This is a genomic window from Kitasatospora sp. NPDC088160 (assembly GCF_044741445.1).
In the GTDB taxonomy this organism is placed as follows: domain Bacteria; phylum Actinomycetota; class Actinomycetes; order Streptomycetales; family Streptomycetaceae; genus Kitasatospora.
This window is the reverse complement of the sequence record NZ_JBIUSS010000004.1, coordinates 114,870-170,515: the sequence shown is the minus strand read 5'-3', so window position 1 is coordinate 170,515 and position 55,646 is coordinate 114,870. Positions and strand designations below refer to the sequence as shown.

Annotated in this window: 56 protein-coding genes (2 of these 56 cut by a window edge); 22 read left to right on the top strand and 34 right to left on the bottom strand. The window is 72.0% G+C overall.

Translation table 11 applies throughout. The features are described from left to right. Positions 1–177, bottom strand: the 5' end (the start) of a protein-coding gene (locus ACIOGZ_RS07595) for an ADP-ribosylglycohydrolase family protein (RefSeq protein WP_363629246.1). Its footprint begins 1,083 nt before the window's first position; only the first 177 of its 1,260 coding nucleotides appear in the window; the start codon lies at positions 175–177; its stop codon lies off the left edge, out of view. A 111-nt stretch (positions 178–288) separates the two neighbouring features. Here ACIOGZ_RS07595 and ACIOGZ_RS07590 point away from each other — a divergent pair, with 111 nt between their 5' ends. Beyond that, entirely contained in the window at positions 289–1,284 is a 996-nt protein-coding gene (locus tag ACIOGZ_RS07590; protein ID WP_400843514.1) for a hypothetical protein, read from the top strand. Between the two features lie 30 nt (positions 1,285–1,314). Here the strand turns inward: ACIOGZ_RS07590 and ACIOGZ_RS07585 are convergent, their stop codons facing one another. The 6 genes from ACIOGZ_RS07585 to ACIOGZ_RS07560 form a co-directional block, all read right to left on the bottom strand. Beyond that, positions 1,315–1,830, bottom strand: coding sequence for a ribonuclease (locus tag ACIOGZ_RS07585; RefSeq protein ID WP_363586331.1), 516 nt, complete (start codon positions 1,828–1,830; stop codon positions 1,315–1,317). 253 nt (positions 1,831–2,083) lie between these two features. After that, positions 2,084–4,792: a pyruvate, phosphate dikinase gene (gene ppdK, locus ACIOGZ_RS07580; protein WP_363586332.1), complete on the bottom strand. Its 2,709-nt coding sequence runs from the start codon at positions 4,790–4,792 to the stop codon at positions 2,084–2,086. A gap of 564 nt (positions 4,793–5,356) precedes the next feature. Continuing rightward, positions 5,357–6,526 (bottom strand): tRNA dihydrouridine synthase DusB, encoded by a 1,170-nt coding sequence (gene dusB, locus ACIOGZ_RS07575; protein ID WP_363586333.1) that lies wholly within the window; start codon positions 6,524–6,526, stop codon positions 5,357–5,359. A 107-nt stretch (positions 6,527–6,633) separates the two neighbouring features. Continuing rightward, the gene (locus ACIOGZ_RS07570; protein WP_400985168.1) at positions 6,634–7,422 is read right to left on the bottom strand and encodes a DUF4097 family beta strand repeat-containing protein; all 789 of its coding nucleotides are present in this window, start codon (positions 7,420–7,422) and stop codon (positions 6,634–6,636) included. A gap of 2 nt (positions 7,423–7,424) precedes the next feature. Continuing rightward, on the bottom strand, positions 7,425–8,069 hold the full coding sequence (locus ACIOGZ_RS07565; protein ID WP_363586335.1) for a response regulator transcription factor: 645 nt from the start codon (positions 8,067–8,069) through the stop codon (positions 7,425–7,427). Next, entirely contained in the window at positions 8,057–9,283 is a 1,227-nt protein-coding gene (locus tag ACIOGZ_RS07560) for a sensor histidine kinase (RefSeq protein WP_363620324.1), read from the bottom strand. Before ACIOGZ_RS07560 ends, ACIOGZ_RS07565 begins: the two co-directional genes overlap by 13 nt. Before the next feature lie 135 nt (positions 9,284–9,418). Here ACIOGZ_RS07560 and ACIOGZ_RS07555 point away from each other — a divergent pair, with 135 nt between their 5' ends. Beyond that, positions 9,419–10,063 (top strand): hypothetical protein, encoded by a 645-nt coding sequence (locus ACIOGZ_RS07555; RefSeq protein WP_400985167.1) that lies wholly within the window; start codon positions 9,419–9,421, stop codon positions 10,061–10,063. Beyond that, positions 10,060–10,446, top strand: coding sequence for a hypothetical protein (locus ACIOGZ_RS07550; RefSeq protein WP_363586338.1), 387 nt, complete (start codon positions 10,060–10,062; stop codon positions 10,444–10,446). The genes ACIOGZ_RS07555 and ACIOGZ_RS07550 overlap by 4 nt, the downstream gene beginning before the upstream one ends. Before the next feature lie 16 nt (positions 10,447–10,462). Here ACIOGZ_RS07550 and ACIOGZ_RS07545 read toward each other — a convergent pair whose 3' ends face one another. Next, positions 10,463–11,374: a helix-turn-helix transcriptional regulator gene (locus ACIOGZ_RS07545; RefSeq protein ID WP_363629236.1), complete on the bottom strand. Its 912-nt coding sequence runs from the start codon at positions 11,372–11,374 to the stop codon at positions 10,463–10,465. A 102-nt stretch (positions 11,375–11,476) separates the two neighbouring features. On the opposite strand from ACIOGZ_RS07545, the gene ACIOGZ_RS07540 reads away from it, so the two are divergent. Beyond that, a complete protein-coding gene (locus tag ACIOGZ_RS07540; protein WP_400985166.1) occupies positions 11,477–12,946 on the top strand; it encodes an MFS transporter in 1,470 nt (489 codons plus the stop codon). Positions 12,947–13,167: 221 nt separating this feature from the next. On the opposite strand, the gene ACIOGZ_RS07535 is transcribed toward ACIOGZ_RS07540, so the two are convergent. Both ACIOGZ_RS07535 and ACIOGZ_RS07530 read right to left on the bottom strand, forming a co-directional pair. Continuing rightward, positions 13,168–13,758 (bottom strand): alpha/beta hydrolase, encoded by a 591-nt coding sequence (locus ACIOGZ_RS07535; protein WP_363586340.1) that lies wholly within the window; start codon positions 13,756–13,758, stop codon positions 13,168–13,170. Between the two features lie 38 nt (positions 13,759–13,796). Then, positions 13,797–14,726, bottom strand: a complete 930-nt coding sequence (locus ACIOGZ_RS07530; RefSeq protein ID WP_400805406.1) for a phosphatidylinositol-specific phospholipase C — start codon at positions 14,724–14,726, stop codon at positions 13,797–13,799. Positions 14,727–14,932: 206 nt separating this feature from the next. Between ACIOGZ_RS07530 and ACIOGZ_RS07525 the strand changes: the two genes are divergently transcribed. Beyond that, the gene (locus tag ACIOGZ_RS07525) at positions 14,933–15,166 is read left to right on the top strand and encodes a hypothetical protein (protein WP_363620314.1); all 234 of its coding nucleotides are present in this window, start codon (positions 14,933–14,935) and stop codon (positions 15,164–15,166) included. Positions 15,167–15,169: 3 nt separating this feature from the next. On the opposite strand, the gene ACIOGZ_RS07520 is transcribed toward ACIOGZ_RS07525, so the two are convergent. Further along, positions 15,170–15,637 carry an NUDIX domain-containing protein gene (locus ACIOGZ_RS07520; RefSeq protein WP_363620312.1) on the bottom strand — a complete coding sequence of 156 codons (468 nt, stop codon included), beginning with the start codon at positions 15,635–15,637 and terminating at the stop codon, positions 15,170–15,172. Beyond that, positions 15,624–16,187, bottom strand: a complete 564-nt coding sequence (locus tag ACIOGZ_RS07515) for a DUF5919 domain-containing protein (RefSeq protein ID WP_400805404.1) — start codon at positions 16,185–16,187, stop codon at positions 15,624–15,626. Before ACIOGZ_RS07515 ends, ACIOGZ_RS07520 begins: the two co-directional genes overlap by 14 nt. A 397-nt stretch (positions 16,188–16,584) precedes the next feature. Between ACIOGZ_RS07515 and ACIOGZ_RS07510 the strand changes: the two genes are divergently transcribed. From ACIOGZ_RS07510 to ACIOGZ_RS07485, 6 genes are all read left to right on the top strand, one after another. Next, entirely contained in the window at positions 16,585–16,962 is a 378-nt protein-coding gene (locus ACIOGZ_RS07510) for a hypothetical protein (protein WP_400471018.1), read from the top strand. Then, positions 16,959–17,384 (top strand): hypothetical protein, encoded by a 426-nt coding sequence (locus ACIOGZ_RS07505; protein WP_400985164.1) that lies wholly within the window; start codon positions 16,959–16,961, stop codon positions 17,382–17,384. The genes ACIOGZ_RS07510 and ACIOGZ_RS07505 overlap by 4 nt, the downstream gene beginning before the upstream one ends. Next, positions 17,381–18,454, top strand: coding sequence for a methyltransferase (locus tag ACIOGZ_RS07500; RefSeq protein ID WP_400805401.1), 1,074 nt, complete (start codon positions 17,381–17,383; stop codon positions 18,452–18,454). The genes ACIOGZ_RS07505 and ACIOGZ_RS07500 overlap by 4 nt, the downstream gene beginning before the upstream one ends. 107 nt (positions 18,455–18,561) lie before the next feature. Next, positions 18,562–19,263 carry a hypothetical protein gene (locus tag ACIOGZ_RS07495; protein WP_400985163.1) on the top strand — a complete coding sequence of 234 codons (702 nt, stop codon included), beginning with the start codon at positions 18,562–18,564 and terminating at the stop codon, positions 19,261–19,263. 59 nt (positions 19,264–19,322) lie between these two features. Continuing rightward, a complete protein-coding gene (locus ACIOGZ_RS07490; RefSeq protein ID WP_400985162.1) occupies positions 19,323–19,901 on the top strand; it encodes an NADAR family protein in 579 nt (192 codons plus the stop codon). Positions 19,902–20,073: 172 nt separating this feature from the next. Next, positions 20,074–21,162: a hypothetical protein gene (locus ACIOGZ_RS07485; protein ID WP_400985160.1), complete on the top strand. Its 1,089-nt coding sequence runs from the start codon at positions 20,074–20,076 to the stop codon at positions 21,160–21,162. A 104-nt stretch (positions 21,163–21,266) separates the two neighbouring features. On the opposite strand, the gene ACIOGZ_RS07480 is transcribed toward ACIOGZ_RS07485, so the two are convergent. After that, positions 21,267–22,649: a glycine--tRNA ligase gene (locus tag ACIOGZ_RS07480; RefSeq protein ID WP_030233601.1), complete on the bottom strand. Its 1,383-nt coding sequence runs from the start codon at positions 22,647–22,649 to the stop codon at positions 21,267–21,269. A 191-nt stretch (positions 22,650–22,840) separates the two neighbouring features. On the opposite strand from ACIOGZ_RS07480, the gene ACIOGZ_RS07475 reads away from it, so the two are divergent. The 4 genes from ACIOGZ_RS07475 to ACIOGZ_RS07460 are packed head-to-tail and all read left to right on the top strand — an operon-like array spanning position 22,841 to position 26,051. After that, on the top strand, positions 22,841–23,833 hold the full coding sequence (locus ACIOGZ_RS07475) for a metal ABC transporter substrate-binding protein (protein WP_363629219.1): 993 nt from the start codon (positions 22,841–22,843) through the stop codon (positions 23,831–23,833). A gap of 15 nt (positions 23,834–23,848) precedes the next feature. Beyond that, positions 23,849–24,613 (top strand): metal ABC transporter ATP-binding protein, encoded by a 765-nt coding sequence (locus ACIOGZ_RS07470; RefSeq protein WP_350878204.1) that lies wholly within the window; start codon positions 23,849–23,851, stop codon positions 24,611–24,613. After that, complete coding sequence (locus tag ACIOGZ_RS07465; protein WP_363586346.1) at positions 24,610–25,605, top strand: metal ABC transporter permease; 996 nt, start codon at positions 24,610–24,612, stop codon at positions 25,603–25,605. The genes ACIOGZ_RS07470 and ACIOGZ_RS07465 overlap by 4 nt, the downstream gene beginning before the upstream one ends. Positions 25,606–25,640: 35 nt before the next feature. After that, the gene (locus ACIOGZ_RS07460) at positions 25,641–26,051 is read left to right on the top strand and encodes a Fur family transcriptional regulator (protein ID WP_350878206.1); all 411 of its coding nucleotides are present in this window, start codon (positions 25,641–25,643) and stop codon (positions 26,049–26,051) included. A 78-nt stretch (positions 26,052–26,129) separates the two neighbouring features. On the opposite strand, the gene ACIOGZ_RS07455 is transcribed toward ACIOGZ_RS07460, so the two are convergent. From ACIOGZ_RS07455 to leuA, 4 genes are all read right to left on the bottom strand, one after another. Next, positions 26,130–26,969 carry an isoprenyl transferase gene (locus ACIOGZ_RS07455; RefSeq protein WP_363369948.1) on the bottom strand — a complete coding sequence of 280 codons (840 nt, stop codon included), beginning with the start codon at positions 26,967–26,969 and terminating at the stop codon, positions 26,130–26,132. 4 nt (positions 26,970–26,973) lie between these two features. Then, a complete protein-coding gene (gene recO / locus ACIOGZ_RS07450) occupies positions 26,974–27,720 on the bottom strand; it encodes a DNA repair protein RecO (protein WP_063347510.1) in 747 nt (248 codons plus the stop codon). Between the two features lie 242 nt (positions 27,721–27,962). Then, positions 27,963–28,505, bottom strand: coding sequence for a TerB family tellurite resistance protein (locus ACIOGZ_RS07445; protein ID WP_350878207.1), 543 nt, complete (start codon positions 28,503–28,505; stop codon positions 27,963–27,965). Positions 28,506–28,865: 360 nt separating this feature from the next. After that, positions 28,866–30,662, bottom strand: a complete 1,797-nt coding sequence (gene leuA, locus ACIOGZ_RS07440; protein WP_350878208.1) for a 2-isopropylmalate synthase — start codon at positions 30,660–30,662, stop codon at positions 28,866–28,868. Between the two features lie 330 nt (positions 30,663–30,992). Between leuA and ACIOGZ_RS07435 the strand changes: the two genes are divergently transcribed. Both ACIOGZ_RS07435 and ACIOGZ_RS07430 read left to right on the top strand, forming a co-directional pair. Beyond that, positions 30,993–32,015 (top strand): M4 family metallopeptidase, encoded by a 1,023-nt coding sequence (locus ACIOGZ_RS07435; RefSeq protein ID WP_363588239.1) that lies wholly within the window; start codon positions 30,993–30,995, stop codon positions 32,013–32,015. Between the two features lie 157 nt (positions 32,016–32,172). Beyond that, on the top strand, positions 32,173–32,439 hold the full coding sequence (locus ACIOGZ_RS07430) for a protealysin inhibitor emfourin (protein WP_063351090.1): 267 nt from the start codon (positions 32,173–32,175) through the stop codon (positions 32,437–32,439). Positions 32,440–32,514: 75 nt separating this feature from the next. On the opposite strand, the gene era is transcribed toward ACIOGZ_RS07430, so the two are convergent. The 14 genes from era to hrcA form a co-directional block, all read right to left on the bottom strand. Beyond that, positions 32,515–33,444 carry a GTPase Era gene (gene era / locus ACIOGZ_RS07425; RefSeq protein ID WP_363588241.1) on the bottom strand — a complete coding sequence of 310 codons (930 nt, stop codon included), beginning with the start codon at positions 33,442–33,444 and terminating at the stop codon, positions 32,515–32,517. A gap of 59 nt (positions 33,445–33,503) precedes the next feature. Beyond that, entirely contained in the window at positions 33,504–33,653 is a 150-nt protein-coding gene (locus ACIOGZ_RS07420; protein ID WP_363588243.1) for a hypothetical protein, read from the bottom strand. 161 nt (positions 33,654–33,814) lie between these two features. Then, positions 33,815–34,168, bottom strand: coding sequence for a hypothetical protein (locus tag ACIOGZ_RS07415; RefSeq protein WP_063351091.1), 354 nt, complete (start codon positions 34,166–34,168; stop codon positions 33,815–33,817). Positions 34,169–34,199: 31 nt separating this feature from the next. Continuing rightward, positions 34,200–34,745 carry a DUF4383 domain-containing protein gene (locus ACIOGZ_RS07410; protein WP_363588245.1) on the bottom strand — a complete coding sequence of 182 codons (546 nt, stop codon included), beginning with the start codon at positions 34,743–34,745 and terminating at the stop codon, positions 34,200–34,202. Positions 34,746–34,789: 44 nt separating this feature from the next. Further along, positions 34,790–35,026 carry a hypothetical protein gene (locus ACIOGZ_RS07405; protein ID WP_063351092.1) on the bottom strand — a complete coding sequence of 79 codons (237 nt, stop codon included), beginning with the start codon at positions 35,024–35,026 and terminating at the stop codon, positions 34,790–34,792. Positions 35,027–35,059: 33 nt separating this feature from the next. After that, the gene (locus tag ACIOGZ_RS07400; RefSeq protein ID WP_063347516.1) at positions 35,060–36,385 is read right to left on the bottom strand and encodes a hemolysin family protein; all 1,326 of its coding nucleotides are present in this window, start codon (positions 36,383–36,385) and stop codon (positions 35,060–35,062) included. 19 nt (positions 36,386–36,404) lie between these two features. Further along, positions 36,405–36,899, bottom strand: coding sequence for an rRNA maturation RNase YbeY (gene ybeY, locus ACIOGZ_RS07395; RefSeq protein ID WP_063347517.1), 495 nt, complete (start codon positions 36,897–36,899; stop codon positions 36,405–36,407). A gap of 14 nt (positions 36,900–36,913) precedes the next feature. After that, on the bottom strand, positions 36,914–38,032 hold the full coding sequence (locus ACIOGZ_RS07390; RefSeq protein WP_400805391.1) for a PhoH family protein: 1,119 nt from the start codon (positions 38,030–38,032) through the stop codon (positions 36,914–36,916). Between the two features lie 176 nt (positions 38,033–38,208). Further along, a complete protein-coding gene (locus ACIOGZ_RS07385; RefSeq protein WP_363588246.1) occupies positions 38,209–39,132 on the bottom strand; it encodes a ribonuclease Z in 924 nt (307 codons plus the stop codon). Positions 39,133–39,137: 5 nt separating this feature from the next. Continuing rightward, positions 39,138–39,491, bottom strand: coding sequence for a histidine triad nucleotide-binding protein (locus ACIOGZ_RS07380; protein ID WP_350878214.1), 354 nt, complete (start codon positions 39,489–39,491; stop codon positions 39,138–39,140). A gap of 119 nt (positions 39,492–39,610) precedes the next feature. Further along, positions 39,611–42,847: a PDZ domain-containing protein gene (locus ACIOGZ_RS07375; RefSeq protein ID WP_400985157.1), complete on the bottom strand. Its 3,237-nt coding sequence runs from the start codon at positions 42,845–42,847 to the stop codon at positions 39,611–39,613. Positions 42,848–42,917: 70 nt separating this feature from the next. Continuing rightward, positions 42,918–43,667, bottom strand: coding sequence for a 16S rRNA (uracil(1498)-N(3))-methyltransferase (locus ACIOGZ_RS07370; RefSeq protein ID WP_363588252.1), 750 nt, complete (start codon positions 43,665–43,667; stop codon positions 42,918–42,920). Positions 43,668–43,778: 111 nt separating this feature from the next. Then, complete coding sequence (gene dnaJ / locus ACIOGZ_RS07365; RefSeq protein ID WP_350878218.1) at positions 43,779–44,918, bottom strand: molecular chaperone DnaJ; 1,140 nt, start codon at positions 44,916–44,918, stop codon at positions 43,779–43,781. A 76-nt stretch (positions 44,919–44,994) separates the two neighbouring features. Next, complete coding sequence (gene hrcA, locus ACIOGZ_RS07360) at positions 44,995–46,029, bottom strand: heat-inducible transcriptional repressor HrcA (RefSeq protein ID WP_063347523.1); 1,035 nt, start codon at positions 46,027–46,029, stop codon at positions 44,995–44,997. A gap of 263 nt (positions 46,030–46,292) precedes the next feature. Here hrcA and htpX point away from each other — a divergent pair, with 263 nt between their 5' ends. From htpX to ACIOGZ_RS07345, 3 genes are read left to right on the top strand one after another with little or no spacing between them, the layout of a single operon-like run. Continuing rightward, positions 46,293–47,213, top strand: coding sequence for a zinc metalloprotease HtpX (gene htpX / locus ACIOGZ_RS07355; RefSeq protein ID WP_363588254.1), 921 nt, complete (start codon positions 46,293–46,295; stop codon positions 47,211–47,213). Between the two features lie 42 nt (positions 47,214–47,255). Further along, entirely contained in the window at positions 47,256–47,840 is a 585-nt protein-coding gene (locus tag ACIOGZ_RS07350; protein ID WP_363588256.1) for a hypothetical protein, read from the top strand. A 24-nt stretch (positions 47,841–47,864) separates the two neighbouring features. Further along, entirely contained in the window at positions 47,865–48,692 is an 828-nt protein-coding gene (locus ACIOGZ_RS07345; protein ID WP_363629209.1) for a DUF3097 domain-containing protein, read from the top strand. A gap of 6 nt (positions 48,693–48,698) precedes the next feature. Here ACIOGZ_RS07345 and ACIOGZ_RS07340 read toward each other — a convergent pair whose 3' ends face one another. Genes ACIOGZ_RS07340 through ACIOGZ_RS07330 form a run of 3 tightly spaced genes read right to left on the bottom strand, consistent with a single transcriptional unit; the run spans position 48,699 to position 52,550 of the window. After that, positions 48,699–49,256: a Uma2 family endonuclease gene (locus ACIOGZ_RS07340; RefSeq protein WP_363588260.1), complete on the bottom strand. Its 558-nt coding sequence runs from the start codon at positions 49,254–49,256 to the stop codon at positions 48,699–48,701. A gap of 41 nt (positions 49,257–49,297) precedes the next feature. Next, entirely contained in the window at positions 49,298–50,527 is a 1,230-nt protein-coding gene (gene hemW, locus ACIOGZ_RS07335) for a radical SAM family heme chaperone HemW (protein ID WP_363588262.1), read from the bottom strand. A gap of 58 nt (positions 50,528–50,585) precedes the next feature. Further along, positions 50,586–52,550: an AMP-dependent synthetase/ligase gene (locus tag ACIOGZ_RS07330; protein WP_400805382.1), complete on the bottom strand. Its 1,965-nt coding sequence runs from the start codon at positions 52,548–52,550 to the stop codon at positions 50,586–50,588. A gap of 358 nt (positions 52,551–52,908) precedes the next feature. Between ACIOGZ_RS07330 and ACIOGZ_RS07325 the strand changes: the two genes are divergently transcribed. Together ACIOGZ_RS07325 and ACIOGZ_RS07320 are read left to right on the top strand one after the other, a co-directional pair. Further along, positions 52,909–54,642, top strand: coding sequence for an ABC transporter ATP-binding protein (locus ACIOGZ_RS07325; protein WP_363588266.1), 1,734 nt, complete (start codon positions 52,909–52,911; stop codon positions 54,640–54,642). Between the two features lie 194 nt (positions 54,643–54,836). Beyond that, positions 54,837–55,646, top strand: the start of a protein-coding gene (locus ACIOGZ_RS07320) for an ABC transporter ATP-binding protein (protein WP_363588280.1). 1,089 nt of this gene lie beyond the right edge of the window; 810 of the gene's 1,899 nt are visible here — the first part of the coding sequence; the start codon lies at positions 54,837–54,839; the stop codon falls past the right edge of the window.

Here is a 55,646-nt window from a genome sequence, read left to right as displayed (position 1 = left end):
GTACACCGAGCACGCCATCTCGGTGTCGTCGGTCCACGGCCAGGGGCCGGGCGGGTCGGTGCGGGCGGCGAAATGGGCGGCGGCGGTGGCCGGGACGAAGAGCTGTGCACCGTAGGCATCGCCTACCGAAAGGCCGTTGAGCGCGTCGAGCGCGGGGCCGGTGGGTGGAGTCGTCATATGGCCCTCAGCTCAGTGGTTCGACCGGCGCTCCGTCAACCTCATTCTCGTAGGCTCCCCCGACGAGCGATGTTTCGCATACATCCGATCATGGTGGGCAGCACCCGGGGCATGACCCGCGTGAACCCGCTCGACCCCGTCGTGCTGCTCGGCGCCGACCAGCAGCACATCGTCACCCGGGCGCAACTGCGCCGGCTCGGCGTGCCGTCCGGCACCATCGCCCACCGGCTGCGCCCCGACGGGCCCTGGCAACAGGTGCTGCCCCGGGTGATCTGCCTGCAGTCCGGCCGATTGACGGCGCATCAACGGCTGCGCGCCGCGCTGGCGTACGCGAGCCCCAAGGGGCGGGCGCCGCAGGCCGGGGAGGTGCTGCTGACCGGGGACGCGGTGCTGGCCGACGTGGGGCTGCCGAGCGCCGGACACCCGACCGACCTGGCCCGGATCGACGTCCTGATTCCCGCCCAACGCCGGGTCCGCGACCGCGAGTTCGTCCGGATCCACCGGTCGGTCGGGCCACTGCCGGGCGGCTTCGAGCGGGACGACGGGCTGTGGAGCACCACCGTCGCCCGGGCGCTGGCCGACCTCGCGCCGGGCGAGACCGGGCAGCACCGGTTCCGGGCGCTGTGCGCGGAGGCCGTCCAGCGGCGGCACTGCGAACTCGGCGAGCTGCTGGACCACTTGCTGGCCCGGCCGGGCGCGCTCGGACTGCCGCAGGTGGCCCGGGTGGTGGAGGACCTCACCGCCGGAGTGCGATCGGTGGTGGAGGGCGAGGCCCGCGAACTCCTCGCGCACGCGGGCCTGCCCGAGCCGCTGTGGAACCCGGTGCTCTTCCTGGACGGCCGCTTCCTCGCCGTCCCGGACGCCTACTGGCCGCACGCCTGCGTGGCGTTGGAGATCGACTCCCGCGCCTGGCACCTGCGCCCCGCCGACCACGAACGCGGCCTGGCCCGCGCCAACCGGCTGACCGCCGTCGGGCTCCCCGTGGTCCGCACCACCCCGGTCCAGCTCCGGCGCGACCCCGTCCCGGTGTTCCACGAGCTGACCGCCCTCCTCACCACCGGCCCGCACGGCCCCCACCGCCGGATCAGCTGGCGCCGGGCCCGGTGAGGGGTGCGGGGTGTCACGCGACTCGGGGTGTCAGCAGCGCGGATCGATCTCCTGGAAGGTCCCGTAGTGGTCCGGCGACCAGTACTGCTCGCCGGAGCCGCCGGTGACCACGCGGCGGGTGCCGCGGTCGTTGGAGCCCGGGGTGACCACGGTGAACTCGTGGTAGTAGCCGCCGGACTTCTTCGGCAGACGGCTCTCGCGGTTCTCGAAGACGATGCCGTCGCGGTTGTACGGGTACGGGCCGTTCTTGGCGATCAGGCCGAGGGTGTCCTGGGCCTGGCTGGGGAGCTTGCTGCGGCAGACGTCGGCGAGCGCCGGGTCGGCGGGCACCCAGGTGCCGCTCGGGGCAGGGGTGCCGCCGGCGGGCGGGGACGGCTTGGGGGCCGAGGACTTGGGGGCCGAGGCGCCCGCCGAGGTGGCGGTGGAGCTCGCGGCGGCCTTGGGGTGGCTGCTGCCGCCCTTGCCGGCGAGCAGGTACCCGATGCCGGCGACGAGGGCCAGGATCAGGACGGCCACGACGACGAGCGGGCTTTTACGTCTGGTCATGCGCCCCAGCTTGGCAGGCCCGCGGGCGCCGCCCGGCCAGCTACACACGTGGCCGCCGCCACATCCGGCCGGCCGGGGACGGGCGGCCGGGGACAGACGGACGGCCGGGCGGGGACGGACGCCATTGTCCGTTCCCGCCCGGCCGTTGTTACGTACGCCGGTTCTCCTGCGCCGAGCTCCGGTGTACGCCCTCCCGACGGGGAGGGAAGCGGTCAGTCCGGCCCGCGGCCGAGGAGGGGATGCCTACCCTCTCTCAGCGCGGGTCGCTGCCCGCCGTCTCGATGGCGGCGCGGCCTGCCTCCAGGCGCGCCACCGGGATCCGGAAGGGGGAGCAGGAGACGTAGTCCAGCCCCACCTCGTGGAAGAAGTGGACCGAGTCCGGGTCGCCGCCGTGCTCGCCGCAGACGCCGAGCTTGAGGTCGGGGCGGGTGGCCCGGCCGGCCTCGACGGCGTGCTTGACGAGCGCGCCGACGCCGTCGCGGTCGATGGTCTCGAACGGGGAGACCCCGAAGATGCCCTTCTCCAGGTACGCGGTGAAGAACGAGGCCTCCACGTCGTCCCGGGAGAAGCCCCACACGGTCTGGGTGAGGTCGTTGGTGCCGAAGGAGAAGAACTCGGCGGCCTCGGCGATCTGACCGGCGGTGACCGCGGCGCGCGGCAGCTCGATCATGGTGCCGAGCTTGATGTCCAGCTGCACGCCGGTGGACTGGGCGACCTCGGCGAGCACGCGCTCGCACTCGTCGCGGACCAGCTCCAGCTCCTGGACGGTGCCGACCAGCGGGATCATCACCTCGGGGCGCGGGTCCCCGCCGGCCAGCCGGCGCTCGGCGGCGGCCTCGGCGATGGCGCGGACCTGCATGCCGAACAGGCCGGGGATGACCAGGCCGAGGCGGACGCCGCGCAGGCCCAGCATCGGGTTCTGCTCGTGCAGCTTGTGCACCGCCTGGAGCAGGCGCAGATCGTTCTCGTTCGGGTCCTTGCGGGCCTCGGCGAGGGCGACGCGCACCGACAGCTCGGTGATGTCCGGCAGGAACTCGTGCAGCGGCGGGTCGAGCAGCCGGACGGTGACGGGCAGGCCGTCCATGGCCTGGAAGAGCTCCAGGAAGTCGCCCTTCTGCAGCGGCAGCAGGGTGGAGAGGGCGAGCTCGCGGTCCTTGTCGTTGTCCGCCAGGATCAGGTGCTCGACCTCCTTGCGGCGCTCCTCGCCGAGGAACATGTGCTCGGTGCGGCACAGGCCGATGCCCTGGGCGCCGTAGCGGCGGGCGCGCCCGCCGTCCTCGGCGTTGTCGGCGTTGGCGCGCACGGCGAGCCGGCGGCGGACGTCGGCGTGCGCCATCAGCCGGTGGACGGCCTGGACGAGGCCGCCCTGGACGTCGGCGCCGGCGTGCAGGGTGCCCTCGAAGTACTCGACGACGGGGGACGGCAGGACGGGGACCTCGCCGAGGTAGACCTTGCCGGTGGCGCCGTCGATGGAGACGACGTCGCCCTCCTCCAGCACCAGGCCGCCGGCGGTGGTCATCCGGCGGCGCTTGGTGTCGACCTCCAGCTCCTCGGCGCCGCAGACGCAGGTCTTGCCCATGCCGCGGGCGACGACGGCGGCGTGCGAGGTCTTGCCGCCGCGTGAGGTGAGGATGCCCTCGGCGGCGATCATGCCGTCCAGGTCGTCCGGGTTGGTCTCGCGGCGGACCAGGATGACCTTCTCGCCGGAACGGGACCACTTGACGGCGGTGTAGGAGTCGAACACGATCTTGCCGATGGCGGCGCCGGGCGAGGCGGCGAGGCCCCAGGCGATCTGCTGGGACTCGGCGTTCGGGGCGAAGCGCGGGAACATCAGCTGCGAGAGCTGGCCGCCGGTGACCCGCATGAGGGCCTCGTCCAGGTCGATCAGGCCCTGGTCGACCAGCTGGACGGCGATCCGGAAGGCCGCGGCGGCGGTGCGCTTGCCGACGCGGGTCTGCAGCATCCAGAGCTTGCCGCGCTCGATGGTGAACTCGATGTCGCAGAGGTCGCGGTAGTGGTTCTCGAGCGTCTGCATGATCGTCATCAGCTCGTCGTACGACTTCTTGTCGAGCTTCTCCAGCTCGGCCAGCGGCAGGGTGTTGCGGATGCCGGCGACGACGTCCTCGCCCTGGGCGTTGGACAGGTAGTCGCCGTAGACGCCCTGGGCACCGGTGGAGGGGTCGCGGGTGAAGGCGACACCGGTGCCGGAGTCCTCGCCAAGGTTGCCGAAGACCATGCTGCAGACGTTGACCGCGGTGCCGAGGTCGTTCGGGATGCGCTCCTGCCGGCGGTACAGGCGGGCGCGGTCGCCGTTCCAGGAGTGGAAGACGGCGTGGATGGCGAGGTCCATCTGCGCGCGCGGGTCCTGCGGGAAGGCCCGGCCGGTCTCGCGCTCGACGATGCCCTTGAACACCTCGACGAGCGCCCGGAGGTCGGAAGCGTCCAGGTCCAGGTCGTTGGCGGTGCCCTTGGCGTGCTTGGCCTCGTCCAGGGCCTCCTCGAACAGCTCGCCGTCGACGCCCAGCACGGTCTTGCCGAACATCTGGACCAGGCGGCGGTAGGAGTCCCAGGCGAAGCGCTCGTTGCCGGACTGGGCGACGAGACCGACCACCGAGGCGTCCGAGAGGCCGATGTTCAGGACGGTGTCCATCATGCCGGGCATGGAGAACTTCGCGCCCGAGCGCACCGACACCAGCAGCGGGTTGTCGGGCTGGCCGAGCTTCTTGCCCATCTCCTGCTCGAGCGCGTCCAGGTGGGCGCTGATCTCCTGGTGCAGCGAGGCCGGCTCGCTGCCGGTCTCCAGGAAGACCTTGCAGGCCTCGGTGGTGATGGTGAACCCCGGAGGGACGGGGAGGCCAAGGTTGGTCATCTCGGCCAGGTTCGCGCCCTTGCCGCCGAGAAGGTCCTTGAGGTCCTTGTTTCCTTCAGTGAAGGAGTAAACAAACTTCTGCTGGGACGGCACGGGTCGGTCTCCTCGTACGCGGTTGCCCTGACGCCGGAGAACATACCCATTTCGAAGGTTCTTCTCTGCCCCGAATGGGCCGTACGAGGCTGGTACCCGGGGGTAACCCGATAGATCGAATGCACATAAAGGCGTTCACCTCTGTTGGTGAAATCGTCCGGATGACGCTAGCCAACCTTCAAGTCTTGAACGAATAGAAACACGAAGATCGCATGATTCGGACGCTGGGTAGCGGTCGCGGGTCGCCCGCGTTGCCCCGGCTTGATTTCCTGCACTCGGATCGGCCGATCACCGGCCCACCGGCTTCGGGAAGCGATTCACAGTCGACCTGTCCATTTCGTCCACTGACCCGCCGCCAGGCGCCACCGCATGTGGCAAGCGTCACCAGCGCATCTCACCGGTCGAACGTAGTCCGCCTCCGCCGATCGTCGCACTCCGTCCAGAAACGTGCCCGTTCCGTGACATCGGATCGCCGAAAAGGAGCCCTCCTGTCCAGGTTGGACAAGAGGGCTGGGACCGAGTGGCGATGGGCCCCAGGGGGCCGATTTCGCCATTATGGACAGGTCATCCGCCAGAGGTGTCCGATTCGGCATCCGCCCCCGGTCGGGCGCAGTCGTACGGATCGTCCAACCAGCCCTCGGGCAGCACCACCCGGTTGTTGCCGGCGGTACGCCCGCGCGGCCCGTCCGCACCCGCCGGCCAGGCCTGGGACTGCTCCACCAGGGCGAGGGTTCCGGCCAGCTCGACCAGGGAGGAGGAGTTGGCGAGCTTCACCCGCAGCTCCGAGCCGACCGAGAAGCCCTTGGTGTACCAGGCGACGTGCTTGCGGAAGTCGATCACGCCGCGCGCCTCGTCCCCGATCCACTCGCCGAGCAGCTGCGCGTGCCGCACCATGGCCCGCGCCACGTAGCCGAAGTCCGGGCGGGCGTAGTCGACCTCGCCCTCGAAGATCGAGACCAGGTCCCTGAACAGCCACGGCCGGCCCAGGCAGCCGCGGCCCACCACGACGCCGTCGCAGCCGGTCTCCCGCATCATCCGCAGCGCGTCGTCCGCCGACCAGATGTCCCCGTTGCCCAGCACCGGGACGTGCGCCGGAACGGACTCGCGCAGCCGGGCGATCGCCGACCAGTCGGCCGTCCCGCCGTAGTGCTGGGCGGCGGTGCGCCCGTGCAGGGCGATCGCGGCCACGCCCTCCTCGGCGCCGATCCGGCCGGCGTCCAGGTAGGTGAGGTGGTCGTCGTCGATGCCCTTGCGCATCTTCATGGTGACCGGCAGGTCGCCCGCGTTGGCCACGGCCTCGCGCAGGATCTCGCGCAGCAGGTTGCGCTTGTACGGCAGCGCCGAGCCGCCGCCCTTGCGGGTCACCTTGGGGACGGGGCAGCCGAAGTTGAGGTCGATGTGGTCGGCCAGGCCCTCGTCCGCGATCATCCGGGCGGCCTTGCCGACCGTCACCGGGTCCACGCCGTACAGCTGGATCGAGCGCGGCTTCTCGCTGGCGTCGAACTTGATCAGCTGCATGGTCTTGGCGTTGCGCTCGACCAGGGCCCGGGTGGTGATCATCTCGGAGACGTACAGGCCCTTGCCGCCGCTCTGCTCGCGGCAGAGCGTGCGGAACGGCGCGTTGGTGATGCCGGCCATCGGCGCCAGCACGACGGGCGGCCACACCCGGATCGGGCCGATGTCCAGCGGCGCGAACTCGGCGTCGGGCGCGGTGGGTGCGGGCGTGGCAGTCATGCGCGGCTGACCTCGGGGCAGGGGAACGGGACTCTCCATTGTCCCCCACTCGGGTCAGCCCCTGTTTCCGGGCCGCTCCGGGACTCCCCGGGGCCCTCCGGGCCTCTCTAGGCCGGGTCGATCGTGATCGAGCCCGAGGTGACCGAGCCGTGGATCCGGTTCGGACTGGCCGGGTCCGCCAGGCTCGGGTCGATGTGGCGGCTGCCGCTGCCGACCTCGCCGCTGAAGGCGTAGTGGGAGTCCTGCGGCAGGGCCAGCTTCACCGAGCCCGACCCGCTCCTGGTGTCCACCGACCGCGGCGCCCTGGAGAAGGCCAGGTCGACCGCCCCCGAGGTGGTCTCCGCGTACACCTGCTCCGAGCGCAGGCCGGCGCCCTGCACCATCCCGGAGGTGGCGTGCGCGTACACCTGCCCGGACGTGCCGGTCAGTTTCAGCTCGCCCGAGGTGAGGTCCATCCGGACGCCGCCGCTCAGGCCGTCCACCTCGACGCTGCCCGAGCTCACCTGCCCCGACACGTCGGTACCGGCCGGCACCTCCAGCTCGATCTGGGCACCGCAGCCGAAGTCGGCGAACGGCAGGAACTTCCGGCACTCCATGCCGACCGTGAGCACGTCGCCGTCGAAGGTGGTCGACACCGACGGCTTGCGCACCATCCAGTCCAGGTTCTGCCGGACCACCACCCGGCCGTCGCGGCCCGCCCTGATCCGCACCGAGGCGCTGCCGGTGTCCAGCCGGAGCTTGTGGATGACGACGTTGTACGGCTGCGTCGAGGTCGTCTGCTGCTGCACCACCATCGCCCAGGTCTGCATCCCGGCGCCGATCATGACGACCGCGATCGCGAGCGTGCCGGTGGTCCGCCAGGCCTTCCGCCCCCACGCCTTCGTCGGTCCGCCCACGGCTACCCGACCTCCAGGAACCGCAGCACCGCCAGCACCCGGCGGTGGCTGTCGTCGGCCGGCGGCAGGTCGAGCTTGGTGAAGATCGAGTTGATGTGCTTGGCCACCGCGCTGTCGCTGACCACCAGGGCGGCCGCGATCGCGGCGTTGGAGCGGCCCTCCGCCATCAGGCCGAGCACGTCCCGCTCGCGCGGGGTCAGCTTCTCCAGCGGGTCCCGGTGGCGGCGCACCAGCAGCTGGGCCACCACCTCCGGGTCCAGGGCGGTGCCGCCCGCGGCGACCCGCTGCAGCGCCTCCACGAAGTCGTCCACGTTGGCCACCCGCTGCTTGAGCAGGTAGCCGACGCCGCTGGTGTTGGTGGCCAGCAGGTCGGCGGCGTAGCGCTCCTCCACGTACTGGGAGAGCAGCAGCACGGCGACGTCCGGCCACTGCCGGCGGATCATCAGCGCGGCCTTCACACCCTCGTCGGTGAAGCCCGGAGGCATCCGGACGTCCGCCACCACCACCTTCGGGCGGTGCTCCTCGACGGCCGCCAGCAACTCGGTGGCGTCCCCGACGGCGGCGGCGACCTCGAAGCCCACCGCCTCCAGGACCTTGACCAGGCCGACCCTCAGCAGGACCGAGTCCTCGGCGATCACAGCGCGCACGGCAACTCCACGGTGATGGTGGTGGGGCCCCCGAGGGGGCTGAGAACGGACAGTGTGCCGTCGACCGAGGCGGCGCGCTTGCGCAGGCCGGTCAGCCCGGTGCCGCGCGAGGCGTCCGCGCCGCCCACGCCGTCGTCGCTGATGACCAGGCGCAGCCGGCCGCCGACCGTCCGCACCGAGAGGTCGACCCGCTGGGCGCGGGCGTGCTTGGCCACGTTGGTCAGGGCCTCGGAGACGGTGAAGTAGGCGACCGCCTCGACGGTCGGGGCGACCGGCTCGGCGAGGTGGACGTCCAGGCGCACCGGCAGCGGGGCGCGGGCCGCGATGCCGGACAGCGCCGCGTCCAGGCCGCGGTCCTCCAGGACCGCCGGGTGCAGGCCGCGGACCAGGTCGCGCAGCTCGTCGATGGCCGCCTGCGCCTCCTCGTGCGCGTCCACGATCACCTGCATGACCTCGGGCGGGACGTCCTTGAGGGTGCGCCGGGCCAGGCCCAGGTTCATCGCGAGGGAGGTCAGGCGCTGCTGGGCACCGTCGTGCAGGTCCCGCTCGATCCGGCGGCGCTCGGCGTCCACCACGTCGACCAGCCCGGCCCGGCTCTCGGCGATCTCCTCGACCCGCCGCTCCAGCGCCTCCGCGCGGTTGGGGCCGAGCAGCAGCTGGGCCGTGCGCACCTCCAGCCAGGCCGCCAGCGCCGCCAGCCAGGGCATCACGGCCAGCAGCAGCACCCCGGCGACCGTGATCACCACGTCCAGCCCGGCCAGCTCCGAGCGCAGCGGGCTGCCGACGGGCATCAGCCAGACCCAGCCGTACACGCTGGCCATCACCACGCCGGCGCCCCAGGCGTACAGCACCACCAGCGCGCCCGCCGCCAGCAGCGGGCCGGCCAGCAGGTGGTGGACGCTCTGGCGCCAGGTCAGCCCCAGCAGCAGCCGGCCCGGCAGCCAGGCCCACGGCTCGCCCGGGCGCGGCGGCGACACCTCCACCCCGCGCAGGGCGCGCAGCCGGCCGCGCTGGGCGGCGGTGAGCGGGCGCGTGCAGATGAGGACCAGGGCCGTCATCGGGAAGAGCAGCTTGGACTCGGTGACGGCCAGCCAGACCGGCAGGGCCATCGGGAGGCCGGCGGCTATGAAGCGGGTGTCCCGCCAGGCCTCGGGCGACCACGGGGGGCGCCGAAGGCTCCTGACGAGCGCTCGGCGCAACGTGGTGGAGGGCATGACCGACAGCGTAGGGCGCGATGATCAACGGCCACCATGAAGGGGGGCTCACGGTCGGGGTGTATCTAGGTACACCCCGGATTCGGAGCACGGCACCACCGACAGCGGCCCATGATCGACGGGAAGCTGGACGGCATGACGAGCACCGCATCGCACTCCGCCACCCCGCCGCACCGGCGGCCCGTCCCCGGGAGCCACGGGGGTGTTCCCGGGGACGCGCTCCGCCGGACGGCGGGGCCGGAGGGGACGCTGCCGGTCGGGGCCGGGCCCCGGTCGGTCCGCAGCCTGGTCGGCCGCCGCGGCCGGGCCGCGCTGGAGGTGTACCAGGACGGCGAGTTGGCCGATGTCCTGGTCGCCGCCCGGCTCACCCCGCAGCTGCTGCGCGGTGCTCGGCGCAGCCCGGCCGGCGGGCGGGCGCACCACGTGCTCGCCTGGGGCCGGCTGGCGGCCGACGGCGGCGCGCCCGCGGTGGCGTTCACCGCCGGGCGGCTGGCCGGGCCGCTCCGGTCCGTGCGGTCGCTCGGGTCCGTGCGGTCATTCCGGTCCGTACGGTCGTTCCGGTCCGTGCGGTCGCTCTGGTCGGCCGGGCCGTTCCGGTTCGAGCGACCGGCCGTCGGCGCCGAGGTGGTCACGGTCGCCGGGCGGTTCTGGCTCGCCTGGGCCGAGGGCCCGTACACCGGGGTGCTGGTCCGGCACCCCGGCGGGGACACCACCGAGCGGCAGCCGCTGGAGCGGGTGCGGCGCCGGGGCGAGGCCGCAGTCGTCGGAGGGGCTGCATGAGCACCGCCGTCCTCGCCGGCCGCCCGGCCGCCGCCCTCGTCCTGCCCGCCCGCTTCGAGCGGGTGCCGGTCGTGGCCGCCGTCGCGCTGCTGCCCTGGCTCGCGGTCCTCGCCGCCTGCCACGAGACCCCGTGGGTGGTGCTCGACCTGCTGGAGTTCTCCGCGCTGCTCTCGCTCGACGCCCTGCTGCGCCGGCGCAGCGCCGCCGCCGGCTGGGCCGGCGGAGCGGTGGCCCTGCTGCTCGCGGGGGACGCGCTGGCCGACATCGCCTGCGCCGGCCCGGGCCACGCGGTGCTCGCCGCCCTGGTGATGGCGCTCGGCGTCGAACTGCCGCTCGCGGTGGTGTGCGTGCTGCTCGGGCGTGCCGTCCTCACCCCCCGCTAGAAGCCGTCGGGCAGGGCTAGAAGCTGCTGGGCAACCGGTTCATCAGCGCGCGGGTCTCCTCGTCCAGCGGGGTGTACGTGATCATCCGCGTCCCGAGTCGGGGGCCGAGCCAGAAGCTGGTGTACTCGCAGCGCAGCAGCCCGACGCCCGGCACCTGGAACCGCTTGATCCCGTTGCTCGGCCCCATCACCTCGTGCCGCTGCCAGACCTCCGCGAAGTCCGGCGAGGTCTTGAGCAGCCGGGCCAGCAGTGCCTTCCAGGCGGGCTCCGCGCTGTGGTCGGCCATCGCGGCACGGAACCGGGCCACCATGCCGAGGCGTTCGGTCCGGTAGTCGATCAGCACCTCGCGGAACCGCGAGGGGGTGAACGCCATCCACATCAAGTTGCGGTCCTCGGGCGGAAGTTCGTTGAGATCGCCGACGATCGCGGTGTACTGGGCGTTGTACGCGAGCACGTCGTAGCGGGGGTTGACGGCCACGGCCGGGTACGGCGCCATCTGCTCCAGCACCAGCCGCACGCTCTGGGTGACCGAGGGGCACTCCTTCACCGGCGCCGGATCCTCCGCGCCGGCCAGGGTGAACAGGTGCGCGCGCTCGCTCGGGTCCAGCAGCAGGGCGCGGGAGACCGCGTCCAGCACCTGGGTGGACACCTGGATGTCCCGCCCCTGCTCCAACCACGTGTACCAGGTCACCCCGACGGCGGCGAGCTGCGCGACCTCCTCGCGGCGCAGCCCCGGCGTGCGGCGGCGGCCGGTCGGGGGCAGGCCCACCTGGTCGGGCGCGATCCGCTCGCGGCGGCTGCGCAGGAAGGCCGCCAGGTCGTGCCGGCGGGCGTCGTCGGGGGTGGTCCGGGCTTGCGTCGCCGGGGTGGTCCGGGCTTGCGCGACCGAGGCGGACCGGGCTTGCGCGGCCGGGGTGGTGAGGCTCATGGTTCCTAGCATGCGCCAGCCCGGAGCCTGTTGCCAGGTACTTCTTATACCTGGATAACCACACTCTGGTACCAGGGTACGGCCAGGCGGATCGTAGGACCCGTGACCCAACAACTCGCCGTCGCCCCCGACCCGGTCCGCACCGCCACCACCCCCGGCGCCGCGACCGCGACCGCCGCCCGCAGCGCTGCCCCCTCCCTCGGCACCGCCGGGCTGGTCACCGTCCTGCTCGGGGCCTTCCTGCCGATGCTCGACTTCTTCATCGTCAACGTCGCGCTGCCCACCATCGACCACGACCTGGCCGCCGGGCCCGCCGTCCTCGAACTCGTCGCCGCCGGCTACGGCATCGCCTTCGCCGTCCTGCTCGTCCTCGGCGGGCGCCTCGGCGACATCTTCGGCCGCCGCCGGCTCTTCGTCGTCGGCGCCGCCACCTTCGCCCTCACCTCGCTCGCCTGCGGCCTCGCCCCCGGCGCCTGGACGCTGGTCGCCGCCCGCGCCGCCCAGGGCGCCTCCGCCGCGCTGCTGATCCCGCAGGTCCTCGGCACCATCACCGCCGCCACCGACGGCGCCCGGCGCGGCCGCGCCCTCAGCATCTACGGCGCCGTCGGCGGCATCTCCGTGGTGATCGGGCAGGTGCTCGGCGGCATGCTCGTCGCCGCCGACCTGTTCGGCACCGGCTGGCGCTCCGTCTTCCTGCTCAACGTGCCGTTCGCGCTGCTCGCCCTGGTCCTCGCCGTCCGCTACGTCCCGGAGAGCCGGGCCACCCAGGCCGCCCAGGTCGACGTGCCCGGCACCGTCCTGCTCACCGCCTCGCTGCTCGCCCTGCTCGTCCCGCTGATGGAGGGCCGCGCCGCCGGCTGGCCGCTCTGGTCCTGGGTGCTGCTCGGACTGTTCCCCGTCCTCGCCGCCGCCTTCGTCCTGGTCGAACGCCGGGCGGAGCAGCGCGGCGCCACCCCGCTGGTGCCGCCGTCCCTGCTGCGCATCCCCGAGATGCGGCGCGGCCTCGGCATCGCCCTGCCCTACTTCGCCGGCTTCGGCGGCTTCATGTTCGTCATCGCCGTCGCCCTCCAGCAGGGCCTGCACCTCGGTCCGGTCGCGGCCGGCTGGGCGCTCGTCCCGATGGCCGTCGGCTACTTCACCGCCTCGCTCTCGGGCCCCCGCCTGATCGGCCGCTACGGCAGCCGGGTACTGAGCGCGGGCGCCGTCATCCAGGCCGCCGGCCTGGCCACCCTCGCCGTCACCGTCCTCGCCGACTGGTCGCACTTCTCCCCGCTGCGGATGGCGCCCGGCGTCGCGCTCGCCGGCATCGGACAGGGCCTGATCGGCACCCCGCTGTTCCGCGTCGTCCTCGCCAAGGTGCCCGCCGCCCGGGCCGGCGTCGGCAGCGGCGTCCTGGCCACCGGCCAGCAGTCCAGCCTCGCCCTCGGCGTCGCCACCCTCGGCACCCTCTACCTGTCGCTCTCCCCCAGCCTCGGCATGGACCGCGCCCTCGCCCTCTGCCTGGGCCTCCAGCTCATCGGCTCCTTCGTCATCCTGTACCTGACCACCCGCCTCCCCCGCTCCATCGGCTGAGCCGACCGGCCCCACGGGCCACGGCGACGGCAGCGGCCCCGCGATCGACACCCGATCGCGGGGCCGTCCAGGGCGTCGCGCCAAGGTCCTGCACCGCCCGGACACCGGCGGACCCGCCCTCACCTGCGACACCCCGGCCAGCACCACCAACGCCGAAGAGCAACCCGCCGCCTGGGCCGCCCACCCCGGTTCGGCGTCCGCCGACCGGCTCCGGGCGCTCTCTAGACGTCGAGCGAGCCGACGAAGCGGTCCAGCCGCGAGACGACCTGCCGCAGCACCCCGGCCGACCCCACGGGATCATCCGCCAGCTCAAGGGAGTGATCCGCCGAGGGTACTTCCAGGACCTCGTGCCCCACCGACCCGGCGACCTGTCGATCCCACAGCTGGTCGGCGCTCCCGCCGACCAGGAGCGTCGGCGCTTCGGATCGGCGCAGCGAGCGGGCCACCTGGTCGAGAGTCAGGACGGGCGTCAGCCAGGCCGCCGCCATCCCCCGATCGGCTGCGATGCCACAGGCGAGCGAGCCCAAGGACTTGCCGACCAGGAGACCGCAGGCCCCCTCCTCCGCGGCGACGGCCCGGCCGACCTGCCGCTCGACCCATGCGATCCGGTCGTCCACGGTGAACCGGGAGAAGTCGCCCGGGACCTGCCACCACAACTCCTGCACCGTCCAGCCGTGTTGGAGGAGCACGGCGCGGGCGAAGTGGAGCAGCGGCCTGGCGGGCGAGTAACCGACTCCGGGAATGACGAGTGCGACACGGGCAGGGTCACCGTCGAAGCGATTCGGGACCGCGAAGGGTGAGGGATCAGGCATGCCGGCAGGCTACCCAGCGGTCGGGTCGGCGGCCCCGGTCAGCGGCCGATGAAGTTCTTGTCGATGAGCAGTTGCAGGACGTCGGTGTGGAAGTCGGGGAAGTCCATCGGGACGATGCCGAAGTGGGCGGCCTGTTGGCGGCGGGCGTTCAGGTAGTCGCGGACGGGGGGCATGATGGCGGCCGCGTTGACCTTGGGCCAGCCGCCGTTGGCGTAGCTCGTGAAGTTCACGTACATCCGCGGGGAGCCCTGGTCGAGGAAGGCATGGTCGAACCAGTCGACGACGGCCTGGGACTTGGCGGCGAGGCTGATGCCCTGGAAGGTGTCCTGGGTTGCGAACCAGGTGTTGGTGCCACTGGACCACTGGATGACCGACCACGGGTTGGCGAAGTCGGCGGCGAGGACGACGCGGCCGCGGGCTTGGCCGAGGGTGGGCCACGAGGGGTCGGTCCAGAACAGGCCCCGGTAGCCGAGGTCGTCCAGGTAGTGGTTGATCCGGCGCTGGAACTCGGTGTCGTCGAGCCGGTTCCCGCCCGCGTACTCGTTCCTGACCCGCATGACCAGGGCCTCGCGCGGGTTGGCGGCGAGGAAGGAGCGGCACTGGTCGAGGACGTCCTGGAGCCGGACGTACTGGTAGTTGTCGCTGTGGTAGATGCCGAGTTCGTCGGCCGTCCCCGCGAGTCCGTTGCAGCGGATGTCGAGGAAGCGGATGCCGCGCTGGAGTTGCTCGGGCAGGCCCCAGTTCTGGGTGTGGGACCACTCGGTGCCGTGCATCGGGTCGGTGCAGCAGGAGTCGTGGGTGCCGGGGATCGTCAGGGCGGTCAGCGGCGTGGCGTCGCCCAGGGCGCTCATCCAGGCGGACGGGATGACGGTGGCGGCGGCGGCAGACGGGCTGAACGCGGCGGCGGCCAGGAGGGCGCCACCGGCACCGGCTCCCCAGCGCAGGACGTCACGACGGGTGGGGCTCATGAGTGCTCCTCACATCGGCTTCCGGAAGGGGGAGTTGTCATGCCCCCTTCCCGATCTGCTCGATGGGACGGGCCCCGAAACCCGTGGCGCGCGGCACGAGAAGTCGACCTGGTCGACTTCTCGTGCGGCGGGTCAGGTGGAACTGACCCTTCCGTGGAGATGGTTCGTCATGGGACGATCCAGGACCGGGGGAAAGGTGAGACCTCATGACCTTCGTCATCGCGTTCCTGGTCTCACTCGTGGCCGCCATCATCGGCACGACCGTCCTCCTGGGCCGCCGAGAGCGGGCCCGCAGCGGCCACTCGGACGACACCGAGGGGCTGCTGATCGAACACCAGCGAACCGCGCACGCCGCCCAACTGCGCGGGACCTACTCCAGCCAGGCCGTCCACCACGGCACCGGACTGATCAGCGACGACCTGCACAAGCACTACTCCTAGGCCTCAGCGCACGACGGGGGTGCGGCCGCTGCGCCAGTCGGCGAGGCGCTTGCGGATGCTCGGCACCATGGGCAGGCCGTCGGCATCGGCTGGGGAGAACCAGCCGACCTCGAACGACTCGCCGGAGACTCGGAGTTCGCCACCCAGCGGCTCACCGAGCAAGCAAATGGAGAACTCCTGCCGCACCTCGCCGTCGTCATAGGCGAAAACATGGCCAGGGTCGGTGTAGGTGCCCACAATGCCGGTGATGACGACGTCGATACCGGTCTCCTCACGGGTTTCGCGGACGCCGCAGTCCGCGAGGGACTCCCCGAGCTCCATCTTTCCGCCGGGCAAGGCCCACATGCCGTTGTCGGTACGACGCTGAAGAAGTACGCGGCCATCGCCGTCGACCACGACGACAGAGGCCGCCGGCACCAGGCTGTTTGCCTTCGGCGCATGCGGGTCGTTCTCGAAATCACGCCTGGCCATGCGCAGCCACCTCCCAGATGCTTCGACCTCGGCTCCACAACTCTTCGACATGATCCGCGAATCGGTCGAACATGCCATCCGACTGGGTGCGTCGAAGATGGAACATGGGCGAGTCGTGGCCGACCCTGCGGGCAAGGATCGGAGTCACCAGCATCTCGTCATCGAACCGGAAGACAGACAGGTTCACATGCCCGGTCTCGAACCGACCCTCGACGTTCGAGACATCTCGCAATCGCTCCAACTCGCTGATGGTCACAGCGATCCGTGTAGCCAGCGTGAGGGGAACGCCCTCCTCAAACTCACGGGCTCTCGTCACTGGACTGTCAGGATCACCGATGAGGAATCTCACACGACAGCCCCCCTGAGCCTTCCGCCGCAACGCACCGGCAAGGTTCGCCTGCTCAAGCCACAGGAAGTAGTTGGTGTAGCCGGCGAACGTCAACTCACGCTCGGCCTTGGTAATCAGCGATCGCCAGAGCGAGGACGGCGCCGCCGAGCGGTACGGAAATACCTGGACAACCTCTCGGTCAGGGCCAGTCCTAAGGGTCAAGCGGGCAGTAGTAGGCCACAAAGCGACTTCCTCCTCACCTAGCGCCCTACAAGCCGCCCATCGATGCCGAGCATGGGGAGTACGGCCGGGATCGGCGATCCATCGGCTGACGGTCTTGGCGTCGACTCCACACGCCTCAGCCAGCTGCGCTTCCGTCATCTTGGCACTGGCCAAGGCGCGCCGAAGACCATGGTTCATATTCCATCTCCGCAGCACATCGGGGACGGGACGAACCATAGCCGCGAAGTGTCCCAAACGTCCCGCAAACACAGTAGGAACGGCCCACGCCAAGGTGGAGCATCGAATCGTGATCGAGTGATGACACAGCGCGATCATTGCCGGTCAGTCGATTGCCATATTTCCGGACAGTCTCGTCACGCAAGGAAATCCGAACGCCATGGCTTCCATGCTCAGAAAAATCACCGCCGAGGACCGCCGCGAGGCCGCCGACGCCCTCGACGACCTCAAGGCGACCCTCGCCTACGCCGGTACCCAACTCCCCTCCCCCGGAATCGACTGGGCGTGCGCCTCCGTCACCGGCATCGTCCTGATCGACCTCGGCGCCGCCCCGACCTCCGTAGTCGTCCAGATCGTCGACGTGCTCCGCGCCGGCGTCCGCGCCCGTCGCGAGCAGGCCGACCAGCAGCCGTGGCACCCCTCCGTCGGTGCGACCGTCACGCTCAACGCGGCGGGCGGCGTGCCCCTCGCCGCCAAAGTCGTGGGTGCGAACGGGAAGTTGGTCACCGTGCGGCTCGACAGCTGGCTCACCCCGTGACGGCCGCCACCCCCACCGCCCCCGACGCCGCTCTCGTCCACGACAGCCGCACCGGGCGACTCGGCGTCGTCATGGACCTCGTCGCCGGCCTCCTCCACCTCCGCCCTCCCCATGGCGGCGTCGAGTGGACGGCCCGACCCGAGGACATCGGCCCGCCGCCCCCGCAGAACTCGTGGCGCTACCGACCCGCCCCCACCCCGACCCGCCCCCACCCCGCCCTGGTCGCCGCCGCAGCGTTCTCCATCGCGACCGGGGCGGGCGCAGGGGCACTCGCCTCCCGCCCGCTTCGCCACAGCGACCCCAGCATGGCGAACCTCTTCTTCCTCCTCGTACTCTGCGTTGTCACCGTGCTGGTCAACTCCGCACTCAGCAAGGCGATCCAGCACAGACGTACACACCCGCCCCAGGAGGGAGAACCGTGACCCCGGACACCGCAGCCGCGCGCCGAACACTCGCCGACCGGCTTGAGGCGGACGGCGCCCTGACCAGCCCGGCACTGCGCGCCGCCGTGGAGGCCGTGCCCCGGGAGCCGTTCCTGCGGCCCGGGGTGTTCGTGTCCACCGGCAGGCGCCGCTGGCGGCCGGTGACCGAGCGCGGCGCCGATCCGGCGGAGTGGGTCGAACTCGCGCACAGCAATCGGTCGCTGGTCACCCAGCTCAACGGGCATCTGACCGCCGACCAGGTCTCCGCGCCCGTCCGGGGCTTCCCCACCGCCTCCACCACCGCCCCGGCCGCCACCGTCCGCATGATCGACGCCCTGGGCGCCGAGGACGGGCACACCGTGCTGGAGATCGGCGCCGGCACGGGCTACTCGACGGCCCTGCTCCGCCACCTCCTCGGCGAGCGCAACGTCACCACCGCCGAGGGCGACCCCGAGGTCACGCACGACCGGGTGATCGCCACCCACGCGGTGCGCCGCATCCCCCACACCTGGGTGCGGCAGACCAAACCCGGCGGCACGATCCTGGCCACGGTCGGCACCTGGCCCGAGGGCGCCGGCCTGGCCAAGGTCACCGTCCACGCGGACGGCACCGCCGACGGCCGGATCATCGGCCGCTCCGCCCTCCCTCCCGTCCGGCCCGATCGTCCGGTGCCCCCGGTCGGCAACCTCACGGCCCGGGCGGCAACCACCGAGCCGAAGCGACTGGCGCACGTCTCCCCCACCCTCCTCAACAACCCGGCGCCGGCCATTCTCGCCCAACTCTCCTTCCCAGAGTCCAAGTTCACCGTCTCAATCGGGGAGGATCTGGAGTCGATCTACTGCCTGTCCACCCCCGGATCCGTCGCCGAGGTCGCCGACGACACCTACGGCTGGACGGTCCACCAGAGCGGCCCGGTCGCCCTGTGGGACGAGGTCGAGCGCATCCTCACCGCCTGGCAGGAGGCCGGCCGCCCCGACCTCACCGCCGTCCGCCTGCGGATCACCGACCGGGCGACCCACTACTGGGTCGACGGCCACCCCGCCCTCCGCTGGGAGCACACCACTACCTGACGGCTCGACAGAACACTTCCGGGAATGGGGTGATCTCGGGACGGCAGGGCCAACCGATGGAATGCTGTGGCTCGGTCCGACCACCGCAACCACCCGGGGAGTCACCCATGCCACTGTTCGGCAGCCGCAAGAACCTTCCGAGGCCGCTGTGCGACGAGCACGGCCCGTGCCAGGCGCTCGCGACGATCTCGGTCTTCGAGGTCCGGGACCGGCTGCGGCTCCTGATCGCCAGGAGCCGCGGCCTGGGGCCCGATCCGATGGCGCGGCAGATCGACGACGAGCTGTCGGTCGTCCTCTGCGTGGACGCCGGCAAGCGGGCCGGCAAGACCGAGGCCCTGTCGATAGCCGAACACGCCGCCGACCAGTGGAGCATCAGCCGGGCCGAGCTGTGGGAGCGGGCCTTCGCGAACCTGGCCACCGAGCAACTCAACCGGCAGGTCTTCGACGCGTCCAACGGCGACACCATCCACACCGTCAACGGCATGGGGGCCTGGCCCGGAGCCGCCCACGCGCTGCGCCTGGAGAACGCCCTGGGAGGGGGCGTCGAGCTGCCCAACGGGGCCCTGGTCGCCCTGCCGACGAACAACGCGCTCTGCGCGGTGCCGATCCGCACCAGCCTGTCGCTGAACGCCATCCGCTTCCTGATCGACCTGTCGAAGGAGCTCGCGGCCGGCGACCCGGCCCCGCTGACCCCGTCGCTCTTCTGGTACCGGGACGGCTGGATCGAGAACCTCAACGTCGGCTCGGACGGCATGATGCGCGTGTCGCCCCGCTTCCGGGACATGGCGAACGCGCTGCCCGTCAACTGACCCGACCGGCCACCGAAAACCCGCTGGCCCGACGGCCCCCTTTGCGTCAGAATGACGATATGAGCGAGATGCGCGTGGGGACCTCTGCCGACGTCCGTAGCCGGGTGGAGCTGGCGGCACTGATGGCCACCGGGGTGCGGCCGAAGTGGCTGATGTTCTGGGGGCACACCGAACGGAAGGGCGGGGGGACGCGGCAGGAGTGCCTGAGCCAGTGGTGGCCCGGGGAGTTCACCGTCGACGGGGTGGCGTACGCGTCCGCCGAGCACTGGATGATGGCGGGGAAGGCCCGGATGTTCGGGGACGAGGCCATCGAGCAGCAGGTGCTGGCGGCCCGCACGCCGGCCGAGGCGAAGAAGCTGGGGCGGCTGGTCAAGGGGTTCGACGACGCGGCCTGGACGGCCGGCCGGTTCGAGCTGGTCGTCGAGGGGAACGTCGCGAAGTTCGGCCAGGACGAGGCGCTGCGCGCCTACCTACTGGGCACCGGCGACCGCGTCCTGGTCGAGGCCAGCCCGGTGGACCGGATCTGGGGCATCGGGCTCGCGGCCGACGACATCCGCGCGGAACGGCCCGACGAGTGGCAGGGGTTGAACCTGCTCGGCTTCGCCCTGATGGAGGCGCGGGCACGGCTGGCCGCATGAGGGCGGTCGGCCCGCTGCGGAGCGCGACCGGCGCACTTCTCGCAACGACCGCCGTCTGCGCGCTCCTTGACACCAGTCGCGCACGACTGGACGCGCTCCCTTAACTCCCCCGCCATATAGCGACGCCAGGATGTCCCGCAGTCAGGGGAGAGATGGACGGGGTGGGGCGATCATGCGCATGCGGCCGACGGCACAATCCGCGGGCCAGGACCCGGAGGGCGAGCAACAGGCGTACGAACTCCGGTCGGAGCTGGACGAGTTACTGCGCGCGAGCCGCTACGCGAGCCAGCGGGAGCGGCGGTTGAACGAGGCGATCCGGGCGGCGCCGGGCCGCCAGCGGCCGGACGGGGACTTGCTGCGGCAGCTGGCGCAGGCGCGCGCCCTGCGCGAGGGCCTGGGCGCCCGCTGCCTCCAACTGAGCGATCGACTGGAGGCGTTGGAGAACCGACTGCGGAACCGACAGCCGGAGCCGCAACCGGCCCAGGCCCCGCCGCCCCAGGACCGACCCGCCCGACCCGCCCGACCCGACATCGGCGCCCTCGCCGAGCGGGTGGCGGCCCTGCACCGCGCCGGCGCCTTCGCCGAGGCGACGGAGCTGCTGTCCCGGGCGGCCACCGGCCTCGATCCGGCGGACGCCGCGCTGCTGGCCGGCATGCTCTCCCGACGCGGCCCGACGGGCGCGTCCCTGCACCTGGCCAGGAGCGCCGCGCAGTGCGCCCCCGAGCAGGCGGTGGCGATGCTGGCGGAGTTGCGCGAGCTGGGGCTGGCGGAGGAGGCGGCGGAACTGTTCCACGCGTTCTGGGGCTATCCGGCGTCGGCCCTGCCCGCCCTGCTGGCCGCGCTGGAGCGGGCCGGGCAGGGCGCGGACGGCGCGACGCTGCTGTGGGAGTGGGGTTCGGCACCGACGCCGGAGCTGACGGCGCTGGCGACCGGCCTGCGCCGCACGGGCCGGCACGCCGACGTGCGGACGCTGCTGCGCCAGGCGGCCGGCCAGCCGACGGCGGAGCTGGCCGCGCTGGCGACGGAGCTGCCGGCCGAGCTCGCGACCGTCCTGCTGCACGAGCTGGCGGCGCTGCGCCCACCGGTGGAGCTGGTCAAGCTGGCGGCCGCGTTGGACACCAGCCCGGAGCTGTACGGGCGGTTGCTCGCCGCGCTGCTCGCCGACGGTGCCCGGCACCGGACGACGCTGGCCGCCCTGCGCAGCGCCGGCCTGCCGACCGAACCGGCCGCGGCCCCCCGTTCCCGCTGGGGCAGACGGTAAGCGCAGACGGTGAGCAGAGGGCGGGAACGACGGGAACACGCGGGAGCCCCCGTCCGCCCCGGACGGACCGGGGCGAACGAGGGCTCCAGACGGGCGGAGCAGGCTCAGCAGCCGATCAGCCGCGCACCCAGGTACGCCTTGACCTGGTCGAGCGAGACGCGCTCCTGCGACATGGTGTCGCGGTCGCGGACGGTCACCGCGTTGTCCTCGAGGGTGTCGAAGTCGACGGTGACGCAGAACGGCGTGCCGATCTCGTCCTGGCGGCGGTAGCGCTTGCCGATGGCGCCGGCGTCGTCGAACTCGACGTTCCACGCGGTGCGCAGGTCGGCGGCGAGGCCACGGGCCTTCGGGGAGAGGTCGGCGTTGCGCGACAGCGGCAGGACGGCGACCTTGACCGGGGCCAGGCGCGGGTCGAGCCGCATGCCGACGCGCTTCTCCATGACGCCCTTGGCGTTGGGCGCCTCGTCCTCGAAGTAGGCGTCGATCAGGAAGGCCAGCATGGCGCGGTTGAGGCCGGCCGCCGGCTCGATGACGTACGGGAAGTACCGCTCGCCGCTCTCCTGGTCGAAGTACTTGAGGTCCTGGCCGGACGCCTCGCTGTGCACCCGCAGGTCGTAGTCGGTGCGGTTGGCGACGCCCTCCAGCTCCGAGAACTCGCTGCCGCCGAAGTTGAAGCGGTACTCGATGTCCACCGTGCGCTTGGCGTAGTGGGAGAGCTTCTCCTTCGGGTGCTCGAAGAAGCGCATGTTCTCGGTGCGCAGGCCCAGGCCGACGTACCAGTCCCAGCGCTGCTGGAGCCAGTACTCGTGCCACTGCTCGTCCTCGCCCGGCTTGACGAAGAACTCCATCTCCATCTGCTCGAACTCGCGAGTGCGGAAGATGAAGTTGCCGGGGGTGATCTCGTTGCGGAAGCTCTTGCCGGTCTGGGCGATGCCGAACGGCGGCTTCTTGCGCGACGTGGTCTGGACGGCCTTGAAGTTGGTGAAGATGCCCTGGGCGGTCTCGGGCCGCAGGAAGGCCAGGCCGCTGGCCTCCTCGGTGACGCCGAGGTGGGTCTTCAGCATGCCCGAGAAGTCCTTGGGCTCGGTGAACTGGCCCTTGGTGCCGCAGTCGGGGCAGTTGACGTCCTTGAGGCCGTTCGGCGGCGGGAAGCCGTGCTTGGCCTCGTACTTCTCCTCCAGGTGGTCGGCCCGGTGGCGCTTGTGGCAGGAGAGGCACTCGGTCAGCGGGTCGTTGAAGGTGGCGACGTGGCCGGAGGCCTCCCACACCTCGCGCGCGAGGATCACCGACGAGTCGAGTCCCACGACGTCCTCACGGGCCTGGACCATCGCGCGCCACCACTGGCGCTTGATGTTCTCCTTGAGTTCGACGCCCAGCGGCCCGTAGTCCCAGGCGGCACGCGTGCCGCCGTAGATCTCGCTGCAGGGGTAGACGAAGCCACGGCGCTTGCTCAGGCTGACGATCGTGTCGATCTTGTCGGCGGCCACAGTGCTCTCTTCAGTACGTACGGCACGGTCAGGGCACGGCTGGTTGCGCGTACCCGAATACCTCAGGTTACCGGCCATATGGGTACGGGGTTCAAATCGGTATCGTCCGGCCCCTCCCAGCCACGGCTACCTGCCGTTCACCCGTCCGAGTGAGTTGACAATCATTTCCAGATAAGATGAGAATGATTGTCATGATGATCGGACGACGTACCCGCAGCTCCATAGCCATCGCCGCCACCGCCCTCACCGCCTCCCTCGTCCTGACCGCCTGCGGTGGCAGCAGCAGCGCCCAGAGCGCCGACGGCAAGCTGAAGGTCGTCGCCTCCTTCTACCCGATGGAGTACCTGGCCCAGCAGATCGGCAAGGAGCATGTCGCGGTCACCGACCTCACCGCGGCCGGCGTCGAGCCGCACGACCTGGAGCTCACCGCCAAGCAGGTCGCCACCGTCCAGAAGTCCGACGCGATCATCTACCTCAAGGGCCTCCAGCCCACCGTCGACCAGGCCGTCGGCCAGTCCTCGGCCAAGTACAAGATCGACGCCACCGCCGCCAGCCCGCTGGTCGACCACCACCTCGACGAGGGCACCGAGGCCGACGGCCACCAGCACGACGGCCCGGCCGGCGACCCGCACATCTGGCTCGACCCGACCCGCTACGCGGCGATCGCCAAGAGCGTCGGCGACGGGTTCGCCAAGGCCGACCCGGCCCACGCCGACGACTACCGCAAGAACACCGACGACCTGGTCGGTCGGCTGACGGCGCTGGACCAGGAGTTCCGGGACGGCCTGAAGGACGCCAAGTCCAAGACCTTCGTCACCAGCCACGCCGCCTTCGGCTACCTCGCCGACCACTACGGCCTCACCCAGGTCGCCATCAACGGCGTCGACCCCGAGTCCGAGCCCACCCCGGCCCGCCTCGCCGAGGTGCAGAAGGCCGCCAAGGACAACGGCGTCACCACGATCTTCTTCGAGACCCTGGTCAGCCCCAAGCTCGCCGACACCGTCGCCAAGGACCTCGGCCTCAAGACCGCCGTACTGGACCCGCTGGAGGGCGTCAAGGACCCGGGCAAGGAGGACTACCTCTCGGTCATGAAGCAGAACCTGGCCAACCTCCAGGCCGCCCTCGGCGCCACCCCCGCCGCGACCGGCACCACTCCCACCACGACCGGCACCCCCACCAGCTGACGGGACGACAGCACCATGACCCACCCGATACCCCCGGCCGTCCGCCTCCGCGACGCCGTCGCCTCGCGCGGCGGTCGGCCGGTGCTGCGCGGCGTCGACCTCACCGTCCAGCCCGGCGAGGTGGTCGCCCTGCTCGGCGCCAACGGCTCCGGCAAGTCCACCACCGTCAAGGCCGTGATCGGCTCCGTCCCGCTGGGGCAGGGCACGCTGGAGCTGTTCGGCATCCCGTACGCCGGCTTCCGCGCCTGGCACCGGATCGGGTACGTCCCGCAGCGCACCACCGCCGCCTCCGGCGTGCCGGCCACCGTGCGCGAAGTGGTCTCCACCGGGCGGCTGCCGCAGCACCGGCTGCTGCCGTTCCGCCGCCGGGACCGCGCGGCGGTGGACCGCGCGCTGGCCGCCGTCGGCATGCTGGAGCGGGCCGGGGACGGCGTCGCCGACCTGTCCGGCGGCCAGCAGCAGCGGGTGCTGATCGCCCGCGCCCTGGTCGGCACCCCCGACCTGCTGATCATGGACGAGCCGATGGCCGGCGTGGACGCCGCCAGCCAGCAGGTGCTCGCCGACACCCTGCGCGCCGAGGTCGCCCGCGGCGCCGCCGTCCTCCTCGTGCTGCACGAACTCGGGCCGCTGGAACCGCTGATCGACCGCGCCGTGGTGCTGCGGGACGGCTGCGTCGCGCACGACGGCCCGCCCGTGCCCAACACCGGCCTGCACGCGCTGCCCGGCCACGACCACGTCCACCCGCACGCCGACCACACCCCGCCGAGGCTGCTGGCATGACCGAGATGCTCTCCTACGACTTCATGCAGCGCGCCCTGCTCGCCGCCGTCCTGGTCGGGATCACCGCACCGGCCGTCGGCATCTACCTGGTGCAGCGCCGGCAGGCCCTGATGGGCGACGGCATGGGACACGTCGCGATGACCGGCGTCGGCCTCGGCTTCATCTTCCAGACCAGCCCGGTCTGGATGGCCGTGCTGGTCTGCGTGCTCGGCGCCGTCACGATGGAACTGGTCCGCTCGCGCGGCAACCAGCGCGGCGACATCGCCCTGGCGATGCTCTTCTACGGCGGCATGGCCTGCGGCAAGCTGCTCGTCTCGCTCTCCGCCCAGGCCGGCGCCGGCTCGCTGGAGAGCTACCTGTGGGGCTCCATCCTCACCGTCGCCCCGACCGACCTGATCACCATCGCGGTGCTCGGCGCGGTGGTCGTCGCGGTCACCGTCGGCCTGCGCCGACAGCTCTTCGCGATCTGCCAGGACGAGGACTTCGCCCGGGTCACCGGCCTGCCGGTGCGCACGCTCAACCTGCTGCTCGCGGTGATGGCCGCCGTCACCGTCACCGTCGCGATGCGGGTGGTCGGGCTGCTGCTGGTCAGTGCCCTGATGGTGGTCCCGGTGGTCGCCGCCCAGCAGCTCACCCGGTCGTTCGCCGCCACCCAGGCGGCCTCGATCGCGCTCGGCGTGGTGGTCTCGCTGGCCGGCGTCACCGGCTCCTACCACCTCAACGTGCCCTCCGGCCCGGCCATCGTGCTGCTCGCCATCGCGGTCTTCGCGGTGTTCAGCCTGCTCGCCGCCCCGCTCGCCCGGCGGCGCCACCGCAGGGGCGTCGCGGACCCCGGACCGAAGGTCTGCGACGTCGCCCTGCCGGAACAGTTCCCGGGTCAACTCCCCGAAGAATTCCCGGGGCAGTCCCCGGGACAGATCCCGGGGCAACTCCCGGGCCGCGGTTCCTCCGACGCGATCACTCCGGAGCGGGGGGCGGGGCTGGCACAATGAGGTGCGAGACGCCCACCACCCCAGGAGGACCCACGGTGACCACCGCAGGCCCGTCGCCGCGCGCCCGCTCGACCCGGCAACGTGCCGCCGTCTCGGCGGCCCTGGACGAGATCGAGGACTTCCGCAGCGCGCAGGAGCTCCACGACATGCTCAAGCACCGCGGGGACTCCGTCGGTCTGACCACGGTCTACCGCACCCTGCAGTCGCTCGCCGACGCAGGCGAGGTGGACGTGCTGCGCACCGCCGACGGCGAGGCCGTCTACCGCCGGTGCAGCAGCGGACACCACCACCACCTGGTGTGCCGGCACTGCGGCGCGACCGTCGAGGTGGAGGGCCCAGCGGTGGAACGCTGGGCCAACGCGGTCGCCGCGGAGCACGGGTTCAGCGACATCGCGCACACCCTGGAGATCTTCGGCACCTGCGCGGAGTGCGCCAAGAAGGCCTGAGCAGCGGAGCGGCGGTACGGCGAAGGGCCCGTGGGAGCGATTCCCACGGGCCCTTCGCCGTACCGCCGCCGTACCGCGTCAGCGCTGGGTGGGCAGGTCCAGCGGCTCGGGCACCTCGTTCGGGATCGCCCCGCCGAAGCGGCGGTCGCGCCTCGCGTACTGCTCGCAGGCACGCCACAGGTCGCGGCGGTCGAAGTCCGGCCAGAGCACGTCCTGGAACACGAACTCGGCGTACGCGGACTGCCAGAGCAGGAAGTTGGAGGTGCGCTGCTCGCCGCTGGGGCGCAGGAACAGGTCCACGTCCGGCATGTCCGGGTGGTACATGTACTTGGCGAGGGTCTTCTCGTTGACCTTCTTCGGGTCCAGCTTCCCGGCGGCGACGTCGGCCGCGAGGGCCGCCGCGGCGTCCGCGAGCTCGGCCCGGCCACCGTAGTTGACGCACATGTAGAGCGTGACGGCGTCGTTGTCCTTGGTCTGCTCCTCGGCGACCTGGAGCTCCTGGACGACGCTCTTCCACAGCTTCGGCATCCGGCCCGCCCAGCGGACCCGCACGCCCATCGCGTCCATCTCGTCGCGGCGGCGGTGGATGACGTCCCGGTTGAAGTTCATCAGGAACTTCACCTCGTCGGGCGAGCGCTTCCAGTTCTCGGTGGAGAACGCGTACAGCGAGATGTTCTTCACGCCGAGCTCGATCGCGCCCTTGAGGACGTCCAGCACGACCGACTCGCCGACCTTGTGGCCCTCGGTGCGGGGCAGCCCGCGCTCCTTGGCCCAGCGGCCGTTGCCGTCCATCACGATGGCGACGTGGCCGGGGACCAGCTCGCCGGGAATCTTCGGGGGCTGTGCGCCACTGGGGTGCGGGGTCGGGGGGAGGTACTCCCTCTGTTTGCCGCCGCCGAAGAGCCGTCGCGCTGCCATGTGCTCACTTCTCCACGTATCTCATCGAGCGGATGCCCCGCTCCAAATGCCACTGCAGATAGGCCGCGACCAGGCCGCTGCCCTCCCGCCAGTACCTCGGCTCGCAGGAATCGGCCGTCTGCCAGTCCCCTGACAGCAGCGCCCCGAGCAGTACCAGTGTCTCAGGGGAGGGTACGGCACATCCGGGCACTCGGCAGTCCGGGCAGAGGACCCCGCCCGCGGGAAGGGAGAAGAAACGGTTCGGCCCCTCCAGCCCGCATTTGGCGCAGTCCGTGAAGCTCGCGCCGTACCCGTTCACCGCGAGCGAGCGCAGCAGGAATGCGTCCATCACCAGGTGCGACTCGTGCAGCCCGGCCGCCAGCGTGCGCAGGGCGCCCACCAGCAGCAGGTACTGCTGGACGGCCGGTTCGCCCTCGTTCTCGGCGAACCGCTCGGCCGTCTCCAGCATCGCCGTCCCGGCGGTGTAGCGGCCGTAGTCGGTGACGATCGAACCGCCGTACGGCGCGATCGTCTCCACCTGGGTGCACAGCGGCAACCCGCGGCCGATCAGCTCACTCCCCCGGCTGAAGAACTGCACGTCCACGTGCGAGAACGGCTCCAGACGGGCGCCGAACTTGGACTTGGTCTTGCGCACCCCGCGCGCCACCGCCCGCACCTTGCCGTGGTGCCGGGTCAACAGGGTGATGATCCGATCGGCCTCGCCGAGCTTCTGCGCCCGCAGCACGACGCCGTCGTCCCGGAAAAGACTCATGGGAGCCATTCTCCCCCACGGCACGCCCCGGCCGCCGACAGCCGTGTTGCCCGCACCGAGTCCGTGGGGGAGGACCGAGCGGTGCGGGTCACGGCGGGCCCGGAGGGGGATTTCGGGCCCGTTTTGTGGGGGATCGGAGATGGCTCGGGGGTTGCGCGGCGGGCCCGGCACTGCGGAGCGGGCCCGGTACTGCGGAGGACGTCCCGTCCTGCGGAGGACGTCCGGGTTACTGCGGAGAAGGTCTAGTACGGAGCCCGGGTCGCCGCCTCCAGCAGCGCCCCGACCCGCGACTGCGGTAGATCCAGACAGCGCCCGACCGCGGCCAGCGCCTCGCGCTCCTGCGGCAGGTAGCGCCCGTCGGACAGGGCGATCGCCGCGCCCTGCAGCAGCAGCCGCTCCCGGCCCTGGTGGGCCAGGTGCGGGGCGAGCGGTTCGAGCACCGCGTGCAGTTCCACGGCCAGGCCGCCGGCCATCCCGTGGGCGTCGTAGAGTTCGCCGCCGAGCCCGGACAGCGCGGCGAGCGCGGCCAGCACCTGGGCCTCGCCGCAGTCCTCGAACCCGGCCTCGCGCACCGCCGTGCAGGCCGCCTCGCGGGCCGCGCGGTGCGCGGTGCCGCCGGCCGCGAGCAGGGCGAGCGCGATGGTGTACTGCGCGTCCCGCAGCATCGCGCCGAGCCGTACGGAGGTGGGCTGTTCCAGGCTCTCGACGCCGTAGCGACCGTGGCAGCTGGTGCACTGCACGCTGCCGATCACCGGGCCGAGCGGGGCCACCGGGGTCCCCAGCAACCGCAGCCACCGCCGACCGTGCTGCCGGCGGTAGTTGCGGTCCCCGCCACAGCCCGGACAGAAGAAGTCACCGAGAACGTCAGTCCGCCACCGCGGGCGAACACCCCACAACCTGGTCACGGCGCCACTCCCCAGACATGGCAGACGGCCTGCACAACAATGGGCAGGTCACGCGACCGGACACCGAGGCCGTCCCACCGACCCGGCTTTCCGGTGGATCGATGTTGCCATGGTTACCGGCACGTGTCAGTACCTCGAACGGCTTCCGACCCGAAAAAATGTGGCGCAGGACACAACTGGCCCCAGGCGCGGCGAAGGGCCGCCCCGGAGGACGGCCCCGCCACATCTCACTCGTACGAACTACCCGCGCTGCGCCCGGTTGACGGCGCTGATGATCGCCTTCAGCGAGGCCAGCACGGTGTTGCCGTCGATGCCGACGCCCCACAGCACCTTGCCGTCCACCGCGCACTCGACGTACGCGGCGGCCTGGGCGTCGCCGCCCTCGCTCAGCGCGTGCTCGGCGTAGTCCAGGACGCGGACGTCCAGGCCGATCCGGGCCAGCGCGTCCGTGAAGGCGGAGACCGGGCCGTTGCCGACACCGGTCAGGGTCACCGGTACCGAGTCCACCAGCGCGCCGGCGATCAGCGCGTCCCGGCCGTCCTCGGTGGTCAGGGTGCGCGAACCGCTCAGCGAGATCCGGCCCCACGGGTTGTCCGGGGTCGGCAGGTACTCGTCCTCGAAGACCCGCCAGATCTCGGCCGGGGTGACCTCGCCGCCCTCGGCGTCGGTCTTGGCCTGGATGATCCGGGAGAACTCGATCTGCATCCGGCGCGGCAGGTCCAGCTTGTGGTCGTTCTTCAGGACGTACGCCACACCGCCCTTGCCGGACTGGCTGTTGACCCGGATGACCGCCTCGTAGGTGCGGCCGACGTCCTTCGGGTCGATCGGCAGGTACGGCACGCCCCAGGTGTGCTCCCCCACCGGGACGCCCGCCGCCGCGGCGTCCGCCTCCAGGGCGTCGAAGCCCTTCTTGATGGCGTCCTGGTGCGAGCCGGAGAAGGAGGTGTACACCAGGTCGCCGGCGTACGGGTGGCGCGGGTGCACCTCCATCTGGTTGCAGTACTCGGCGGTGCGGCGCACCTCGTCGATGTCGGAGAAGTCGATCTGCGGGTCGATGCCCTGCGAGAACAGGTTCATGCCCAGGGTCACCAGGTCGACGTTGCCCGTCCGCTCGCCCTGGCCGAACAGGCAGCCCTCGATGCGGTCCGCGCCCGCCATGTAGGCCAGTTCGGCGGAGGCGACGGCGGTGCCGCGGTCGTTGTGCGGGTGCACCGACAGGCAGACGAACTCGCGGCGCGACAGGTTGCGCGACATCCACTCGAACTGGTCGGCCTGCACGTTCGGGGTGGCCCGCTCGATGGTGGCCGGCAGGTTCAGGATGATCTCGCGGCCCTCGCCCGGCTGCCAGACGTCCATGACCGCCTCGCAGACCTCCAGCGCGAAGTCCAGCTCGGTGTCCACGAAGATCTCCGGCGAGTACTGGTAGCCGAAGACGGTCTCCTCGCCCAGCAGCTTCTCGGCGTACTCCATCACCAGCCGGGTGCCGTCGGTGGCGATCGCCTTGGTCGCGGCCCGGTCGTTGCGGAACACCACCCGGCGGAACAGCGGCGCCGTCGCGTTGTACAGGTGGACCGTCGCGCGCGGGGCGCCGACCAGCGACTCGACGGTCTTCTCGATCAGCTCCTCGCGGGCCTGCGTCAGCACCGAGATGGTGACGTCCTCGGGGATCGCCCCCTCCTCGATCAGCGACCGCACGAAGGCGTGGTCGGTGGCGCCGGAGGACGGGAAGCCGACCTCGATCTCCTTGTAGCCCATCGCGACCAGCAGGTCGAACATCTTGCGCTTGCGGGCCGGGGACATCGGGTCGATCAGCGCCTGGTTGCCGTCCCGCAGGTCGGTGGAGAGCCAGCGCGGCGCCTTGGTGATCACCTTGCTCGGCCAGGTGCGGTCCGGCAGGTCGACGGTGTCGAACGGCAGGTAGCGCCCGTACCGCATGCCGGAGGGCAGCTGGCGCACGGACGCGGCGGTGATCGGGGTGGGGCGGTCGACGAAGGCGCGACCGGCGGGGATGGGCGCGGCGGAGCTCTGCTCGGTCATGGAATGACTCTCGGCTTCCTGTGATGCGTGGTGCGGGGGCGGGTCGGGGTGGTCAACACCGACTGGCCGGCAGCTGCCGCTCGCGACCCTCCGTTGGATCGCCGGATGACGCGCACAGCTCGATCCCCGCGGCGAGGGAGCCGGCCCTGTGGACTACAGGCCCTCGACGCGGCAGCTAAGAAGAAGCAGCCCGTTGCGCATGATGGCCCCAGCGTAACCCAGGGCCGCGCGCCCCCGAAGTGATCCGGGCCACCGTTCCACCCCTTGAGACACCGACCGGTCACGCCAAGAGTGGTGACAACCGGTCATCGAGGCCTCACCCTGGGCCACATGACTGCAGCAGTTCCGATCTGCGCGATCGTCCCGCCGTACGTCCTGGACCGCCTCGCCGAGGCCGGTCACGAGCCCGCCGTCCGCTCCCTCCTGCTCGACACCGCGCACCGCGCGGCCCGCCTCGCCCCTCCCCCGCCCGTCAGCACCGGCCCGACCCCCAGCCGGCTGATCGCCGACACCGCCCACAGCCAGCGGCTGCCCGGCCGGACCGTCCGCACCGAGGGCCAGGCCCCGGTCGCCGACCAGTCCGTCAACCACGCCTACGACGGCCTCGGCGACACCTTCGCCCTGTACGCCACCGTCTTCGGCCGCCGCTCGATCGACAACCGGGGGCTGCGCCTGGACGCCACCGTGCACTACGGCCAGGACTACGACAACGCCTTCTGGAACGGCCACCAGATGGTCTTCGGCGACGGCGACGGCGAGATCTTCGGCGACTTCACCGCCTGCGTCGACGTCATCGGCCACGAACTCACCCACGGCGTCACCCAGTTCACCGCCGGCCTGCAGTACCAGGACCAGCCCGGCGCGCTCAACGAGTCGGTCTCCGACGTCTTCGGCTCGCTGGTCAAGCAGCACTCGCTGGGCCAGGACGCCGCCCACGCCGACTGGCTGATCGGCGCCGGCCTGCTCGCCCCCGGCATCCAGGGCGTGGCGCTGCGCTCGATGAAGGCCCCCGGCACCGCCTACGACGACCCCCGGCTCGGCAAGGACCCGCAGCCCGCGCACATGCGGGACTACGTGGACACCACCGACGACAACGGCGGCGTGCACATCAACTCCGGCATCCCCAACCACGCGTTCTACCTGCTGGCCACCGCCCTCGGCGGCCAGGCCTGGGACCGCGCCGGGCGGATCTGGTACGACGCCCTGACCGGCGGCCGGCTGGCCGCCGACGCCGACTTCACCGCCTTCGCCCGAGCCACCGTGGCCGCCGCCAAGGCCCGCTACCCCGACCAGTCCTCGGTGGCGGACACCGTGACGGCCTCCTGGGCGCAGGTGGGCGTCAGCCCCGGCTGAACCCCTCAGGCGGCCCCGGCCGAACCCCTCAGGCCTCGGCGGCGGCCCCGACGACGGCCCCGACCGAGGACCGGTTGAGACCGGGTTGAGCCGCGCTTAAGGTCACGGTCCGGGAAAAGACCGGCAAACTCCCTCCCCTGGTAGCACCATGGACACCATGCGTATCCAGGTGACCCGGACCGGCGGCTTCGCGGGGATCGTCCGCCATGCGGAACTCGACACCGTCGACCGCACGGACGCCCCGCACGTCCACGCGCTCGCCCGCGAGGCCGTCGCGGGCGGGCTGCGGGCGCCCTCGTACGGGGTGCCGGACGGCTTCCACTACGAGATCACCGTCGACGGCCGGACGGTCTACTGCGCCGACCCGAAGCTCACCGACTCGCAGCGCGAGCTGGTGTCGCTGGTCCTGCGCGAGGGCGCGTAGCCCCACCGGCCCCCGGACCCGCCGAAGGCCCGCCCGATCGACGGATCCGGGCGGGCCTTCGGCGGGAACCGGGGCTCAGAAGCCGAGCTTGCGCAGCTGCTTCGGGTCGCGCTGCCAGTCCTTGGCCACCTTGACGTGCAGGTCCAGATAGACCGGCGTGCCGAGCAGCGCCTCGATGTGCTTGCGGGCGGTGGTGCCGACGTGCTTGAGCCGCGCGCCCTTGGCGCCGATGACGATCGCCTTCTGGCTCTGCCGCTCGATGTAGACGTTGGCGTGGATGTCCAGCAGCGGGCGGTCCGCCGGGCGGCCCTCGCGCGGGAGCATCTCCTCGACCACGACGGCCAGCGAGTGCGGCAGCTCGTCCCGGACGCCCTCCAGGGCGGCCTCGCGGATCAGCTCCGCGACCATGATCTGCTCGGGCTCGTCGGTGAGGTCGCCGTCCGGGTAGAGCGGCATGCCCTCCGGCAGCAGCTTGGTGATCAGGTCGCCGACCAGTTCCACCTGCTTGTCGCCGACGGCCGAGACCGGGATGATCTCGGCCCACTCGATGCCCAGTTCCTCACCGAGCTGGTGGATGGCGATCAGCTGCTCGGCGAGCCGCTTGGAGTCGACCAGGTCGGTCTTGGTGACGATGGCGACCTTGGGGGTCTTCTTGACCTCGGCGAGTTCCTTGGCGATGAACTTGTCGCCGGGGCCGAGCTTCTGGTCGGCGGGCAGGCAGAAGCCGATCACGTCGACCTCGGCCCAGGTGCTGCGGACCAGGTCGTTGAGGCGCTCGCCGAGCAGGGTGCGCGGCTTGTGCAGGCCGGGGGTGTCGACCAGGACGAGCTGGGAGTCCGGGCGGTGCACGATGCCGCGCACGGTGTGCCGGGTGGTCTGCGGGCGGTCGGAGGTGATCGCGACCTTCGTCCCCACCAGAGCGTTGGTCAGGGTCGACTTGCCCGCGTTGGGTCGGCCGACGAAGCACGCGAAGCCGGAGCGGTACGAGGAGGAAGGGGCACTCATGTGCTCCATTCTCCCTGATCACCGGAGTCGCGCTGTCCGGGCCCGCCCGCACCGCCCGATCAGCCCTTGCGGCCACCCCGCGTGACCACCGACATCACCACCAGCAGCACCAGAAAGGCGACCGAACCCCAGAGCCAGTACGGCGAGCCGGTCTCCTGCCACTTGCCCATCCCCATCACGAACAGCAGCAGCCCGGCGAAGAACGCCACCGCCCCCATGTGCCCAGCCCCCTCACCGAGTTCACTCCCCCGGTGAGACTATCGGCTCGGTTCGGGCAGGTGTTCGCCAGGCCGCCGCCATCGCCCGCCGCAGCGGGCCCCAGCAGACCCGCTGCGGGCCGCGGCATCAGGCCGGCGGGCCCCAGCCGCCCTCAGCGGGCCTCGGCCGCCACCCGCAGCGTCCCGTCCACACCGGCCAGCAGCACGGGCGTCCCGGCCCCGCCGAGGTCCCGGACGGCCGCCAGGTCGGCCTCGGCCGGCTGCTCCGCCTCGCTCACCACGGCCGCCGCCTCCAGCGACTTCGCACCGCTGGCCACCGCCATCGCCACCGCCGTCTGCAGCGCGCTCAGCCGGAGCGACTCCAGCGCGACCGTCCCGGCCACGTACGTCCGGCCGGTCTCGTCACGCACCGCGGCCCCCTCGGCGACGCCGTTGCGGGCGCGGGCCGAGCGGGCCAGGGTGATGATCTTCTTGTCTTCGGGGTCGAGCTCGACGATGTCACTCATGCCGCCGAGCATAGGCGGCCCCCGCGGCCGCTCAGTGGCCGACCGGGTGGGTCGGACCGGGGTTCGGATTGAGGACCTTGACGAAGGTCTTCGGCCCGGACGGCCTCGCCGTCTCGTGCTCCGCGCGCTCGCGCCAGAACGGGTTGTCGTGCGGCAGGTGGCTGCTCACCCGGCCGTACATCCCGAAGGTCGTCAGGATCACCCCGAAGATGAAGGCGAACAGCACGTTCGACATCCGGAAGTTCAGGATGTTGGCGTCCGGCCGCCCGAGCACCGCCAGGCCGTAGAAGCCGGACAGGACGAACAGCACGCCGACCACCATGTTCAGGTTGGACGCGAAGTTGCCGCCGATCACCGCCCCCGCCACCAGGATCGCGCCCGCCACGATGGACAGGATGCTCAGCGCCCCGTTGGTCGACAGCCCGGCGATCCGGTCACCGTGGGTGGCCAGGAAGCCCGGGTGATCGGCCAGCCCCAGGCACCCGAACACGATCAGGAAAATCCCCCCGAGCCCCGCCCCGATCCGCCACACCGTGGCGAGCCGGCTGTTCACGGGCAGTTCGTCTTGCAGCTTCATGGTGACCTCCACCATGGCCTGGCCGGCCTGCCGGCCACGCCGGCCTAGCTGTAGGGATGGCTCCCCTGCATGTGCGGCACCTCGTGCATGTAGAGCGAACCGCACTGCTGGCAGCAGCGCAGCCCGGTGCCCCACTCCTGCTCGGGCCGCGTCTCGGCGTCGTCGGCCAGGCTACGGCCGCAGAGCGCCGTCGCGGGGTCGCCGTCGCGCACCACGTGCCAGACCTTGACCCCGCCGGTCGCACCCTGCGGGCCGTACTCCGCGCGAAGTTGATGCGTCATGCTGTCCATGGTCGCTCCGCCGGGGCGCGACCGCTACTCGCCGGGTTCCGCCCCGGCCTCCGCGGCCTTGCGGACCGGGGTCGCGACCATCGAGCCGATCCGGTTGCGGCGCCCGGCCGAGGACTCGGCGGTCAGCAGGATGCCGGTCAGCCCGGTGCCGGCGGGCTCGGGCAGCGGGATCTCGCAGGCCGAGCCGGGGATCGGCACCCGGCCGAGGTGCTTGGCCAGCAGGCCGCCGACGGTCTCGACGTCCTCGTCCTCCAGCTCGATGCCGAAGAGCTCGCCCAGGTCCTCCACCAGCAGCCGGGCGGTGATCCGGTACGAGCCGTCGCCGAGGTCCTCCACCGGCGCGATCTCCCGGTCGTACTCGTCGGTGATCTCGCCGACGATCTCCTCCAGGACGTCCTCGATGGTGACCAGGCCGGCCGTGCCGCCGTACTCGTCGATCACGATCGCCACGTGCGAGCGGCGCTGCTGCATCTCGCGCAGCAGGTCGCCGGCCGGCTTGGAGTCCGGTACGAAGACGGCCGGGCGCATCACCGCGCCGACCTCCTCGGACTCCGCCTCCCGGTTGATGTGGGTACGCCGGACCAGGTCCTTCAGGTAGACGATGCCGACCACGTCGTCCTCGCTGTCCCCGACCACGGGGATCCGCGAGAAGCCCGAGCGCAGCGCCAGGGTGAGCGCCTGCCGGACGGTCTTGTGCCGCTCGATCATCACCAGGTCGGTGCGCGGCACCATCACCTCGCGGACAATGGTGTCGCCCAGCTCGAAGACGGAGTGCACCATCCGGCGCTCCTCGTCCTCGATCAGGTCGTCCTTCTCGGCGAGGTCGACCAGCGCCCGCAGTTCGGCCTCGGAGGCGAACGGCCCCTCCCGGTAGCCCTTGCCCGGGGTCAGCGCGTTGCCGAGCAGGATCAGCAGCCGCGGGATCGGGCCGAGCACCGCGGCCAGCGGCAGCAGCACGAAGGAGGCGGCGGTCGCGGTGGTGAGCGGGTGCTGGCGCCCGATCGTGCGCGGCGAGACCCCCACCGCGACGAAGGACACCAGCACCATCACGCCGAACGCCAGCAGCACGGCCTGCCAGATCGGCTCCACGTTGCGCACGCACACCACGGTGACCAGGACGGCCGCCGCCATCTCGCTGGCCACCCGGATCAGGGTCGCCAGGTTGAGGTAGCGGATCGGGTCGGAGGCGACGGTCAGCAGCCGGGCCGAGCCGCGCCGCCCGGCCCGCACGGCCTCCTCCGCGCGGAACCGGGAGACCCGGGAGATGCCCGCCTCGGCGCACGCGGCCAGCCAGCCGAGGACGACGAGGAGCACGGCACCGAGGATGAAGCTCGTACTTTCACCACTCACAGGGGTTCGGGCTCCGCGCTCAGTGGGTGGTGGGGGCCGGGGAGAGACCACCGAGGCCCCGGCCGGCCCGCCAGTCGTCCAGGATGCGCTTCTGGAGGGCGAACATCTCCTCCTCCTCCTCGGGCTCCTCGTGGTCGTACCCGAGGACGTGCAGCACCCCGTGGACGGTGAGCAGTTGGAGCTCCTCGTCCATCGAGTGCTTGGAGGGGGCCGCCTTGCCCTGCTGCTCGGCGACCTCCGGGCAGAGCACGATGTCGCCGAGCAGGCCCTGCGGCAGTTCCTCGCCCTCCTTGCCGGGGCGAAGCTCGTCCATCGGGAAGGACATCACGTCGGTGGGGCCGGGGAGGTCCATCCACTGGATGTGCAGCTCCTCCATCGCCGCTCCGTCCACCAGGATCACGGACAGTTCGGACTGCGGGTGGATCCGCATCTTGTCCAGGGCGAAGCGGGCGACGTCGAGGATGGCTTCCTCATCGGCGTCCCAACCGGACTCGTTGGCGATGTCGATCGACATGACGGGCTGCGTACTCAGCTTTCGGTGCGATGGGACTGACGGGGTGCGCGGGAGCCGCGCCGCTGGGCCGGCTTGCGGGCGGGCGAGGAGTTCTCCTCGGCCTCCTGCTTGGCGTCCCAGCGTTCGTAGGCGTCCACGATCCGGCCGACCAGCTTGTGGCGGACCACGTCGGTGCTGGTGAGGACGGAGAAGTGGATGTCGGGCACGTCGGCCAGGATGTCCTGGACGACCTTGAGGCCGCTGCGGGTGCCGCCCGGGAGGTCGATCTGGCTGGTGTCGCCGGTGACCACCACCCGGGAGTTGAAACCGAGGCGGGTGAGGAACATCTTCATCTGCTCGGGCGAGGTGTTCTGGGCCTCGTCCAGGATGATGAAGGCGTCGTTGAGGGTGCGGCCGCGCATGTACGCCAGCGGCGCGACCTCGATGGTGCCGGCCGCCATCAGGCGCGGGATGGAGTCCGGGTCCATCATGTCGTGCAGCGCGTCGTACAGCGGGCGCAGGTACGGGTCGATCTTCTCGTAGAGGGTGCCGGGCAGGAAGCCCAGCCGCTCCCCCGCCTCGACGGCCGGGCGGGTCAGGATGATCCGGTTGACCTCCTTGGCCTGGAGGGCCTGGACGGCCTTGGCCATCGCGAGGTAGGTCTTGCCGGTGCCGGCCGGGCCGAGGCCGAAGACGATCGTGTGCTTGTCGATCGCGTCGACGTAGCGCTGCTGGTTGAGGGTCTTGGGGCGGATCGTGCGGCCCCGGTTGGACAGGATGTTCGCGGTGAACACCTGGGACGGCGCCGGGCTGTCCGGGTCCTCCGCGGCACCGCGGAGCATGGCGATGGAGCGCTCCACGGAATCCTCCGTCAAGGGCTGGCCGGTGCGCAGCACCAGCATCATCTCGGTGAAGAGCCGCTGCACGAGGGCGACCTCGGCGCGCGCTCCGGTGGCGGTCACCTCGTTGCCGCGGACGTGGATGTCGGCGGCGGGGAAGCCCTGCTCGATCACGCGCAGCAGCGAGTCCGCCGTGCCGAGCAGGGTGACCATCGGGTGCTTCTCGGGGATGACGATCCGGGCGCTGACGCGACCGTCGTCGGCCGGTTCGGGGCGCGACTGTCCGTTCGTACGGGTCTGCGATGTGTCACTCATAGGTCGGCGCTGGGCCTGCCTCATCCCATCCGTGGTGTCGTGTGCCGATCGGTCTCTCCGGGGCACCAGGGTACGCCGCGCACGTGGTCGCCGCGGCGGGCGGCGGGGCCGCACCCGACGATGCTGCGGCAGATCGGGGGGCGGCGCGAGCGCTTTTCACGGGGTGCGGGCCGGGTTCACGGCTGGCGCCGGACGGGGACGGGCACCCGGGTGAGGTCGGCGGCGATCACCAGCTCGCCGTCGAAGTGTTTGCGGGCGTCGGCCAGGTGCTGGCCGAGGTCCGGGTAGCGCTGGGAGAAGTGGGTCAGCACCAGGGTGCGCACACCGGCCTCGGCGGCGGCCTTGGCGGCCTGCCCGGCGGTGAGGTGGCCGTGCTCCTCGGCGAGCCGGGCGTCGGCGTCGGCGAAGGTCGACTCGGCGACCAACAGGTCGGCGCCCTCGGCGAGTTCGTACACGCCGTCGCAGAGCCGGGTGTCCATCACGAAGGCGAAGCGCTGGCCCGGCCGGGGCTCGCTGACCTCCTCCAGGGTGACCCGCCGGCCGTCCGCCTCGATCGCCCCCTCGTGCTGGAGGCGGCCGACCGCGGGGCCGAAGACGCCCAGCGCGGCGAGGCGTTCGGGCACCAGGCGGCGGCCGTCCGGCTCGGACAGCCGGTAGCCGAAGGACTCCACGGGGTGCGACAGCCGCACGGCGTCCAGCGCGAAGCGGGCACCGGGCGCGGGCAGCGGGCCCGGCTCGTCGATCGGCCGGGGCCGCAGGACGGCCGTCTCGTGGTAGGCGGTGGCGTGCCGCAGCCGCTCGAAGTAGACCTCGCCGGAGGCCGGGAAGTAGACGTCCACCGGGTGGGGGACGCGGTCCAGGTTGATCCGCTGGATCACCCCGGCGAGGCCCAGGCAGTGGTCGCCGTGGAAGTGCGTCACGGCGATCCGGGTGATCTGGGTGGCCGAGACGCCGGCCAGCAGCATCTGCCGCTGGGTGCCCTCGCCGGGGTCGAACAGCAGGCCCTCGCCGTCCCAGCGGAGCAGGTAGCCGTTGTGGTTGCGGTGCCGGGTGGGCACCTGGCTGGCGGTGCCGAGGACGACGAGTTCGCGCTGTGACACGTAGGTCAGACCATGTTCTCGGTCATCGGCTTGCCGCCGAGCACGTGGACGTGGGCGTGGAAGATCGTCTGGCCGGCGCCGGCGCCGGTGTTGAAGATCAGCCGGTAGTCCTCGACGCCCTCGTCCCTGGCCACCGCGCCCGCCTCGGCGAGGAGTTCACCGGCGATCTCCGGCTCGGCGGCGGCCAGCGCGGCGGCGTTCGGGTAGTGGACGTGCGGGATGACCAGGACGTGCAGCGGCGCCTTGGGGGCGATGTCGCGGAAGGCGAGGACGCGCTCGGTCTTGCGCACCACGGTCGCCGGGATCTCGCCCGCAACGATCTTGCAGAACAGGCAGTCGGGTTGCGGCTCGCCGGCCATCGGCTTCTCCTCGGTTCGTGTCTGGTCTGGGGCCGTACGGGCGCAGCCTAGCGGGAAGTCGGCCGGGCCGACCTCCCGTTCGGCTGCTCTCCCGCCCGCCGGGGCGGCGGGGGCGCGCCCTACGCCCAGGGCATCGGCGGGGCCGTGCGGGGCGGGGCCGCGGCGAGCGCGGCGAGGGCGATCCGGACGCCCTCGGCCAGCTGCGGGTCCTCGCCGGCGGCCCACTGGTGCGGGGCCATCGGCACCTCGACGTCCGGGTCGACGCCGTGGTTCTCCACGCCCCAGCCGTAGTTCTCCAGCCAGTACGCGTACTTGGGCTGGGTGACCAGGGTGCCGTCGACCAGGTGGTAGCGGCTGTCGATGCCGATCACCCCGCCCCAGGTGCGGGTGCCGACCACCGGGCCGATGCCGAGCGTCTGGATGACGGCGTTGACGACGTCGCCGTCCGAGCCGGAGAACTCGTTGGCGAGCGCGACGACCGGCCCGCGCGGGGCGTCGAGGGGGTAGGGCACCGGGTGGTCGGTGTCCCGGATGGCGTTCCAGCCGACGATCCGGCGGGCGAGCTTCTCGATCACCAGCTGCGAGGTGTGGCCGCCGCGGTTCTCCCGGACGTCGACGATCACGCCGTCCCTGGCCAGTTCCACGGCCAGGTCGCGGTGGATCTGGGCCCAGCCGGCCGACTGCATGTCGGGGATGTGCAGGTAGCCGAGCCGGCCGCCGGACAGCTCGCGCACCGCGGCCCGCCGCCCGGCCACCCAGTCGTGGTAGCGCAGCGGCTCCTCGTCGGCGATCGGGACGACCACCGGGTGGCGCCGGTCGGTGCCGTCCTTGCCGGCCACGGTCAGCTCGACCGGCTGCCCGGCGGTGCCGGCCAGCAGCGGGGCCGGGCCGGTGACCGGGTCCACCGGGCGGCCGTTGACGGCGAGGACCGCGTCGCCCGGGCGGATCGCGGCGCCGGGCGCGGCCAGCGGCGAGCGGGCCCGGGGGTCGGAGGACTCGCCGGGCAGGATGCGGGCGATCCGCCACCGGTCGCCGTCCTTGGCGAGGTCCGCGCCGAGCAGGCCCTGGCGCCGGGCCGGCTCGGTGTACCGGCCGTACGGGATGACGTAGGCGTGCGAGGTGCCGAGCTCGCCGTGCACCTCCCAGAGCAGGTCGACCAGGTCGTCGTGCGAGCCGAGGCGTTCCACGAGCGGCCGGTAGCGGTCCAGCACGCCGGCCCAGTCGACGCCGCCGAGGTCGGGGCGCCAGAAGTTGTCGCGCATCAGGCGGCCGTTCTCGGCGTACATCTGCCGCCACTCGGCGGCCGGGTCGACGGTGACCCGCAGCCGGGCCAGGTCGACGCCCACCTCGTCGTCCTCACCACCCGCCTTGTGCTCGGCCGGGACGATCCGCAGCTCGCCCCCGTCCAGCACGGCCACCCGGGTGCCGTCCCCGCTGACCGCGAAGCCGTCCACGCCGTGCACCAGTTGCTCGACGCGGCGCTTCTTCAGGTCGAAGCGCTCCAGCACCGGCCGGGGCCGCTCGTCCTCGGGCGAGGCCGCCTCGTCGCCGAGTTCGCCGAGCAGCGGGGCGCGGGTCCACAGCACGCCGTCCTTGGCCGCCCTGAGCGCGTCGAACCGGCCGCCCTCGACCGGGAACGGGACGATCCGGTCCGCAATGCCGTCCAGGTCGACCCTGGTCACCGGCGCGGCGTCGCCGGCGGCCTCCTCGCCGTCCGCCCTCCTGCCGCGCAGCTCGTCCTCCTCCCCGCCGAGCGGGCGCCCGGCCCGCTGCGGCCCGAACGGGGACGGCGTGTCGGCGGCCAGCGTGATCAGGTACGGGCGGCAGCCGTTGGGGAACGACAGGTCGAAGACGTGCGAGTCGTAGACCGGGTCGAGGTTGCGCACCGACAGGAACGCCAGGTAGCGGCCGTCCGCGGTGAAGGCCGGCGAGGTGTCGATGAAGCGCTCCTGGGTGACCTCGCCGACCGTCCGGGCCACCAGGTCGGCCAGCACGATCTGGCGCAGCGAGTACGGGCCCAGCCGGTGCACCGGCCGCGACCAGGCCAGCCAGGCCGAGTCCGGGCTGAAGGCCAGCCCACTGACCTCGCCGTCGGCGCTGCGGTCCAGCTCGTGCACGGTGCCGTCGGCGAGCGCGACCAGCAGGACCCGGCCGTCGTGCACGCCGAGCGCGGCCTGCTTGCCGTCCGGGGACACCGCCAGGGAGTTGACCCGGCCGATCCGCCCGGCGGCCAGCCGGCGGCGCTCGGCGCCCTGCGCGTCGGGGGCGAACTCCAGGGCGTCCTCGCCCTCGGCGTCGGACACCCACAGCACGCCCTGGGCGCCGTCCTCGCCCGGCACCACCCGGGCCAGCCGCCCGCGCACCCCCGGGGTCTCGTCCAGCACCCGGGCCGGGCCCTCGCGGTGGGTCAGCCAGTGCACGTCGCCGCGCACCACCACGGCGCCGGCCCGGCCGGTGCGGTCGGGGGCGGCGGACTCCAGCCAGTGCGCGGCGTGCACCGGGCGGGGGCGACGGCCGCTGCGCGGGCCGGCCAGCCGGATGTCGAGGCGGCGGGGCGCGGCTCCCGCCAGGTCGTCCAGCAGCCAGACGTCGCCGGCCCGGTGGAACACCGTCCGGGTGCCGTCGGTGCCGGCGTTGCGGGCGTAGAAGCCGTCCGGGTCGGTGGTGTGGCGGCGCAGGTCGGAGCCGTCCGGGAGGCTGGAGTAGAGCTCGCCGACGCCCTCGTGGTCGGAGAGGAAGGCGATCCGGTCCCCCACCCACAGCGGCGAGTCGAGCTGGCCGTCCAACTCCTCGTGGACGCGGACGAATGCGTCCCGCCCGATCCACAACTTGCCCGCCCGGCCGCCCCGGTAGCGCTTCCACCAGGCCGGCTCGCGGTTGTTGACGGTGCCCAGCAGCACGCGGTCGCCGCCCGGCTCGAAGGCGAGCCCGCCGACCGGCCCGTACGGCAGCCGCACCGACTCGCCGCCGTCCAGCGGCACGGCGTGCGCCCAGCTGCGGCGCAGGGTCGCCTCGCCGGCGGTGGTGAGGGCGATCGGGCGCCCGTCGGCCGTCCAGCCCCGCACCTCGGTCTGCTCGCTGCCCCAGTGGGTGAGCCGCCGGGACGGCCCGCCGTCCACCGGCACCACGTGCACCTCGGGCGCGCCGTCCCGGGTGGAGGTGAAGGCGATGTGCCGCCCGTCGGGGGCGAACCGGGGGTGCCGGACGGGCACGTGATCGGCCGTCAGCCGCCAGGCCCGGCCACCGTCCAGCGGGGCCAGCCAGACGTCGTCCTCGGCGACGAAGGTGACCAGGTCATCGTGCAGATGGGGGTGGCGCAGGTAGGCGCCCGCAGAGGTGCTCAGGGGTTCCGTCACGCGGTCAGCGTAGGCACGCGCGCGCGCGGCGCGGGCCGGTTCGGGCAGACTCCGACCGCACGGGCGCCGGCTACGACCAGCGGCCGGTGCGCCCCAGCAGCAGGGCGCCGGCGGCCACCCCGGCGGTGGAGGTGCGCAGCACCGAGGGGCCCAGCCGGTACGGCCCGGCGCCCGCCTCGGCGAACGCGGCCAGCTCCTCCGGGGAGACCCCGCCCTCCGGGCCGACCACCAGCACCACGTCCCCGGCCGCGGGCAGCGCGGCCAGCGCCAGCGGCTCGGCGCCCTCCTCGTGCAGCACGGCGGCGAACGCGGCCCCGGCCAGCAGCGGCGCCAGCTGCCGGGTGGTCGCCGGCTCGCGCACCTCGGGGAAGCGCAGCCGGCGGGACTGCTTGCCGGCCTCCCGGGCGGTGGCCCGCCACTTGGCGAGTGCCTTGGCGCCCCGGTCGCCCTTCCACTGCGTGATGCAGCGCGAGGCGGCCCACGGGACGATCACGTCCACGCCGACCTCGGTCATGGTCTCCACCGCGAGCTCGCCGCGGTCGCCCTTGGGCAGCGCCTGGACGACGACGATCCGCGGCGCCGGCTCGGGCTCCCGGCGGACGGCGGCCACCGTGACGTCGATCGCGTCCTTGCCGAGCACCGCGGCGACCGTCCCGTCCACCCCGAGGCCCAGCCCGTCGGCGAGGGTCACCGCCTCGCCCGCCGCCAGCCGCCTCACCGCGGCCGCGTGCCGCCCCTCCGGCCCGTCGAGGCGCACCACGGAGCCGGGCGCGGCGGCGGCGATCCGCTCGGTCTCGACGACGAAGACGGGGGCGGTCATGCGGGGAACCTCCGGGGGGTGGGGCGGATCGGGAACGCGAAAGGGGCGCCGGGCAGAACCCGGCACCCCCGCGCGAACGGCCAGGGCCCAGTAGCGGCCCCGGCCTAGGGCCTAGCGGCCGTTGAACGCGTCCTTGAGGCGCGAGAACAGGCCCTGCTGGCCCGGCGCGAACTGGCCGGACGGCCGCTCCTCGCCGCGCAGCACCGCGAGCCGGCGCAGCAGCTCCTCCTGCTCGGGGTCGAGCTTGGTGGGCGTCTGCACCTCGACATGCACTATCAGGTCGCCCCGGCCGCCGCCGCGCAGGTGCGTGATGCCGCGGCCGTGCAGCGGGATCGACTGGCCGGACTGGGTGCCGGGCCGGATGTCGACCTCCTCCAGCCCGTCCAGGGTCTGCAGCGGCACCTGGGTGCCGAGGGACGCGGCCGTCATCGGGATGGTGACGGTGCAGTGCAGGTCGTCCCCGCGCCGCTGGAAGACGGTGTGGGTGGTCTCGGCGATCTCGACGTACAGGTCGCCGGCCGGGCCGCCGCCGGGGCCGACCTCGCCCTCGCCGGCCAGCTGGATCCGGGTGCCGTTGTCGACACCGGCCGGGATCTTGACGGTCAGGGTGCGCCGGGCGCGGACCCTGCCGTCGCCGGCGCACTCCGGGCACGGGGTCGGCACGACGGTGCCGAAGCCCTGGCACTGCGGGCAGGGACGGGAGGTCATGACCTGGCCCAGGAACGACCGGGTGACCTGGGAGACCTCGCCCCTGCCGCGACACATGTCGCAGGTCTGCGCGGAGGTGCCGGGGGCCGCGCCCTCGCCGCTGCACGTGGTGCAGGTGACGGCGGTGTCGACCTGGAGTTCCTTGGTGGTGCCGAAGGCGGCCTCCTCCAGGGTGATCTCCAGCCGGATCATGGCGTCCTGGCCGCGGCGGGTGCGCGAGCGCGGGCCGCGCTGGCCGGCCGCGGCGCCGAAGAAGGCGTCCATGATGTCGGAGAAGCCGAAGCCGGCCGCCCCCGCGCCGAAGCCGCCCGCGCCCCCGCCGCCCGGCGAGAGCGGGTCACCTCCGAGGTCGTAGACCTGGCGCTTCTGCGGGTCGGAGAGCACCTCGTAAGCGGCGTTGATCTCCTTGAACCGCTCCTGCGTCTTCGGGTCCGGGTTGACGTCCGGGTGCAGTTCGCGTGCCAGGCGCCGGAAGGCCTTCTTGATCTCGTCCTGCCCCGCATCCCGTCGGACGCCGAGTACCGCGTAGTAGTCCGTGGCCACCAAATGCTCCGCTTGTTCCGCCTGTAGTAGTGCTGCGACTGGACACCGCCGTCAGAGGTTCCGACGGCGGCCTGTGCTACGACTCGGCCAGGATCTGGCCCACGTACCGCGCCACCGCACGCACCGCCCCCATTGTGCCCGGATAGTCCATCCGGGTCGGACCGATCACACCCAGTTTGGCCACGCTCTCGTCGCCCGAACCGTAGCCGACCGACACCACCGAGGTGGAATTCAGCCCCTCGTAGGCGATCTCCCGCCCGATCCGGACCGTCATCGCGGCGTCCGCCGTCTCACCCAGGAGGCGGAGCAGGACGACCTGCTCCTCCAGGGCTTCCAGCACCGGCTGGATGGTCAGGGGGAAGTCGTGCCCGAAGCGGGTCAGGTTGGCCGTGCCGGCCAGCATGATCCGCTCCTCGTTCTGCTCGGCGAGCGCTTCGAACAGCGTCGCCAGGACCGTGCTGACGGTCGGGCGGTCCGGCGGCTCGAAACCCGCCGGGAGCTCCTCCAGGAACCCCGGCACGTCCGGCAGCCGCTGGCCGACGGCCCGCGCGTTGATCCGGGCCCGCAGGTCCGCCAGGACCGTCTCGCCGACCGGGCCCGGGCAGTCGACCATCCGCTGCTCGACCCGGCCGGTGTTGGTGATCAGGACCAGCATCACCTTGGTCGGGGCCAGCGCCACCAGCTCGATGTGCCGGACGGTGGACCGCGACAGCGAGGGGTACTGCACCACCGCGACCTGCCGGGTGAGCTGGGCGAGCAGCCGCACCGTCCGCATGACCACGTCGTCCAGGTCGACGGCGCCGTCCAGGAAGTGCCGGATCGCCCGGCGCTCGGGGGCGCTCATCGGCTTGACCTCGGCGAGCTTGTCGACGAACAGGCGGTACCCCTTGTCGGTGGGGATGCGCCCGGCGCTGGTGTGCGGCTGGTGGATGTAGCCCTCCTCCTCCAGCGCCGCCATGTCGTTGCGGACGGTCGCCGGGGAGACTCCGAGGTTGTGCCGCTCCACCAGGGCCTTGGAGCCGACCGGCTCCTCGGTGCCCACGTAGTCCTGGACGATCGCGCGGAGCACGGCGAGCTTGCGGTCGTCCAGCTGGCGAACCTCACCGGCCATGGGGCACACACCTCCGTCTTCGCACGTTGTCCGTTCGTGTCACGCATGCTGCTGCCCGCTCCGGGAGGATCCCGGCTCCGGCACCCGCTTTGGCACTCTGAACCTGCGAGTGCCAAAACCGTACCTGCCAGTGTAAGGCCCGGGCCCAACGGCAGGAACGGCCCGGCCGGAGTGATCCTGCCCGCAGTTCCCGGCGCGGGGGTGGTGCCGCGGGGCCGTCCGGGTGGCAGCATCGAAGACGACGGCGAATGGAGGAGCAAGCAATGTCGAGCTCGGGCCAGCACACCCGTTTCGCGCCCGACCGCGGTCTGACCGGCCGCATGGTCGTGACGATGTTCGTGATCGGGCTGCTGTACGTCGGTTTCACCGGTCTGCTGATCGTGCTGCTGCGCGGCGCCTGGCCACTGATCGTCCTGATCTCCGGCGGGCTGTTCGTGGCCCAGTTCTGGTTCAGCGACAAGATCACCGAACGGGCGATGGGCGCCCACCAGGTGACCCCTGAGCAGTACCCGCAACTGCACGGCACCATCGACCGGCTCTGCGCGCTGGCCGACATGCCCAAACCCCGGGTGGCGGTCGCCGACAACGACATGCCGAACGCCTTCGCCACCGGCCGCAACCCGCAGAACGCCGTGGTGTGCGTCACCACCGGCCTGCTGCGACGGCTGGAGCCCGAGGAACTGGAGGGCGTCCTCGCCCACGAGCTGTCCCACGTCGCCCACCGGGACGTCGCGGTGATGACCATCGCCGGCTTCCTCGGCGTCCTCGCCGGGGCCATGACCCGGATCGCCATGTACGGCGGGTTCATGGGCGGCAACCGCAACAACAACGACCAGAACGCGGCCATCGTCGCCCTGATCATCCCGCTGGTGTCGATGGTCGTCTACGCCATCAGCTTCCTGCTCACCCGGCTCCTGTCCCGCTACCGGGAACTCGCCGCCGACCGCGCCGCCGCCCAGCTCACCGGCCGGCCCAGCGCCCTCGCCTCCGCGCTCACCAAGGTCACCGGCCAGATCGCCGCCATCCCCAGCAAGGACCTGCGCCAGGCGCAGCCCTACAACGCCTTCTACTTCGCCCCCGCGCTGAGCGCCCGGGAGACCGCCTCGCAGCTGTTCTCCACCCACCCGACGCTGGAGAAGCGCCTGGAGCAGCTGGCGAAGATCTCCGAGCAGCTCGGCCGCTGAGGCCCTGCCGCCCTCCCGACTCCCTCCTCCGAAAGGACCGCCGTGGGAATCCTGGACACCCTGTTCGGGCGCACCAAGCCCGTCAAGCCCGACCTCGACCAGCTGTTCGGCGTCCCGTCCGCCGCCCTCACCCTGGAGGCCGGGGCCGGGTTCACCCCCACCGGGCTCGGTTCGGTCTGCTTCGCCGCCGTCGAGGGCGCGGCCTTCGGCCAGGTCGAACAGCAGGTGCGGGCGCTGCTCGACGCCGACACCGAGCGCGGCGGCGTCCCGGTGGAGGCCTCCAAGGACGGCTACGGCTACTCCTGGCTGCTCGCCCGGCACACCCCCGAGGAACTGCCGGACCTGGTCAACGACCTGCACGCGGTCAACAGCGAGCTGGAGGCGAACGGCTTCGGACCGCAGCTGCTCTGCTCGCTGGTCGGCTTCCGCAACCCGGACGGGCAGTCGCTGGCCCTGGTCTACCTCTACAAGCGCGGCACCTTCTACCCCTTCGCCCCGATGCCCGGCGGCGGGGAGCGGCGCAACAGCCCGCTGGAGCTCCAGGTCAACGCGATGCTCGGGAACGACCTGCGGCTGGAGAAGGACCTCAGCCGCTGGTTCCCGGTCTGGGGCGCGCCGGGCCTCTGACGGTCCGTCCGTATAGTCGCTTTCATGCGCAGCCGCCAGTACGGACCCGACCTGACCCCGCCGTGGAAGAAGCAGCAACCCGCCCCGGAGGTGACCGCCGAACGGGACCTGGTGGTGGAGGAGGCCGCCACCGGCTTCTGCGGCGCGGTGGTGCGCTGCGAGAAGACCGCCGAGGGCTTCACCGTCACCCTGGAGGACCGCTTCGGCAAGCTCCGGGTGTTCCCGCTGGTGCCGCGCGGCTTCCTGCTGGAGGGCCGGACGGTCACCCTGGTGCGCCCGGCCGGCCCCGCCCCCTCCCGTACGCCGGGCCGCACCGCCTCCGGCTCGGTCGCCGTCCCCGGCGCCCGGGCCCGGGTCGCCCGCGAGTCGCGGATCTACGTCGAGGGCCGGCACGACGCCGAACTGGTCGAGCGGGTCTGGGGCGACGACCTGCGGATCGAGGGCGTGGTCGTCGAGTACCTGGAGGGCGTGGACGACCTGCCCGCGATCGTCGCCGACTTCGCCCCCGGCCCGGGCCGGCGCCTCGGCGTCCTGGTCGACCACCTGCTCCCCGGCACCAAGGAGCAGCGCATCGCCGCCCAGGTCACCGGCGACGCCGTCCTGGTCGTCGGCCACCCCTACATCGACATCTGGCAGGCCGTGAAGCCCGCCTCCGTCGGCATCGCCGGCTGGCCCGCCGTCCCGCGCGGCGAGGAGTGGAAGGAGGGCGTCTGCCGCCGCCTCGGCTGGCCGGTGAACACCCCCGCCGCCTGGAAGCGGATCCTCTCCACGGTGGACAGCTACAAGGACCTGGAGCCGGAACTGCTGGGCAAGGTCGAGGAGTTGATCGACTTCGTGACGGTTCCGGAGTGAGGCCGATCAGACGTACTGCTGAAAGTCCGTGGTGTCCAGATCGATCTCAAGCAGGCTGACGGGGACGGGCTCGCCGAACTTGCTGGTCCGCTCGGACATGTACCTCGGGAGGCCGGACCCGGGATCCCTACCCAACTCGGTCAGCAGCACGCAGACCCCCTTGATCGGGTCCACGATCAGGTACGCGGGGACGGAGCCCTCGGCGTAGAGCTCCCGCTTGGTCCGGTAATCACGATCGACACTGGTCTTCGACACCACCTCGACCACCAGGGTGACGGCGGGCGACGGCAGCAGTCGTCCGTGCTCCTGGACCGCCCCGCGTTCGAAGACGACCAGGTCGGGCTGGGGTTCGCTCGCCTGGCCGGGGATCCCCAGGTCCTGGGTCGTGAGTGGACGCCACCGACCGTACGGAAGCTGGTGCTGAATCGCCAGGACGATGAGATTGTGGACCATGTCAGGCCCCGCCATCATCACGATTTCCCCCCTGATGAGTTCGGCCTTGATGCCCTCCGGCACCTCCAGGTTCTCGAAGATCCCGGTCATCCGATCATCGATGGCGGTCATCGCACGCTCCCTCCGACGGCTGACACCCACGTTAACGAATGTCAGTCCACCAGGTCACGTACGACCGCGTCGGCGAGCAGCCGGCCCTGGAGGGTGAGGACGGCGCGGCCCTGGGCGTACGGCTCGGCGGCGAGGAGGCCGTCGGCGAGGTGGCGGGCGGCGGCGTGGCGGCCGGTGTCGGTGAGGAGGGTGAGCGGGATGCCCTCGGCGAGGCGCAGTTCCAGCAGGATGCGCTCGACCCGGCGGTCCTCCTCGGCGAGCACCTCGCGGCCCAGGGCCGGGGTGCGGCCCTCGGCGAGGGCCTGGGCGTAGGCGGCGGGGTGCTTGGCGTTCCACCAGCGGACGCCGCCGACGTGGCTGTGCGCGCCCGGGCCTGCGCCCCACCAGTCGGCGCCGGTCCAGTACAGCTCGTTGTGGCGGCAGCGGCCCTCCGGGGTGGTGGCCCAGTTGGAGACCTCGTACCAGGTGTAGCCGGCGGCGCTGAGGGCCTGTTCGGCGATGAGGTAGCGGTCGGCGTGCACGTCGTCGTCGATCATCGGCAGTTCGCCGCGCTTGACCCGGGCGGCGAGCTTGGTGCCGTCCTCGACGATCAGGGAGTACGCCGAGACGTGGTCGGGCCCGGCGCCGATGGCGGCGTCCAGGGAGGCGCGCCAGTCGTCGTCGGACTCGCCGGGGGTGCCGTAGATGAGGTCCAGGTTGACGTGGTCGAAGCCGGCGGCGCGGGCCTCGGCGACGCAGGCCTCGGGGCGGCCCGGGGTGTGGTGGCGGTCGAGCAGCTTCAGGACGTGCGGGCGGGCGCTCTGCATGCCGAAGGAGACCCGGTTGTAGCCGCCCTCGCGCAGTTCGGCCAGGTAGGCCGGGTCGACGGACTCCGGGTTGGCCTCGGTGGTGACCTCGGCGCCCTCGGCGAGCCCGAACTCCTCGCGCAGCGCGGCGAGCATCTTCACCAGGTCGCGAGCGGGCAGCAGGGTGGGGGTGCCGCCGCCGAGGAAGACGGTCTGGACCGGCAGGTCGACCTGGCCGAGGACCTGGCGGGCCAGCCGGATCTCGGCGACCACGTTGTCCGCGTAGGTCTCCTGGGAGGCGACGGCCCCGGAGGAGCGCAGCTCGGTGGCGGTGTAGGTGTTGAAGTCGCAGTAGCCGCAGCGGCTGGCGCAGTAGGGCACGTGCAGGTAGAAGCCGAACGGCCGCTGCCCGAGACCGGTGCGGGCGGATGCGGGCAGGGAACCGTCGGACGGCACCGGTTCACCGTCGGGGAGTGCGGAGGGCATGACCCCATTGTCCCGTACGGCTCACCCGAACCGGTGAGCCGTACGGGGTCGGGGCCGATCAGGCCTCGTTGGCGCCCGCGTACATCGCGGTGACGGCGTCCGCGTAGGTCCGCTCGACCACCGGGCGCTTGATCTTCAGGCTCGGGGTGAGCTCGCCGTGCTCGATGTCGAGGTCGCGTGGCAGCAGGTGGAACTTCTTGATCGTCTGCCAGCGCTGGAGGTCGGCGTTGAGCCGCTTGACGAAGCCCTCGATCAGCTGGTGCACCTGCGGGTCGGCGACCACCTCGGCGTAGGACTTGTCCTTCAGCCCGTGCGCGGCGGCCCACGGCATGATGACCGCCTCGTCCAGGCCGATCAGCGCGGTGCAGAAGTTGCGGCCGTTGCCGATCACGAGGATGTTGCTGACGAACGGGCAGACCGCCTTGAACCTGCCCTCGACCTCGCTGGGCGCGACGTACTTGCCGCCGGAGGTCTTGAACAGGTCCTTCTTGCGGTCGGTGATCCGCAGGAAGCCGTCGGGGCCGAGCTCGCCGATGTCCTCGGTGTGGAACCAGCCGTCGGCCTCCAGCACCTCGGCGGTCTTCTCGGGCAGGTCGTGGTAGCCGCGCATGACGCCGGGGCCGCGCAGCAGGATCTCGCCGTCCTCGGCGATCCGGACCTCGGTGCCGGGCAGCGGGCGGCCCACGGTGCCGATCCGGACGTCCTCCTCACGGTTGACGCAGGAGCCGGCACTGGTCTCGCTGAGGCCGTAGCCCTCCAGGATCGGCACGCCGGCGCCGAGGAAGAAGTAGCCGATCTCGGGCGCGAGCGCGGCGCTGCCGGAGACGGCGCCGCGCAGCCGGCCGCCGAAGGCCGCGCGGATCTTGGCGTAGACCAGCTTGTCGGCCAGGCCGTGCTGGAGCCTGAGGCCCAGCGGGGCGGTGCCGGCGCCGGTGGCGATCCGGCTCTCCTGGACGGCGCGGGCGTGCTCGCGGGCGACCTTGGCGGCCCACCGGAAGATCTTGTACTTGGCGCCGCCCTCGGCCCGGGCCCGGCCGGCGATGCCGTTGTAGACCTTCTCGAAGATGCGCGGCGCCGAGGCCATCACGGTCGGCCGGATGACCGGCAGGTTGTGGATGATCCGGTCGACCCGGCCGTCCACGGCCATCACGTGGCCGGTGGCGATCTGGCCGGAGATCAGCGTCTTGCCGAACACGTGCGACAGCGGCAGCCACATGAACTGGACGTCGTCGGAGCGCAGCAGTCCGCTGGCCTCCTGGGCCCGGGCCTCGTACGCCCAGCAGTCGTGCACCAGGCGCACGCCCTTGGGGCGGCCGGTGGTGCCGGAGGTGTAGATGAGGGTGGCCAGCTGTTCCTTGTCGAGCGCGGCGACGGCCTTCTCGACCGCGTCCGGGTGCTGCTCCAGGTACTCGGCGCCGCGCTGCTCCAGCTCGGCGAGGGTGAGCACCGTGAGGGCGTTCAGGCCGTCGGCCCCGGGGGTACTGGCCTGTGGGGCGTCGGTCTCGGGGGCGTCGGCCTCGGGGGCGTCGAAGAGGATGACGGTCCGCAGCTCGGGCAGCTGTCCGAGCTGGCCGACGGCCTTGGCGAGTTGGGCGGAGTTCTCCGCGAACAGCGCCCTGGAACCGGAGTTGGAGAGGATGAACGCGGTCTCATCGGCGTTGGTACTGGGATAGACGGTCGTCGTGGCGGCACCCGCGCACATGTTCCCGAGGTCGGCGATGATCCATTCGAGCCGGGTGGAGGAGGCGAGGGCCACCCGGTCCTCCGGCTGGATGCCGAGCGCCATCAGGCCGGCGGCCACCGCCTTGACCCGGGCCGCGGTCTGCGCCCAGGTGAGCGAGCGCCACTGCTCGGCGCCGGGGGCGCTGTCCGCGGCGTGCTCGTCGACCGGGGCCGGGTAGCGGTAGGCCTCGGCGTTCGGGGTGGCGGCGACCCGCTCCAGGAAGAGGTGGGCGACGGAGGCGGGACGCCCGGCGACCAAGTCGGCACTGCCGGAGTCGATCAGGGACTGCGCGGAACTCAACGAGGACCTCCGGGGGCGGGTGGCCGTCTGAGGGATGGTCTCGGCGCCCGTGGGGGGCGGCCGCCGGGCCCCCGGTCAACCCGGGCGATACCGGCGAGTAACAAGGGGGCAATCAGCAGCCTAGGGGGAAACCGGTCATTCCGTAAGAGGGCGGGGCCCGGCCGGCACACCGCCGCGCCGCCGGTGCCCGACGACGACTCCGCCCGCGCCCCGGTGAACCCGTGCAATCGGGCCCGCCGTACGGTTCGGCAAAGGACTGGGCAAACCTGCGATCCACAACTCGTGAATCGCCTGTACGAGTCCACCAAAGAACGAGAATCGGGATGCGAATCCACCCGTCGACGACAAGAGTGTGCCAGTGCTGATCAGACTTCTCAGGGCGTACCTGCGCCCGTACTCCCGACCGATCGCGCTGCTCGTGGGGCTCCAACTGGTGTCCACCCTGGCGGCGCTCTACCTGCCGACGCTCAACGCCGACATCATCGACGACGGCGTGGTCAAGGGCGACACCGGCTACATCCTGCAGGTGGGCGGGGTGATGATCGGCATCACCCTGGTCCAGGCGCTCTGCTCGATCGGCGCCGTCTACTACGGCTCCAAGACCGCCATGGCCTTCGGCCGGGACGTCCGCGCCGCCGTCTTCGACCAGGTGCAGAGCTTCTCCGCCCGCGAGGTCGGCCAGTTCGGCGCCCCCTCGTTGATCACCCGCACCACCAACGACGTCCAACAGGTCCAGATGCTGGCCCTGATGAGCTTCACGCTCATGGTGGCCGCCCCCATCATGTGCGTCGGCGGCATCATCATGGCCCTCAACCAGGACGTGCCGCTGTCCGGCCTGCTGCTCGCGGTCATCCCGCTGCTCGGCGCCGTCGTCGTCCTCCTCGTCCGCTCGCTGCGCCCCAAGTTCCGCAGCATGCAGACCCGGATCGACACGGTGAACCGGGTCCTGCGCGAGCAGATCACCGGCATCCGGGTCATCCGCGCCTTCGTCAAGGACGACCACGAGCAGGCCCGCTTCGCCAAGGCCAACGGGGACCTCACCGACACCGCCCTCCAGGTCGGCCGGCTGATGTCGTTCATGTTCCCGGCCGTGATGCTGGTCGTGAACGTCTCCAGCGTCGCCGTGCTCTGGTTCGGCGCCCACCGGATCGACAACGGCGGCATGCAGATCGGCGCGCTCACCGCCTTCCTCTCCTACCTGATGCAGATCCTCATGAGCGTCATGATGGCCACCTTCATGTTCATGATGGTGCCGCGCGCCGAGGTCTGCGCCGAGCGCATCGAGGAGGTCCTCGGCACCTCCTCCAGCGTCGTCCCGCCCGCCGCGCCGATCACCGAGGTGCTGCGCCGCGGCAACCTGGAACTGCGCGACGTCGACTTCCGCTACCCCGGCGCCGAGGCCTCGGTGCTGCGCGGCATCGCCATCACCGCCCGCCCCGGCGAGACCACCGCCGTCATCGGCTCCACCGGCAGCGGCAAGTCCACCCTGCTCGGGCTCGTGCCCCGGCTGTTCGACGCCACCTCCGGCCAGGTCCTGCTCGACGGCGTCGACGTGCGCGAACTCGCCCCCGAGGCGATCGCCGAGAGCGTCGGCCTCGTCCCGCAGAAGCCCTACCTGTTCTCCGGCACCGTCGCCAGCAACCTCCGCTACGGCCGGCCCGACGCCACCGACGAGGAACTCTGGCACGCCCTGGAGATCGCCCAGGCCAAGGACTTCGTCGCGGAACTGGCCGAAGGCCTGGACGCCCCGATCGCCCAGGGCGGCGGCAACGTCTCCGGCGGCCAGCGCCAGCGCCTGGCCATCGCCCGGGCCCTGGTCCGCCAGCCCGACGTCTACCTGTTCGACGACTCCTTCTCGGCGCTCGACTACGCCACCGACGCCAGGCTGCGCAAGGCCCTCGCCCGCGAGACCTCCGACGCCACCGTGCTGATCGTCGCCCAGCGCGTCTCCACCATCCGCGACGCCGACCGGATCATCGTCCTCGACGAAGGCGCGGTCGTCGGCACCGGCACCCACCACGAACTGATGGCCGACAACCCGACATACCGGGAGATCGTGCTCTCCCAGCTCACCGAGCAGGAGGCGGCGTGACCACCCCCGGCAAGCCCGACGCGGACACCAGGACCGCGGACACCGAGACCACGGACACCAGAACCGTGGACCCCGAGGCCGCTGACCCCGCAAAGCCCGACCCGGACACCAAGGCCGCGGACCCCGCCGACGAACTGCCCAGCGACTCGCAGGCCGCCGCCGCCCGCCGCGGCCCCGCCGGACCTGGCCGCTTCATGGGCGGCCAGGGCACCGAGAAGTCCATGGACTTCAAGGGCTCCGGCAAGCGACTGCTCGCCCTGCTGCGCCCCGAACGCAACCTGATCTCCGGCGTGCTGGCCCTCGGCGTGCTCAGCATCGGCTGCGCCGTCACCGGCCCCAAGGTCCTCGGCAACGCCACCGACCTGATCTTCGCCGGCGTCGTCGGCGCCCGCTTCGAACCCGGCACCTCCAAGGCGCAGATCGTCGAGGGGCTGCGCGCCCACGGCGAGGGCGGCGTCGCCGGCCTGCTCTCCTCGGTGGACTTCACCCCCGGCCAGGGCATGGACTTCGGCGCCATCGGCACCGTGCTGCTCTGGGTGCTGGTCATCTACCTCGCCTCCGCCCTGTTCGGCATCGTCCAGGGCCGGCTGGCCACCGCGGCGATCCAGCGGGCCGGCTACCGGCTGCGCCAGGACGTCGAGGCCAAACTCGCCCGGCTGCCGCTCAGTTACTTCGACAAGCAGCCGCGCGGCGAGGTGCTCAGCCGGGTCACCAACGACATCGACAACATCAGCCAGTCCATGCAGCAGACCATGGGACAGGTCGTCAACTCGCTGCTCACCGTGATCGGCGTGCTGGCGATGATGTTCTGGATCTCCCCGCTGCTGGCGACGATCGCCCTGATCTCGGTGCCGCTGTCGGTGGCCGTCGCCGCCAAGGTCGGCAAGCGGGCGCAGCCCCAGTTCGTCCAGCAGTGGAAGTCCACCGGCCAACTCAACGCGCACATCGAGGAGATGTACACCGGCCACACCCTGGTCAAGGTGTTCGGCCGCCAGCGCGAGTCC

Excerpts from the sequence above, each read along its gene's own strand:
- ACIOGZ_RS07590 (WP_400843514.1), top strand. The coding sequence starts at position 289 with ATGACCCGCGTGAACCCGCTCGACCCCGTCGTGCTGCTCGGCGCCGAC.
- ACIOGZ_RS07585 (WP_363586331.1), bottom strand. The coding sequence starts at position 1,830 with ATGACCAGACGTAAAAGCCCGCTCGTCGTCGTGGCCGTCCTGATCCTG.
- dusB (WP_363586333.1), bottom strand. The coding sequence starts at position 6,526 with ATGACTGCCACGCCCGCACCCACCGCGCCCGACGCCGAGTTCGCGCCG.
- ACIOGZ_RS07560 (WP_363620324.1), bottom strand. The coding sequence starts at position 9,283 with ATGCCCTCCACCACGTTGCGCCGAGCGCTCGTCAGGAGCCTTCGGCGC.
- ACIOGZ_RS07555 (WP_400985167.1), top strand. The coding sequence starts at position 9,419 with ATGACGAGCACCGCATCGCACTCCGCCACCCCGCCGCACCGGCGGCCC.
- ACIOGZ_RS07550 (WP_363586338.1), top strand. The coding sequence starts at position 10,060 with ATGAGCACCGCCGTCCTCGCCGGCCGCCCGGCCGCCGCCCTCGTCCTG.
- ACIOGZ_RS07545 (WP_363629236.1), bottom strand. The coding sequence starts at position 11,374 with ATGAGCCTCACCACCCCGGCCGCGCAAGCCCGGTCCGCCTCGGTCGCG.
- ACIOGZ_RS07535 (WP_363586340.1), bottom strand. The coding sequence starts at position 13,758 with ATGCCTGATCCCTCACCCTTCGCGGTCCCGAATCGCTTCGACGGTGAC.
- ACIOGZ_RS07530 (WP_400805406.1), bottom strand. The coding sequence starts at position 14,726 with ATGAGCCCCACCCGTCGTGACGTCCTGCGCTGGGGAGCCGGTGCCGGT.
- ACIOGZ_RS07525 (WP_363620314.1), top strand. The coding sequence starts at position 14,933 with ATGACCTTCGTCATCGCGTTCCTGGTCTCACTCGTGGCCGCCATCATC.
- ACIOGZ_RS07520 (WP_363620312.1), bottom strand. The coding sequence starts at position 15,637 with ATGGCCAGGCGTGATTTCGAGAACGACCCGCATGCGCCGAAGGCAAAC.
- ACIOGZ_RS07510 (WP_400471018.1), top strand. The coding sequence starts at position 16,585 with ATGGCTTCCATGCTCAGAAAAATCACCGCCGAGGACCGCCGCGAGGCC.
- ACIOGZ_RS07495 (WP_400985163.1), top strand. The coding sequence starts at position 18,562 with ATGCCACTGTTCGGCAGCCGCAAGAACCTTCCGAGGCCGCTGTGCGAC.
- ACIOGZ_RS07490 (WP_400985162.1), top strand. The coding sequence starts at position 19,323 with ATGAGCGAGATGCGCGTGGGGACCTCTGCCGACGTCCGTAGCCGGGTG.
- ACIOGZ_RS07485 (WP_400985160.1), top strand. The coding sequence starts at position 20,074 with ATGCGCATGCGGCCGACGGCACAATCCGCGGGCCAGGACCCGGAGGGC.
- ACIOGZ_RS07475 (WP_363629219.1), top strand. The coding sequence starts at position 22,841 with ATGATGATCGGACGACGTACCCGCAGCTCCATAGCCATCGCCGCCACC.
- ACIOGZ_RS07470 (WP_350878204.1), top strand. The coding sequence starts at position 23,849 with ATGACCCACCCGATACCCCCGGCCGTCCGCCTCCGCGACGCCGTCGCC.
- ACIOGZ_RS07465 (WP_363586346.1), top strand. The coding sequence starts at position 24,610 with ATGACCGAGATGCTCTCCTACGACTTCATGCAGCGCGCCCTGCTCGCC.
- ACIOGZ_RS07455 (WP_363369948.1), bottom strand. The coding sequence starts at position 26,969 with ATGGCAGCGCGACGGCTCTTCGGCGGCGGCAAACAGAGGGAGTACCTC.
- recO (WP_063347510.1), bottom strand. The coding sequence starts at position 27,720 with ATGAGTCTTTTCCGGGACGACGGCGTCGTGCTGCGGGCGCAGAAGCTC.
- leuA (WP_350878208.1), bottom strand. The coding sequence starts at position 30,662 with ATGACCGAGCAGAGCTCCGCCGCGCCCATCCCCGCCGGTCGCGCCTTC.
- ACIOGZ_RS07435 (WP_363588239.1), top strand. The coding sequence starts at position 30,993 with ATGACTGCAGCAGTTCCGATCTGCGCGATCGTCCCGCCGTACGTCCTG.
- ACIOGZ_RS07430 (WP_063351090.1), top strand. The coding sequence starts at position 32,173 with ATGCGTATCCAGGTGACCCGGACCGGCGGCTTCGCGGGGATCGTCCGC.
- era (WP_363588241.1), bottom strand. The coding sequence starts at position 33,444 with ATGAGTGCCCCTTCCTCCTCGTACCGCTCCGGCTTCGCGTGCTTCGTC.
- ACIOGZ_RS07415 (WP_063351091.1), bottom strand. The coding sequence starts at position 34,168 with ATGAGTGACATCGTCGAGCTCGACCCCGAAGACAAGAAGATCATCACC.
- ACIOGZ_RS07410 (WP_363588245.1), bottom strand. The coding sequence starts at position 34,745 with ATGAAGCTGCAAGACGAACTGCCCGTGAACAGCCGGCTCGCCACGGTG.
- ACIOGZ_RS07405 (WP_063351092.1), bottom strand. The coding sequence starts at position 35,026 with ATGACGCATCAACTTCGCGCGGAGTACGGCCCGCAGGGTGCGACCGGC.
- ybeY (WP_063347517.1), bottom strand. The coding sequence starts at position 36,899 with ATGTCGATCGACATCGCCAACGAGTCCGGTTGGGACGCCGATGAGGAA.
- ACIOGZ_RS07390 (WP_400805391.1), bottom strand. The coding sequence starts at position 38,032 with ATGAGTGACACATCGCAGACCCGTACGAACGGACAGTCGCGCCCCGAA.
- ACIOGZ_RS07380 (WP_350878214.1), bottom strand. The coding sequence starts at position 39,491 with ATGGCCGGCGAGCCGCAACCCGACTGCCTGTTCTGCAAGATCGTTGCG.
- ACIOGZ_RS07370 (WP_363588252.1), bottom strand. The coding sequence starts at position 43,667 with ATGACCGCCCCCGTCTTCGTCGTCGAGACCGAGCGGATCGCCGCCGCC.
- hrcA (WP_063347523.1), bottom strand. The coding sequence starts at position 46,029 with ATGGCCGGTGAGGTTCGCCAGCTGGACGACCGCAAGCTCGCCGTGCTC.
- htpX (WP_363588254.1), top strand. The coding sequence starts at position 46,293 with ATGTCGAGCTCGGGCCAGCACACCCGTTTCGCGCCCGACCGCGGTCTG.
- ACIOGZ_RS07345 (WP_363629209.1), top strand. The coding sequence starts at position 47,865 with ATGCGCAGCCGCCAGTACGGACCCGACCTGACCCCGCCGTGGAAGAAG.
- ACIOGZ_RS07340 (WP_363588260.1), bottom strand. The coding sequence starts at position 49,256 with ATGACCGCCATCGATGATCGGATGACCGGGATCTTCGAGAACCTGGAG.
- hemW (WP_363588262.1), bottom strand. The coding sequence starts at position 50,527 with ATGCCCTCCGCACTCCCCGACGGTGAACCGGTGCCGTCCGACGGTTCC.